This is a genomic window from Winogradskyella litorisediminis (assembly GCF_042675765.1).
GTDB classification, from domain to species: Bacteria; Bacteroidota; Bacteroidia; order Flavobacteriales; family Flavobacteriaceae; genus Winogradskyella; species Winogradskyella litorisediminis.
Map to the genome: position 1 here is coordinate 175,802 of NZ_JBHTJL010000003.1, position 57,671 is coordinate 233,472.

At 33.0% G+C, this 57,671-nt stretch carries 56 protein-coding genes (2 of these 56 running past the window's edge); 38 read left to right on the forward strand and 18 right to left on the reverse strand.

Annotated features, from left to right (window positions below):
• The 7 genes from hisD to hisIE all read left to right on the forward strand — a co-directional run.
• On the forward strand, positions 1 to 110 hold the 3' end of the coding sequence (hisD, locus tag ACFQ1Q_RS00900; RefSeq protein WP_386127016.1) for a histidinol dehydrogenase. 1,177 nt of this gene lie to the left of the window's left edge; only the last 110 of its 1,287 coding nucleotides appear in the window; the start codon falls outside the window, past its left edge; it ends in the stop codon at positions 108 to 110.
• Entirely contained in the window at positions 107 to 1,144 is a 1,038-nt protein-coding gene (gene hisC, locus ACFQ1Q_RS00905) for a histidinol-phosphate transaminase (protein WP_386127018.1), read from the forward strand. The genes hisD and hisC overlap by 4 nt, the downstream gene beginning before the upstream one ends.
• Complete coding sequence (hisB, locus tag ACFQ1Q_RS00910) at positions 1,141 to 2,274, forward strand: bifunctional histidinol-phosphatase/imidazoleglycerol-phosphate dehydratase HisB (protein ID WP_386127020.1); 1,134 nt, start codon at positions 1,141 to 1,143, stop codon at positions 2,272 to 2,274. The genes hisC and hisB overlap by 4 nt, the downstream gene beginning before the upstream one ends.
• On the forward strand, positions 2,274 to 2,855 hold the full coding sequence (hisH, locus tag ACFQ1Q_RS00915) for an imidazole glycerol phosphate synthase subunit HisH (RefSeq protein ID WP_386127022.1): 582 nt from the start codon (positions 2,274 to 2,276) through the stop codon (positions 2,853 to 2,855). Before hisB ends, hisH begins: the two co-directional genes overlap by 1 nt.
• A gap of 77 nt (positions 2,856 to 2,932) precedes the next feature.
• Positions 2,933 to 3,676 carry a 1-(5-phosphoribosyl)-5-[(5-phosphoribosylamino)methylideneamino]imidazole-4-carboxamide isomerase gene (gene hisA / locus ACFQ1Q_RS00920; protein WP_386127024.1) on the forward strand — a complete coding sequence of 248 codons (744 nt, stop codon included), beginning with the start codon at positions 2,933 to 2,935 and terminating at the stop codon, positions 3,674 to 3,676.
• Positions 3,677 to 3,712: 36 nt separating this feature from the next.
• The gene (hisF, locus tag ACFQ1Q_RS00925; RefSeq protein WP_386127026.1) at positions 3,713 to 4,468 is read left to right on the forward strand and encodes an imidazole glycerol phosphate synthase subunit HisF; all 756 of its coding nucleotides are present in this window, start codon (positions 3,713 to 3,715) and stop codon (positions 4,466 to 4,468) included.
• A 42-nt stretch (positions 4,469 to 4,510) separates the two neighbouring features.
• Positions 4,511 to 5,110, forward strand: a complete 600-nt coding sequence (gene hisIE, locus ACFQ1Q_RS00930; protein ID WP_386127028.1) for a bifunctional phosphoribosyl-AMP cyclohydrolase/phosphoribosyl-ATP diphosphatase HisIE — start codon at positions 4,511 to 4,513, stop codon at positions 5,108 to 5,110.
• Positions 5,111 to 5,186: 76 nt separating this feature from the next.
• On the opposite strand, the gene ACFQ1Q_RS00935 is transcribed toward hisIE, so the two are convergent.
• The 3 genes from ACFQ1Q_RS00935 to ACFQ1Q_RS00945 form a co-directional block, all read right to left on the reverse strand.
• Positions 5,187 to 6,395, reverse strand: a complete 1,209-nt coding sequence (locus tag ACFQ1Q_RS00935) for a S41 family peptidase (RefSeq protein ID WP_386127030.1) — start codon at positions 6,393 to 6,395, stop codon at positions 5,187 to 5,189.
• A gap of 97 nt (positions 6,396 to 6,492) precedes the next feature.
• Positions 6,493 to 7,290: a LytTR family DNA-binding domain-containing protein gene (locus tag ACFQ1Q_RS00940; protein ID WP_386127032.1), complete on the reverse strand. Its 798-nt coding sequence runs from the start codon at positions 7,288 to 7,290 to the stop codon at positions 6,493 to 6,495.
• 71 nt (positions 7,291 to 7,361) lie between these two features.
• Positions 7,362 to 7,781, reverse strand: a complete 420-nt coding sequence (locus ACFQ1Q_RS00945) for a hypothetical protein (RefSeq protein ID WP_386127034.1) — start codon at positions 7,779 to 7,781, stop codon at positions 7,362 to 7,364.
• An 88-nt stretch (positions 7,782 to 7,869) separates the two neighbouring features.
• Between ACFQ1Q_RS00945 and ACFQ1Q_RS00950 the strand changes: the two genes are divergently transcribed.
• Entirely contained in the window at positions 7,870 to 8,655 is a 786-nt protein-coding gene (locus ACFQ1Q_RS00950) for a tRNA pseudouridine synthase A (RefSeq protein ID WP_386127514.1), read from the forward strand.
• A gap of 56 nt (positions 8,656 to 8,711) precedes the next feature.
• Here ACFQ1Q_RS00950 and ACFQ1Q_RS00955 read toward each other — a convergent pair whose 3' ends face one another.
• On the reverse strand, positions 8,712 to 8,933 hold the full coding sequence (locus tag ACFQ1Q_RS00955) for a hypothetical protein (protein ID WP_386127036.1): 222 nt from the start codon (positions 8,931 to 8,933) through the stop codon (positions 8,712 to 8,714).
• A 319-nt stretch (positions 8,934 to 9,252) separates the two neighbouring features.
• Here ACFQ1Q_RS00955 and ACFQ1Q_RS00960 point away from each other — a divergent pair, with 319 nt between their 5' ends.
• The 4 genes from ACFQ1Q_RS00960 to ACFQ1Q_RS00975 all read left to right on the forward strand — a co-directional run bounded on the left by ACFQ1Q_RS00960 (position 9,253) and on the right by ACFQ1Q_RS00975 (position 10,934).
• Positions 9,253 to 9,411, forward strand: a complete 159-nt coding sequence (locus tag ACFQ1Q_RS00960) for a DUF1328 family protein (RefSeq protein ID WP_386127038.1) — start codon at positions 9,253 to 9,255, stop codon at positions 9,409 to 9,411.
• A gap of 51 nt (positions 9,412 to 9,462) precedes the next feature.
• Complete coding sequence (locus tag ACFQ1Q_RS00965; protein WP_386127040.1) at positions 9,463 to 9,603, forward strand: hypothetical protein; 141 nt, start codon at positions 9,463 to 9,465, stop codon at positions 9,601 to 9,603.
• Between the two features lie 44 nt (positions 9,604 to 9,647).
• Positions 9,648 to 10,181, forward strand: coding sequence for a hypothetical protein (locus ACFQ1Q_RS00970; protein WP_386127042.1), 534 nt, complete (start codon positions 9,648 to 9,650; stop codon positions 10,179 to 10,181).
• 78 nt (positions 10,182 to 10,259) lie between these two features.
• Positions 10,260 to 10,934 (forward strand): DUF2461 domain-containing protein, encoded by a 675-nt coding sequence (locus ACFQ1Q_RS00975; protein WP_386127044.1) that lies wholly within the window; start codon positions 10,260 to 10,262, stop codon positions 10,932 to 10,934.
• Positions 10,935 to 11,073: 139 nt separating this feature from the next.
• Here ACFQ1Q_RS00975 and ACFQ1Q_RS00980 read toward each other — a convergent pair whose 3' ends face one another.
• Entirely contained in the window at positions 11,074 to 11,490 is a 417-nt protein-coding gene (locus ACFQ1Q_RS00980) for a glyoxalase (RefSeq protein ID WP_386127046.1), read from the reverse strand.
• Positions 11,491 to 11,643: 153 nt separating this feature from the next.
• On the opposite strand from ACFQ1Q_RS00980, the gene ACFQ1Q_RS00985 reads away from it, so the two are divergent.
• Positions 11,644 to 12,036, forward strand: coding sequence for an acyl-CoA thioesterase (locus ACFQ1Q_RS00985; protein ID WP_386127048.1), 393 nt, complete (start codon positions 11,644 to 11,646; stop codon positions 12,034 to 12,036).
• Between the two features lie 2 nt (positions 12,037 to 12,038).
• Here the strand turns inward: ACFQ1Q_RS00985 and ACFQ1Q_RS00990 are convergent, their stop codons facing one another.
• Together ACFQ1Q_RS00990 and ACFQ1Q_RS00995 are read right to left on the reverse strand one after the other, a co-directional pair.
• Entirely contained in the window at positions 12,039 to 13,265 is a 1,227-nt protein-coding gene (locus tag ACFQ1Q_RS00990) for a mechanosensitive ion channel family protein (protein ID WP_386127050.1), read from the reverse strand.
• Between the two features lie 17 nt (positions 13,266 to 13,282).
• Positions 13,283 to 13,561: a DUF3817 domain-containing protein gene (locus tag ACFQ1Q_RS00995; RefSeq protein ID WP_386127052.1), complete on the reverse strand. Its 279-nt coding sequence runs from the start codon at positions 13,559 to 13,561 to the stop codon at positions 13,283 to 13,285.
• Positions 13,562 to 13,700: 139 nt separating this feature from the next.
• Here ACFQ1Q_RS00995 and ACFQ1Q_RS01000 point away from each other — a divergent pair, with 139 nt between their 5' ends.
• Complete coding sequence (locus tag ACFQ1Q_RS01000; RefSeq protein ID WP_386127054.1) at positions 13,701 to 16,187, forward strand: zinc-dependent metalloprotease; 2,487 nt, start codon at positions 13,701 to 13,703, stop codon at positions 16,185 to 16,187.
• An 11-nt stretch (positions 16,188 to 16,198) separates the two neighbouring features.
• Positions 16,199 to 17,479 (forward strand): FAD-dependent oxidoreductase, encoded by a 1,281-nt coding sequence (locus ACFQ1Q_RS01005; RefSeq protein ID WP_386127056.1) that lies wholly within the window; start codon positions 16,199 to 16,201, stop codon positions 17,477 to 17,479.
• Here the strand turns inward: ACFQ1Q_RS01005 and ACFQ1Q_RS01010 are convergent.
• Positions 17,476 to 17,835 (reverse strand): DUF2237 family protein, encoded by a 360-nt coding sequence (locus ACFQ1Q_RS01010; RefSeq protein WP_386127058.1) that lies wholly within the window; start codon positions 17,833 to 17,835, stop codon positions 17,476 to 17,478. The two genes, ACFQ1Q_RS01005 and ACFQ1Q_RS01010, sit on opposite strands and share 4 nt — an antisense overlap.
• 79 nt (positions 17,836 to 17,914) lie before the next feature.
• Between ACFQ1Q_RS01010 and ACFQ1Q_RS01015 the strand changes: the two genes are divergently transcribed.
• The 5 genes from ACFQ1Q_RS01015 (at position 17,915) to ACFQ1Q_RS01035 (ending at position 21,026) form a co-directional block, all read left to right on the forward strand.
• Positions 17,915 to 18,349 carry a DUF2452 domain-containing protein gene (locus ACFQ1Q_RS01015; RefSeq protein ID WP_386127060.1) on the forward strand — a complete coding sequence of 145 codons (435 nt, stop codon included), beginning with the start codon at positions 17,915 to 17,917 and terminating at the stop codon, positions 18,347 to 18,349.
• A gap of 79 nt (positions 18,350 to 18,428) precedes the next feature.
• Entirely contained in the window at positions 18,429 to 19,013 is a 585-nt protein-coding gene (locus ACFQ1Q_RS01020) for a fasciclin domain-containing protein (RefSeq protein WP_386127062.1), read from the forward strand.
• A 19-nt stretch (positions 19,014 to 19,032) separates the two neighbouring features.
• On the forward strand, positions 19,033 to 19,410 hold the full coding sequence (locus ACFQ1Q_RS01025; protein WP_386127064.1) for a hypothetical protein: 378 nt from the start codon (positions 19,033 to 19,035) through the stop codon (positions 19,408 to 19,410).
• A 3-nt stretch (positions 19,411 to 19,413) separates the two neighbouring features.
• Positions 19,414 to 20,481: an alkene reductase gene (locus ACFQ1Q_RS01030; protein ID WP_386127066.1), complete on the forward strand. Its 1,068-nt coding sequence runs from the start codon at positions 19,414 to 19,416 to the stop codon at positions 20,479 to 20,481.
• Between the two features lie 83 nt (positions 20,482 to 20,564).
• A complete protein-coding gene (locus ACFQ1Q_RS01035; protein ID WP_386127068.1) occupies positions 20,565 to 21,026 on the forward strand; it encodes a cold-shock protein in 462 nt (153 codons plus the stop codon).
• Between the two features lie 54 nt (positions 21,027 to 21,080).
• Here ACFQ1Q_RS01035 and ACFQ1Q_RS01040 read toward each other — a convergent pair whose 3' ends face one another.
• Positions 21,081 to 23,369, reverse strand: coding sequence for a type IA DNA topoisomerase (locus ACFQ1Q_RS01040; RefSeq protein WP_386127070.1), 2,289 nt, complete (start codon positions 23,367 to 23,369; stop codon positions 21,081 to 21,083).
• A 195-nt stretch (positions 23,370 to 23,564) separates the two neighbouring features.
• On the opposite strand from ACFQ1Q_RS01040, the gene ACFQ1Q_RS01045 reads away from it, so the two are divergent.
• The 3 genes from ACFQ1Q_RS01045 to ACFQ1Q_RS01055 all read left to right on the forward strand — a co-directional run bounded on the left by ACFQ1Q_RS01045 (position 23,565) and on the right by ACFQ1Q_RS01055 (position 26,825).
• Entirely contained in the window at positions 23,565 to 24,452 is an 888-nt protein-coding gene (locus ACFQ1Q_RS01045) for an EamA family transporter (RefSeq protein ID WP_386127072.1), read from the forward strand.
• 81 nt (positions 24,453 to 24,533) lie between these two features.
• A complete protein-coding gene (locus ACFQ1Q_RS01050) occupies positions 24,534 to 26,087 on the forward strand; it encodes a DEAD/DEAH box helicase (protein WP_386127074.1) in 1,554 nt (517 codons plus the stop codon).
• Between the two features lie 39 nt (positions 26,088 to 26,126).
• Positions 26,127 to 26,825: a DUF6090 family protein gene (locus ACFQ1Q_RS01055; protein ID WP_386127076.1), complete on the forward strand. Its 699-nt coding sequence runs from the start codon at positions 26,127 to 26,129 to the stop codon at positions 26,823 to 26,825.
• A 129-nt stretch (positions 26,826 to 26,954) separates the two neighbouring features.
• Here the strand turns inward: ACFQ1Q_RS01055 and ACFQ1Q_RS01060 are convergent, their stop codons facing one another.
• Both ACFQ1Q_RS01060 and ACFQ1Q_RS01065 read right to left on the reverse strand, forming a co-directional pair.
• Entirely contained in the window at positions 26,955 to 27,497 is a 543-nt protein-coding gene (locus ACFQ1Q_RS01060) for a pyridoxamine 5'-phosphate oxidase family protein (RefSeq protein WP_386127078.1), read from the reverse strand.
• Positions 27,498 to 27,520: 23 nt separating this feature from the next.
• On the reverse strand, positions 27,521 to 28,186 hold the full coding sequence (locus ACFQ1Q_RS01065) for a flavodoxin reductase (RefSeq protein WP_386127080.1): 666 nt from the start codon (positions 28,184 to 28,186) through the stop codon (positions 27,521 to 27,523).
• 95 nt (positions 28,187 to 28,281) lie between these two features.
• Here ACFQ1Q_RS01065 and ACFQ1Q_RS01070 point away from each other — a divergent pair, with 95 nt between their 5' ends.
• Positions 28,282 to 28,647 (forward strand): DoxX family protein, encoded by a 366-nt coding sequence (locus ACFQ1Q_RS01070; protein ID WP_386127082.1) that lies wholly within the window; start codon positions 28,282 to 28,284, stop codon positions 28,645 to 28,647.
• Here ACFQ1Q_RS01070 and ACFQ1Q_RS01075 read toward each other — a convergent pair.
• Entirely contained in the window at positions 28,621 to 28,998 is a 378-nt protein-coding gene (locus ACFQ1Q_RS01075; protein ID WP_386127084.1) for a DoxX family protein, read from the reverse strand. The genes ACFQ1Q_RS01070 and ACFQ1Q_RS01075 overlap by 27 nt on opposite strands.
• A 195-nt stretch (positions 28,999 to 29,193) precedes the next feature.
• Between ACFQ1Q_RS01075 and ACFQ1Q_RS01080 the strand changes: the two genes are divergently transcribed.
• From ACFQ1Q_RS01080 to ACFQ1Q_RS01105, 6 genes are all read left to right on the forward strand, one after another.
• The gene (locus tag ACFQ1Q_RS01080; protein ID WP_386127086.1) at positions 29,194 to 30,036 is read left to right on the forward strand and encodes a bacteriorhodopsin; all 843 of its coding nucleotides are present in this window, start codon (positions 29,194 to 29,196) and stop codon (positions 30,034 to 30,036) included.
• A 167-nt stretch (positions 30,037 to 30,203) separates the two neighbouring features.
• Entirely contained in the window at positions 30,204 to 30,494 is a 291-nt protein-coding gene (locus ACFQ1Q_RS01085; RefSeq protein WP_386127088.1) for a hypothetical protein, read from the forward strand.
• Between the two features lie 19 nt (positions 30,495 to 30,513).
• Entirely contained in the window at positions 30,514 to 30,819 is a 306-nt protein-coding gene (locus ACFQ1Q_RS01090; RefSeq protein WP_386127090.1) for an HPF/RaiA family ribosome-associated protein, read from the forward strand.
• Positions 30,820 to 30,822: 3 nt separating this feature from the next.
• Positions 30,823 to 31,263 carry an arsenate reductase family protein gene (locus tag ACFQ1Q_RS01095; RefSeq protein WP_386127092.1) on the forward strand — a complete coding sequence of 147 codons (441 nt, stop codon included), beginning with the start codon at positions 30,823 to 30,825 and terminating at the stop codon, positions 31,261 to 31,263.
• 21 nt (positions 31,264 to 31,284) lie between these two features.
• Entirely contained in the window at positions 31,285 to 32,025 is a 741-nt protein-coding gene (locus tag ACFQ1Q_RS01100; RefSeq protein ID WP_386127094.1) for an SDR family oxidoreductase, read from the forward strand.
• Between the two features lie 7 nt (positions 32,026 to 32,032).
• Positions 32,033 to 33,427 carry an NAD-dependent succinate-semialdehyde dehydrogenase gene (locus ACFQ1Q_RS01105; protein WP_386127096.1) on the forward strand — a complete coding sequence of 465 codons (1,395 nt, stop codon included), beginning with the start codon at positions 32,033 to 32,035 and terminating at the stop codon, positions 33,425 to 33,427.
• Between the two features lie 73 nt (positions 33,428 to 33,500).
• Here the strand turns inward: ACFQ1Q_RS01105 and ACFQ1Q_RS01110 are convergent, their stop codons facing one another.
• Positions 33,501 to 34,061 (reverse strand): hypothetical protein, encoded by a 561-nt coding sequence (locus tag ACFQ1Q_RS01110; protein WP_386127098.1) that lies wholly within the window; start codon positions 34,059 to 34,061, stop codon positions 33,501 to 33,503.
• A 44-nt stretch (positions 34,062 to 34,105) separates the two neighbouring features.
• Positions 34,106 to 34,657 carry a hypothetical protein gene (locus ACFQ1Q_RS01115; RefSeq protein WP_386127100.1) on the reverse strand — a complete coding sequence of 184 codons (552 nt, stop codon included), beginning with the start codon at positions 34,655 to 34,657 and terminating at the stop codon, positions 34,106 to 34,108.
• A 358-nt stretch (positions 34,658 to 35,015) separates the two neighbouring features.
• On the opposite strand from ACFQ1Q_RS01115, the gene ACFQ1Q_RS01120 reads away from it, so the two are divergent.
• The 6 genes from ACFQ1Q_RS01120 (at position 35,016) to ACFQ1Q_RS01145 (ending at position 50,442) form a co-directional block, all read left to right on the forward strand.
• The gene (locus tag ACFQ1Q_RS01120) at positions 35,016 to 35,468 is read left to right on the forward strand and encodes a hypothetical protein (RefSeq protein WP_386127102.1); all 453 of its coding nucleotides are present in this window, start codon (positions 35,016 to 35,018) and stop codon (positions 35,466 to 35,468) included.
• A gap of 250 nt (positions 35,469 to 35,718) precedes the next feature.
• A complete protein-coding gene (locus ACFQ1Q_RS01125) occupies positions 35,719 to 37,032 on the forward strand; it encodes a hypothetical protein (protein WP_386127104.1) in 1,314 nt (437 codons plus the stop codon).
• A 119-nt stretch (positions 37,033 to 37,151) separates the two neighbouring features.
• Positions 37,152 to 38,615 carry a T9SS type B sorting domain-containing protein gene (locus ACFQ1Q_RS01130; protein WP_386127106.1) on the forward strand — a complete coding sequence of 488 codons (1,464 nt, stop codon included), beginning with the start codon at positions 37,152 to 37,154 and terminating at the stop codon, positions 38,613 to 38,615.
• Between the two features lies 1 nt (position 38,616).
• Positions 38,617 to 41,040: a PorP/SprF family type IX secretion system membrane protein gene (locus tag ACFQ1Q_RS01135; RefSeq protein ID WP_386127108.1), complete on the forward strand. Its 2,424-nt coding sequence runs from the start codon at positions 38,617 to 38,619 to the stop codon at positions 41,038 to 41,040.
• An 84-nt stretch (positions 41,041 to 41,124) separates the two neighbouring features.
• A complete protein-coding gene (locus tag ACFQ1Q_RS01140) occupies positions 41,125 to 49,425 on the forward strand; it encodes a T9SS type B sorting domain-containing protein (protein ID WP_386127110.1) in 8,301 nt (2,766 codons plus the stop codon).
• Positions 49,426 to 49,455: 30 nt separating this feature from the next.
• The gene (locus tag ACFQ1Q_RS01145; RefSeq protein WP_386127112.1) at positions 49,456 to 50,442 is read left to right on the forward strand and encodes a PorP/SprF family type IX secretion system membrane protein; all 987 of its coding nucleotides are present in this window, start codon (positions 49,456 to 49,458) and stop codon (positions 50,440 to 50,442) included.
• Here the strand turns inward: ACFQ1Q_RS01145 and ACFQ1Q_RS01150 are convergent, their stop codons facing one another.
• Entirely contained in the window at positions 50,443 to 52,305 is a 1,863-nt protein-coding gene (locus tag ACFQ1Q_RS01150) for an adenylate/guanylate cyclase domain-containing protein (RefSeq protein WP_386127114.1), read from the reverse strand.
• 9 nt (positions 52,306 to 52,314) lie between these two features.
• Positions 52,315 to 52,959, reverse strand: coding sequence for a hypothetical protein (locus tag ACFQ1Q_RS01155; RefSeq protein WP_386127116.1), 645 nt, complete (start codon positions 52,957 to 52,959; stop codon positions 52,315 to 52,317).
• Positions 52,960 to 53,197: 238 nt separating this feature from the next.
• Here ACFQ1Q_RS01155 and ACFQ1Q_RS01160 point away from each other — a divergent pair, with 238 nt between their 5' ends.
• Positions 53,198 to 54,121 (forward strand): peptidoglycan DD-metalloendopeptidase family protein, encoded by a 924-nt coding sequence (locus ACFQ1Q_RS01160; RefSeq protein WP_386127118.1) that lies wholly within the window; start codon positions 53,198 to 53,200, stop codon positions 54,119 to 54,121.
• A gap of 72 nt (positions 54,122 to 54,193) precedes the next feature.
• Entirely contained in the window at positions 54,194 to 56,377 is a 2,184-nt protein-coding gene (locus tag ACFQ1Q_RS01165) for an acylase (RefSeq protein WP_386127120.1), read from the forward strand.
• Here the strand turns inward: ACFQ1Q_RS01165 and ACFQ1Q_RS01170 are convergent, their stop codons facing one another.
• Positions 56,378 to 56,950 carry a DUF4251 domain-containing protein gene (locus ACFQ1Q_RS01170; RefSeq protein ID WP_386127122.1) on the reverse strand — a complete coding sequence of 191 codons (573 nt, stop codon included), beginning with the start codon at positions 56,948 to 56,950 and terminating at the stop codon, positions 56,378 to 56,380.
• Between the two features lie 83 nt (positions 56,951 to 57,033).
• On the reverse strand, positions 57,034 to 57,671 hold the 3' portion of the coding sequence (locus ACFQ1Q_RS01175) for a DUF6090 family protein (RefSeq protein ID WP_386127123.1). 76 nt of this gene lie beyond the right edge of the window; the window shows 638 of its 714 coding nt (coding positions 77-714); the start codon falls outside the window, past its right edge — the gene reads right to left on this strand; the stop codon is at positions 57,034 to 57,036.

Consider the following 57,671-nt stretch of genomic DNA (forward strand, 5'->3'; position numbering starts at 1 on the left):
AACAAGGTATTCAAAACATCGGAAACGCTATTGAATTAATGGCAGAAGCAGAAGGATTGCAAGCCCATAAAAATGCGGTAACATTAAGATTAAAAGATTTAGAATCATGAATATAGAAAATCTTTTACGCAATAATATTAAAAGCATAAAAGCCTATTCTTCTGCACGTGACGAGTATAAGGATGCGAGTACAGATATGGTATTTATTGACGCAAATGAAAATCCATTTCAAACTAATGTCAATCGTTATCCAGACCCAAAACAGTCGAAGGTAAAAGCGCGGTTATCAGAAATTAAAAAGATTCCATCATCTCAAATTTTACTCGGAAACGGTAGTGATGAAGTGTTAGACTTATTATTTAGAGCCTTTTGCGAGCCAAATCACGATAGCATCATTACCTTGCCGCCAACGTACGGAATGTATTCGGTTTTAGCAGATTTAAATGCGATTTCAATAAACGAAGTGCTTTTAGATAGTGATTTTCAACCGAAAGTTGAAAAGATTTTAGCGATTCAAAATGAAAAAACTAAGATTCTGTTTTTGTGTTCACCAAATAATCCAACGGCCAATAGTTTTGAGGCGTCAAAAATTGAAAATCTTGTTTCAGAATTTAAAGGCATTGTAGTTATAGATGAAGCGTATATTGATTTTTCAAACACCGAAAGTTGGTTAAGTCGATTAAATGAATTTCCCAATTTAGTCGTTACTCAAACATTATCAAAAGCTTACGGTTTAGCCGGAATTAGATTAGGAATTTGTTATGCCTCAGAATTTATTATTACAATCTTGAATAAAATAAAACCACCGTACAACGTTAATCAGCTTACACAAGAAAAGGCTTTGGAGCGTTTGAATGATTTAGAAAAAGTAGAAAAAGAAGTTTCTATTATTCTATTAGAAAGAGAAAAATTGGTAGAAGCCTTACAAACAATAACATTTATAGAGACAGTTTACAATTCTGATGCAAACTTCATTTTAGCAAAGGCTGATGATGCTAATAAACGCTATAAACAGCTTATTAAAAAAGGAATAGTTGTAAGAAATAGAACAACACAACCTTTATGTAAAAACACGTTACGCTTTTCAATTGGAACCCAGATTGAAAATCAAAAACTAATACAGACTTTAAAACAACTTAAATGAAACCAGTTTTATTTATAGACCGCGACGGAACTCTAATTAAAGAACCAGCAGATGAGCAAATCGACTCATTTGAAAAATTAGAATTTTACCCAAAAGTATTTCAATATTTAAGTAAAATAGCAAAGGAACTAAACTTCGAAATTGTAATGATTACAAATCAAGATGGTTTGGGTACAGAGGTTTATCCAGAGGATACATTTTGGCCAGTTCATAATTTTGTTTTAAAAACGTTTCAAGCCGAAGGTGTTATCTTTAAAGAGCAATTTATCGATAGAACATTCGCCAAAGACAATGCGCCAACTAGGAAGCCAAATACAGGTTTGTTGACCAAGTATTTTTCTGATGATTATGATTTAGTAAATTCTTATGTTATTGGTGATAGATTAACTGATGTAGAATTAGCTAAGAACCTTGGAGCAAAAGGTATTTTTATAAACGATAACACCAATCTCGGAACAGATGAAGTTACAATCAGCAATAACGAATTGCAACAATACATAGCTTTAGAAACAAACGATTGGGAACAAATTTATAGATTTCTAAAAACTACAGAACGTGTTGGTTCAATTGAAAGAAATACCAACGAAACCAAGATTAAAATAGACCTTAACCTTGACGGAACTGGGAAAAGTAATATCTCAACAGGCATTGCATTTTTCGACCATATGCTCGACCAAATTGCGCGTCATGGACAAATGGACCTAAATATAAAGGTTGATGGCGATTTAGAAGTCGATGAACATCATACTATAGAAGATACAGCAATAGCCCTGGGTGAAGTATTTGCAACGACATTAGGTAATAAATTGGGCATAGAACGCTACGGTTTTAGTTTGCCAATGGATGACTGTTTAGCGCAAGTAGCTATTGATTTTGGAGGCCGAAACTGGCTCGTTTGGGATGCTGAATTTAAACGTGAAATGATTGGTAAAATGCCAACTGAGATGTTCTATCATTTCTTTAAATCGTTTACAGATGGAGCTAAATGCAACTTAAATATTAAAGTTGAAGGCGATAACGAACATCATAAAATTGAAGCTATTTTCAAAGCTTTTGCAAAAGCAATTAAAATGGCTGTAAAACAAGATGTTGAGAAGATGATTTTGCCATCAACAAAAGGAATGCTTTAATGGATTTAAAAATAGTTAATTACGGCGCAGGAAATATTAAAAGCATTCAGTTTGCATTTCAACGTTTAGGGGTAAACGCAGTATTATCGGATAATCCTAATGAAATAATGCAGGCCGATAAAGTGATTTTTCCAGGAGTTGGTGAGGCAAGTTCAGCAATGAAAATGTTGAGGGAAAGTCGATTAAATCAACTTATTCCAAGACTAAAACAACCAGTTTTGGGAATATGTTTAGGTATGCAACTCATGTGCAATCATACCGAAGAAGGCAATGCAGATGGACTTGGAATTTTTGATGTAAATATAAAACGGTTTTCAAATGCTGTTAAAGTGCCTCAAATGGGATGGAATACTGTAAAAAACTTAAAATCAGATTTATTCAATAATATTTCAGAAGGTGATTATATGTATTTAGTACATAGTTATTATGCTGAAAATTGTAAAGAAGCCATTGCAACATCAAATTACGAAGTAGAATATGCATCTGCTTTGCAAAAAGATAATTTTTATGGCGTTCAATTTCATCCAGAAAAATCATCAAAAGCAGGAGAGCAGTTGTTGAGAAATTTTTTGGCACTATAAAATATCCTGCAAGGATTCAAAAACCTTGTAAGTATTAAATTAATTAAAAAAGATTCCCGTTTTCACGGGAAATGAATATGAGAATAATACCAGCAATAGACATCATCGACGGTAAGTGTGTAAGACTCACTAAAGGCGATTACGATACTAAAAAGATATATAATGAAAATCCGCTCGAAGTCGCAAAACAGTTTGAAGCTTCAGGTATAGAATACCTGCATTTGGTTGATTTAGACGGTGCAAAAGCAAAGCATATAGTTAATTATAAGGTGTTGGAGCAAATTGCCTCAAAAACCAATTTAAAAATAGATTTTGGTGGTGGTTTAAAGTCTAATGACGACCTCAATGTTGCTTTCAATTCTGGCGCTAAGCAAATCACAGGTGGTAGTATTGCGGTGAGTGATAGAGAAACATTTGAAGGCTGGATTTCTAAATATGGGACACAAAAAATCATTCTTGGAGCTGATTGCAATGATGGTAAAATCGCAATTAATGGTTGGCAAGATGAGAGCAAAGAAGAAGTTTTGTCTTTTATAAAAGGGTATCAACGTAAACACATTCAGTATGTTATTTGTACAGATATTTCAAAAGATGGCATGTTAGAAGGTCCTTCGATTGATTTATACAAAATAATTATTAATGAATGTACCAATAAAAGTGGTGCACAATCTATCAAATTAATAGCATCTGGCGGAGTTTCAGAAATCAAAGATTTACACAGTTTGAAAGAAATTGGGTGTGAAGGAGCAATTGTAGGTAAGGCGATATACGAAAATAAAATTAGCTTAAAACAACTAGAAAAATTTATAATTCAAAATTAAAAAAATCCTTTCTTTTGCGAAGGTCAGAATGGGCTTATGCTTACAAAACGAATAGTTCCTTGTCTAGATATTAAAAATGGTCGAACCGTAAAAGGTGTCAATTTTGTCGATTTACGAGACGCTGGTGATCCAGTTGTTTTGGCAAAACAATACGCAGATTTAGGCGCTGACGAATTGGTGTTTTTGGATATTTCTGCAACTTTAGAGAATAGAAAAACCATGCATGATATGGTTTTGAAGGTTGCAGAGCAAGTGAACATTCCATTTACTGTTGGTGGCGGAATTTCGTCTGTTGAAGATGTAGATGCGCTTTTGCATTGTGGTGCAGATAAAGTGTCTATTAATTCTTCTGCAGTAAAACGACCAGAATTAATTAATGAACTTTCTAATAAATTTGGAAGCCAATGCGTCGTTGTAGCCATTGATGCGAAGCAAATTAATGGTGAATGGTTTGTGCATTTGGCTGGTGGTACAATCCCAACAGATATAAAATTGTTTGATTGGGCAATAGAAGTAGAGCAACGTGGTGCTGGTGAAATATTATTTACATCCATGAATCATGATGGAACCAAAGCTGGTTTTGCAAATGAAGCATTAGCCAAGCTTTCGGAATTAGTAAACATTCCAATTATTGCTTCTGGTGGCGCTGGGACAATTCAGCATTTTGCAGATACATTTATAGATGGAAAAGCTGATGCTGCATTGGCAGCTAGTGTTTTTCATTTTGGTGAAATACCAATTTTAGAATTAAAAGAAGAATTAAAAAAGAAGAGAATTCCTGTAAGGCTTTAGACATTAGGCTGAACTTGTTTCTGTATTTCAAAACATAACAATATGAACTTAGACTTCAATAAAAACAAAGACGGATTAATTCCTGCTATCATTCAAGATGCACAAACAAAAAATGTGCTTATGTTGGGTTACATGAACGAAGAAGCGTTTAAAAAAACTCAGAAAAAGGGCTTGGTGACTTTTTATAGCCGAACAAAACAACGTCTTTGGACAAAAGGTGAAGAAAGCGGTAATGTTCTAAATTTAGTAGATATAAAATTGGATTGCGATAATGATACGCTTTTAATTTACGTAAATCCAAAAGGACCAACTTGTCATAAAGGTTCTGATACTTGCTGGAATGAAAAGAACACAAAATCTTTTGGATTTATATCAAAATTAGAAAACACTATTACTTCAAGAATTGAAAATGCAGATGCTGAAAAATCTTATGTAGCTTCATTATTTGCAAAGGGTATCAATAAAGTGGCTCAAAAGGTTGGAGAAGAAGCAGTAGAAGTAGTCATTGAGGCCAAGGACAATAATGACGATTTATTCCTTGAAGAAAGTGCTGATTTATTGTTTCATTATTTAATGTTGCTTCAAGCCAAAGGTTTTAAACTTAATGATGTTGTAGATGTCTTAAAGTCTCGTGAAAAATAAAAACTGCCAGAAGTTTTAGCAACTGGCAGTTGTTTCTAATGAAATTTAGAAAGTTTAATCGTGCATTAGAACCACGTTAAGCTTTGTTTTTATCTGCTTCAATAACTTCAAGGGTTTGCTCAATCCAATCTCTATCGAAGTCTAGTTTTATCTCTGGTTCAACACCCTTTCCTTCATAGTCAATGAATTCATGAAAATTCATATCCGTAGGTGTAAACTTGAAATGACCAGATGGCGTATCGTAATCGTACCCATAATTTTTTCCGTAAGCGATAACGCCTCTTGTAGCTTGACCTAAATGTTTGGCTTTTTTATTTTTTAAAAGTTCTAATGTAAATTGTTCGCCGTTACTTCCTGCAAAACAGTTAGTTATGACATACACATTTTTGTTTTTTAATACCTTTACAAATGGGTCTGAAAATTTACTGTTTCCACCAGAATTGTTTCTTAAGTCCACAATAACATTATCAGCAGTTATTTTATTCTTTGTATCTGCAATGAAAGCTTTTAATTCTTTTTTCTTATGGTTTCCAAAGGTTTTAAAATACAGATATTGCACATTATCGTTTATTTGTTTGAAGGTTGCAACATCCACCTTTTCAGAAGATAATTCAAAATTATTGGTATTACCCTCTTTTTTATATGACCAAATACGTCCATTTTCTAGTGTAAGACTTGTAACAAATCCTGGGGTTTTTGTATCAGTATTATAGTAATACATGTTGTATTTCTTACCAGAGGTAGGATATAAATAAAAACGAACGTCACCTTTCTTCCAATTTAGCAAATCGCTTTCGAGAACATATCCAACCAAAGTTTTTGAGTCATTGTTTAAATATGTGATACCGATTATTTCGTTTTTAAAAGTATAAATACCTTCTGGTGATGTTTCTGGTTTATTTTTTAAAGAACTCTGTAAATCAGAAATTTTGGTTTCATCTGTCAAACTATTATTAAATAAATTAACGTTTTTTTCTGCGTTATAGAATTTAGTATTCACACTCAAACCAACATGACCATCATTAATTAACGTCATTTGCTTTAATAATAATTGATAACATGCCTCGATTCCAATTGGTGATTTCATTTTAGATGAAATTTCTTGATAGGTGTTTTCAAATTCTGTTTTCTTTTCGCCAACAATTTGTTTTTTGTAAGAAGGCATTTTTTTCATTTTTTCGACCATGAAATCTAGGTCGGTTTTGCAGTCGCATGAAATCTGTTGTGCGTTGCTAAAAAGTGATACAAAAATGAAAACGATTGTAATTTTGAATAAATTTTTCATGATTTAAATGATTTATGTGATTAAACTTTCTGAGACAAATATATTTCAGATAAAAACATTTAATTCAATAATGATAGGTGTTTGGGGCGAAATGCAGTTAGTTTGTGGTGAGTTGAAGAGACGATTTTATCGCAGCCAAATATGTTTTAGAAACTGGTACGTTGATATCATAGTTTAATTGCATAATATGCTTGCCATTTTCAATTTTCCATTGCTGAAAATGAAAAAGATTAACTATATAAGAACGATGCGTACGATGAAGGTTTTCAAATTCTGCATCAACAACAGACAATTTATTTCGGATTAAGGTTTTCTTCAAATTATTTGCATCTGTATAAAATACTTCAATATAATTGTCTGACGATTTGATGGCAATAATATCATTAATATTTAAACGCAAACCCTCGTAATTGCCTTCACCTTTAATTTCAATTTTTTGGTCTTCTAGTTTTTTCTCATGATAACGACCAAATGCATACCGACAAATTATAATAATTGGAAGAATGGTAATTATGGCTGGAAGCAAAATTGACTTAAGCATATAGCCCAAATCATAAGGATTGGGTTCATTTGCTACAACCACATATAAATAATAAAGTCTTGCAATTGTAATGGCAACAAGTGAAAATGAAAAAAGGAATAAAACTTCGGACAAAATGGTCCATTGTTTATTAGACTTTTGAAACAATAAATTTTGAATAGGCAAATACAGAATATAACCTAAACCAGCAATAAGTCCATAACCAGGAAGAAATATAAGTTTTTCATTGACAGGAAGTTCGCTAACATCTAAAGGTTCTGTAAAAAACAAAAAAACAAAAACCCAAATAGAAGTTATAAAACCAATTACGATGTGGTGTTTTATTAATGGGTCAAAAGGGTAGTTCTTCTTCAATTGAAAAATTTATTTATAAAAATAAAAAAAGCACCAGACTACTGGTGCTTTAGTAAGGCAAATTATTTTACTTATTTAAGCAATTGTTTAGAAATTGCATTCTTGGCAAAATATATAAGGAATAGACAGACTATAATTACCATTATTGGCATTACCATTTGTGCTCCGGTCATCTCAACATTTATAAATAAGTAAATGTGTTGAATTATAGCGCCTAAAGCGGAAAGAATGAATAAAAAATAAGCCCATTTTTTTCGTAAAAGTAAACTTAATGAACCTAATACTCCTGCAAATACGGCTGTAGCAAATGCAGCTGTATACCAAGCAGGATGTTCCATTAGATATTGTACTTGTTGGTCTTCGGGTAATTGTGCAATCATGTCTTTAGTCATAAATGCCTGACCGATGTAGGCTAGAACGCCTAATGCATTCCAAGCAAATGCCAAAACGCTTACAATCCAGAACCAAATCGGTGGTTTTGTTGTTGTCATAATTTGTTGATTTTAGTTAGTTAAACACTTCAAGTTAAAAAAAAATTTGATAGACTGTGAAGCAAAGACTAATTTCGGCATTGATATGATGTTTCAAAAACGCTTTTATTACCTAATTAAAATTCAGTATTTAGGTTATAGGTTCCATGGATGGCAAAAACAGCCAGATGTTAAAACCATTCATCTTATGATAGACCGTACGCTTAAGTATATTTTAGGTGACCAAAAATTTAAAACGCTAGGAGCAGGAAGAACGGACGCTATGGTTTCTGCGAATGAAGCAGCTATGGAGTTGTTTTTGTACGATAAAGCCATTGAAGATTTTGATGAATTTTTAGCGTTATTTAATCATAATTTACCGCAAGATATAAGGGCATTATCCATTATTGAGGTTGCTAACGACTTTAATATTATACAGGATTCAAAAATTAAGGAATATCATTATTTATTTTCTGAAGGACAAAAGAATCATCCGTTTTGTGCTCCAATTTTAACCACAATTTTAGAGCCTCTCGACGTGGAGCTCATGAAAAAGGGTGCAGAACTATTTAATGGCACACATTTTTTAAAGGCATATTGCTACAAAGCCTCAGAAACTGGAGAATTTATAAGAACGATTGACCATTGTGAGCTCATAGAAAACACTGTTTATCTTGCTAATTTCTTTCCAAAAAAAACATATTTACTCAAAATTAGAGGAAAAGGATTTATGCGAAATCAAATTCGTTTAATGATGGGTACTTTAATAAAATTGGGTAGAAATGAAGTGGACTTAGCATACATTGAAGCATCTTTGAAGCCAGATAATACGATGAAGATGGATTACATTGCACCAGCATCAGGATTGATTTTACATTCTATAAATTTTGATTAAAAAAAAATCGTCTTAAAAAGACGATTTTTTTTATTTCTTAAAACGTAAGTAAATTATTACTTTGCTACGTGTAATTTAGGTTCTTTATTTTTAAATTTCCCATTAACACATTCTCCCAAAATAAGAACTTCCTTAGATTGTTCGTACATTTTAATAGAGCGTTCCATGTGCATTTCTGTTGCATTATAAAGTTTTACTCCAGATCTAGAACCCTTGTTTCTAATTTCTATATAAAAGCCATCCTTTAATTTTGTTGGCCTAGTAGCAGGTCTACCCATAAATAAGTGTGATTATAAATTTTTTTGCATAATAGGAAAAATTTTATCGCTGTGCAAGGCTTTTTTGAATTATTCTGAATGAAACATTTTTTTTGTTTAAGCATTTTCAAAATAATTTAGAATAATCTAAAAAAATGTAAAAAAATTCAATTTTTAAAATCAGAAATGTTTCTTTTTTTACTAAAACTTTAAAAACTCAATTTTAACATATGCGTTAATCAAAACTTGAAATAAGCAAATCAAACTCCTAAATATTATTGAATTTTGTAATGAACAGTTGATAATCAGCTTGTTTATTAACCATTAAAACTAAATCAATATGTTACGTTGGACAATCATTTTTATCATTATTGCAATAATTGCAGGTGTTTTAGGATTTGGAGGAATTGCAGGTGGAGCTGCGGGAATTGCTAAAATCTTATTCTTCATCTTTATTATCTTATTTATAATTTCTCTTATAAGAGGAAGAAAAGTATAAGTTAAACAAAATTTAAAAAACTTAAATCACTAATCTATAAATCTTTAAAAAATGAAAAAATTAGCCTTTGTATTTATCGCACTATTTTCTTTGAGTATTATGACTACAAGTTGTAGAGAAAAAACTACTGGAGAAAAAGTAGAAGACGCTGCAGAAAGTGTAGCAGATGATGTTGAGGATGCTGTAGATTAATCTTGCATGCCAACATAATTGTTTAATTAAAAAATTATATTACTATGAAATTTAAATTATTAGCCATAGCGCTAGCAACTTTAGTTGGCGTACAGGCACAGACAAACCCTAGAGACAAAAAAGTGGAAACTACAGTTAGAACTATTAAAGTTACGGACAACGGTAAAACAGTTGAACGTAAAATTATGGTTAGAACGTCAGAAAGTCAAGAAGTAATGACTAATCCTGCAAAGAAAGGAACTATTGACGCTGATAGAGTATTTCCACCTACTAAAGTTGAAACAGTTATCTATATTGATAATGACGATGACCCATTTTATGATGGAAATTCTGAAATAGCATATTACGAGAAAGATGGTATGCGTTTTGATTTCAAAATGACAAATTCTGGATTTAATTTTATGAATTCAAATTCAGATATGAAAGGTCGTGCTAGGATTACAAATAACTCAGATGTTTATCTTATAAATACTGATTCATATTCAGGAATCGGATATTTTGAAGGCGATTCATTTGTAGTCGAATATTATGACGAAGATGGTGTTTTAACCATTGAGCGTTTTAATAGAACTAAATAATAAATAAATACATTATTTACATTAAAGTCATCTCATTACGAGATGACTTTTTTATTTTTATCATATAAAAATTTTTAAATGGCTACTATTTCAAAAGACGTATTTTCTTTTTTAAATAAACTTAAAAGAAACAATAACAGAGATTGGTTTAACACACATAAAAGTGAATTTAAGACAGTAGAATCTCATGTTAAATCGGTATATAATTATTTAGGTGAAATGATGAATACTCACGATGTTATTGATAAAACTAAGGTATTTAGAATTTACAGAGATGTAAGGTTTTCAAAAAATAAATTACCATACAAAACACATTTTGGAGGTTCATTTCACAGAAAAAAGCCTGAGTTACGAGGTGGTTACTATTTACACATTGAGCCTAATGAAAAATCATTTATTGCAATTGGATTTTGGGAACCAAATAAAGACGATTTAAAACGAATACGAAAAGAGTTTGAATTGGATGCCGGAGAAATAAAAGCAATATTGAATAATAAAACTTTCAGTAAAACTTGGGGAAATTTTGTAGGAGAAGAACTAAAAACTGCGCCACGAGGTTTTGATAAAGACCATGTAAACATTGAGCTCATTAGAAAAAAGCAATTTATTTTCACAAAAAACTTTACGGATAAAGAAGTATTAAAAACTAATTTTATTAAAAACGTAAATCAAGCTTTTAAAGACGCAAGACCTTATTTGTATTATATGAGTGATGTGTTAACTACAAATCTTAATGGAGAGTCTATCTTATAAAAAAACCGCAATTTTAAAACGTGGTTTTCATATGTAAAATGATTTATATTTGAAAAATTCCGTCATTACCTCGTGTTTTTAAATCAATAAAAAGCTTTTATCTTAAAAATACGGTTATTTACTTTTTTATTTTTTAAAATCAAATTGCTTTTAAATATTCAGGTTTTGAGAAAATTTGAACACTATCCAATAATCGTTCTTTTACAATATTCATCATTCTCTTATTTAAAGCAGAGGAATTTTTAATGTATAAATCATACTCTTCAACTGTAAATTGACCAATGACCATGCCTTTTAAAGAATTCCTAAACTTCATGTCTTTATGTATTGCATTTTCGATATAAGCTAACTGTTTAGGTAAACTTAAATCGTAAAAAACATTTTTTCGCTTAGATATGTAATTTTTAAACACAGCAATAAGTAAATCGTGCTGAAGCTTAATTATTGGCCTTAATGTCTTGTTTTGAAACGATTCATCTTCAGACATTGATTCGTATATTCTTGCAGAGGGAATTTGCGGTCTTATATTTAGTAAATTCTGAGTTCGGGCTGCCATAAAAGAATAGATTTATAAAAGTTTTTTAAAATTAAGAATTAGCCTATCGTAGAAGTCTCTTATCAATTTATCTTGTTAACGGTGTTATTAACATTGGTGTTTTTTTTAGTTTAAATTGACGTCAAACTGTATCTTTATCTTAAAATTATAATGATGAGATTTCATACAAGAAAATGGGTTAAACCCGAAGATTTAAATCCAAACGGAACATTATTTGGAGGTCAACTTTTAGCCTGGATTGATGAAGAAGCTGCTCTTTATACCATTATTCAACTCGAAAATTCTAAAATCGTTACTAAATACATGTCCGAAATTAATTTTATGGCTTCTGCAAAAAAGGGAGATATTGTCGAAATTGGTATTGAAGTTGTAAAATTTGGTAGAAGTTCTATTACCCTAAAATGTGAAGCCAGAAATAAAATGACCAGAGAAACCATACTTACCGTCGATAATATGATAATGGTTAATCTTGATGAAAACGGAAAACCGAAACCACATGGTAAATCTAAAATTGAATTTGTAAAAGATAGGCTAGAGGATAGCTAATTTTAGGGTTGCGCCAATCCTAATTCATAAACCTCTAAATCAAAATATTTAACCGAAGCTAAAACATGGTCAAAAATATCTCCGATGATATACTCGTAATTAACCCAGCGTTGGTCGCTACTAAAAGCATAAATTTCCATAGGAATACCTTGCGGTGTAGGCTCTAATTGCCTTACCATAAATGTCATATCTTTATTAATGGCAGAGTGATTTTCAATGTATAACTGCAAGTATTTTCTAAAAATCCCGAAGTTAGTCAAGTTTCTTCCGTTGATTAATACTGATTTATCAATATTCTTTTCGGTGTTGTGTTTTTTAATATCGTTGCTCTGTCTTTCAACATATCCCGAAACCAATTGAATTTTTTTGTAACGTTCTAAATCGCTTTCCATCAAAAACTTAATTGTTGATGCTTTAATAATGACCGAACGTTTAATACGGCGTCCGCCAGAATTTGTCATACCACGCCAGTTCTTAAAAGACTCAGAGATTAATGCATATGTTGGTATTGTTGTAATTGTCATGTCCCAGTTTTGAACTTTTACGGTCGCTAAATTAATTTCTATTACATTACCGTCTGCTCCAAATTTTTCAAAAGTAATCCAGTCGCCAATGCGTACCATGTCATTTAATGATACTTGTATGGATGCTACAAAACCCAAAATTGTATCTTTAAAAACAAGTATAATTACTGCTGAAATAGCACCTAGCGAGCCTAAAAATTTAAAGAAACTTAAGCCCGTTAAAATGGCAAATATTACAAAAGCGCCCAATATCCAAGCAAAAATAACAAAGACTTGAATATAGCTATCAATAGGTTTATCGCTATATCTCGGTAGCGTCTTTAAATAGTCTTTAATAGAATTTAATAGACTTTTTACAATGCGAAGCACCAAAAACACACCAATAATGAATAGTGCTTTTTCAATATATTTTTCGGACTCAGGGAAATCGGTAAATACTTTGGGAACAAATTCAATTAAAATAAACAACGGAATAATATGTGCGACATTACGAGGAAGTCTGTTGGATAGTAAAATATCATCAAAGTTTGTTTTGGTGCGTTTGGCGATAGCTTCAGAAATACGCCATAATACTCGTTTAATAATATAATCGATAAGATATGTTACGAGAAGAAGTCCAAATAAAAGCGCAAACATATTTATAAAAATGGCAGTTCGTTCTGACAAGCCATATTCTACTAATAAGTCGTAAATAAAATGTTTCATAAAGTTTTAATCTTTAATTATTTGCCTTTTAAAAATTTCTTTTCAACATAAAATGTCCCAAAAGGTATTATAGAAGCAATTAGTACTATAATCGTCGTACGTTGATTCCATTTGTATTCTGGTTTTAACCAAAGCGCCAAAACAACGTAAGCCATAAATAAAATACCATGAGGCATTCCTAATAATTTTACATATTGCGGGTCTTGTGCAAAATATTTTATTGGTGTTGCTAAAAAAAGTAGTAAAATATAAGAGACGCCTTCTAATAAAGCAATGATTCTAAAAAGTGGTTTCATATCTATTATTTTTCGTTGGCAAAAATAGTTTAGAATTAAAGATTTTTTGGTCTTTTTAACAGCTTTTAAGAAAAGCATAAAAACTTAAAATCTATTCTATATCTTTACATTTTACAAACCGATTTACACTTAATTTCTTATGATTTTATTTAAAAAACCGCTAACCGTTATTGCTTGTTTGTGTGCGTTATTAATCTTCAATCTTTCTGATGCCCAATCTAGAAGAAAGAAAAACAAAAAAGAAGATAAAACAGAAAAAACAGCTACACCACCTTCAAAAAAGAAGGGTAAAATTAAGGATTATGACAAAGTTATTACTAAAGATGCTGTTACCGATAATGGTCTTTTTAAAGTGCATTTGGTTGGTGAAAAGTATTTTTTCGAAATACCAAACGAGTATCTCGATACAAATATGTTATTAGTTAGCCGTTTTGCAAAACTACCAAGTAATTTAGGCGGTGGTTACGTTAATGCGGGCTCTAAAACCAATACGCGTTTGGTACGTTGGGAACGTTTTAAAAATAAAATTTTAATAAAAGAGAAGTCTTACAGCGCAGTTGCAGAAGATAGTTTACCTATAAATATCTCAGTGCAGAACAATAATTATGAGCCAACATTGTTTGCTTTTGATATTCAAGCATTTTCAAAAGATTCTTCTGCAGTAGTTGTTGATGTTACTGAATTTTACGGAACTGATGTAAAAGCGTTAAGCGGACTTTCTTCAAGATTACGCACACAATATAAAGTTAGAAATCTTGATAAGTCTAGAAGCTTTATAAATAGCATGAAAAGCTTTCCAGAAAACATAGAAGTTGTTCAAGATTTTACCTATAATGCTACAAATCCTCCAGTAAACACAGGTGACCAAACTATTAGTGTGCAAATGAATCAATCGATGATTTTACTACCTAAAGATAAAATGCAACCGAGATATTTTGATGAGCGTGTTGGTTGGTTTACATTAAGTAATTACGATTACAGCAGCGAGAAACTTAAAGCAGACCGTAAAACTTATATACGTCGTTGGCGATTAGTACCAAAAGATATTGAAGCCTATAAACGTGGCGAATTGGTAGAACCTGTAAAGCCAATTGTATATTATCTTGATCCAGCAACTCCAGAAAAATTCCGTTCTTATATGAAAGAAGGTGTAGAGCTTTGGCAAAAAGCATTTGAAGCCGCAGGTTTTAAAAATGCTATCATAGCAAAAGACCCACCAACTAAGGAAGAAGACCCAGATTTTAGTCCAGAGGATATTCGTTATTCTGTAATTAGATATGTAGCAAGTACTACTCGTAATGCTACTGGACCAAGTGTTTCTGACCCAAGAACTGGCGAAATTATAGAGAGTGATATTATTTGGTATCATAACCATTTACGTTCTTATAGAAATAGGTATTTGTTAGAAACTGGTGCGGCAAATCCATCTGCAAGAACCTTAGATACACCAGCAGAAGATATTGGAGAAATGATGAAGATGGTTATTGCCCACGAAGTAGGGCATACCTTAGGTTTACCACACAACATGGCAGCAAGTTATGCTTATGATGTGGAAAATTATAGAGATGGTGCTTTTACTCAAAAAAACGGAATAGCAGCTACCATAATGGACTATGCACGCTATAATTACATTGCACAGCCTGGTGACCAAAACATTAGATTTATAAGACAATTAGGTCCTTACGATGACTATGCTATTAATTTTGGCTACCGTTATTATCCAGAAGCAAATTCGGCTGATGATGAAGTTGAAATGTTAGACAAAATGGTTACTGCAAAAGCTGGTGACCCAAAATATATGTTTGGGAGTCAAGGTAGCCGTTTTGACCCAAGGTCTCAAACCGAAGATATTGGCAATAATAGTATGAAAGCAAGTACTTACGGATTAAAAAATCTAAAAATAGTTGCAGAAAATTTACCAAACTGGACAAGCAATCAAACTAATCATTATGACGATTTGGCTGAATTATATGGAGAAATGCTAGGTGTATGGAATCGTTACATTGGTCATGTAACAACTCATATTGGCGGTGTTTATGAGAACACAAAAAATCCATCACAAGACGGTGATGTTTATTCAATGGTGTCAAAATCACAACAAAAAGCGGCAATGCAATGGCTCCACAAAAATGCATTTGCTACTCCAACTTGGTTGGTAGATAAAGATATTTTAAATAAAATAGATTATGCGGGTTACACAGAACGATTAAGAGGTTTACAAACAAGACATCTTAACCGAATTTTAAGTTTTGAAACCATTGGCAGATTAATAGACTACAATGCCTTAGATGCAAATAATTATTCAGCTATAGAAATGATGAGAGACCTTAGAAAAGGCATTTGGTCTGAAGCAAATTTAGGCCAAAATGTTAGTGTTTACAGACGAAACCTACAGCGAGCTCATATTGAGCAATTAGAAAATTTGATGACCGAAAATATGAATCGTGCACGTTCTCGTAAGTATTATAATGTTAATCAATCCGATGTAAGAGCATTGGTTAGAGGCGAGCTTAATGTCTTAAAAAACCAATTAAAATCTGCTTCGAATTCAGCGGTTAATATTGAAACTAAATATCATTATAAAGATGCTCTTGCTAGAATTGAAAATATTTTAGACCCTAAATAGGTTGCTTTTAAATGAAACGAGAAGACTATAAAATACATATTGTTGGAGCAGGAATTAGTGGATTAATTGCAGCAAAAGTTTTAGAAAAAAAAGGCTATAAACCAACTGTTATAGAATCGACTTCAGAGGTTGGAGGTCGTATTAAGACAGATATATTTGAGGGTTATCAGTTAGACCATGGTTTTCAGGTGCTATTAAATGCCTATCCCAAGGCTATAGAATACTTGGATTTTCAAGCTTTAGATTTGCAAGAGTTTTTGCCTGGTGCAACAATATTTTTTAATGGAAAGTCGCAAACCATTGGTGACCCACTTCGTAATCTAAGTTTGTTGTTTCCAACTTTATTGGCATCTGTTGGTAGTATTTCAGATAAGCTGAAAATCTTAAAATTGAATACAGCCTTAAAAAACAAAACACTTGAGGCTATTTTTGAAAGTAAGTCCGTTACAACCTTAGAGTATTTAAGAGATAAAGGATTTTCAGAAGCTATTATTTCAAAGTTTTTTAAACCTTTTTTTTCTGGTATTTTCTTAGAACCAAACCTTGAAACATCATCGCGAATGTTTGAGTTTGTTTACAAAATGTTTGGTGAAGGTTTGGCAACATTACCAAAAGGCGGAATTGGTGCAATTCCGCAACAACTAAAAAGCAGTTTGACTTCAACAAAATTTATATTTGACACAGAAGTTAAAGCCGTTAAAGATGAATATATAGAATTGGCTAATTGTAAAAAGATAGATACCCATTTCACAATAATTACTTCTGGTGCAAGTAAGTTGATTTCAAATTTAAAAAATCAGGAACAAGAATGGAAATCGTGCTACAATCTTTATTTTGAGACTAATAAACGTACTGTTTCAAAACCCATCATTGGTTTGGTAGCAGACAAAGATGCACTTATAAATAATTTCTTTTTTCATAATTCTTTAAAAACAAAAAGTAAAGGGAATAATGAGTTGCTTTCTGTTACAGTTGTTAAACACACCAATTTATCTGAAGATGAAATCGTAAGGCAAGTAGAGCAGGAGTTACAAAACTATTGTAAGATTAATGTGCAAAGACATTTAAAAACGTACCATATTAATCAAGCATTGCCGAAACTTCAAAATTTACAATACGATATGTCTCCGACAGAAACACAAATAAAACCAACAATCTTTTTGGCTGGTGATTATTTGCTAAATGGTTCTTTAAATGCAGCTATGATTTCTGGAGAATCTGCGGCAAATGGTTTAATAATGGCTTTAGAAGATGGATTGGTTGTCGAAAATATTGCCTCAGAATATATTTAGATAGCATATTGTTCTAAAATATCGAAGCTTGTAAATTCTAAAGCTTTTTTATTAGTAGCGTTTAAATCTATTTTGGGAGCTACTCCTGCTTTTTTAGCTTCCAGCCAGCGCGAAATACACAAACACCATTTATCACCAGATTTTAAACCTGGAAATTGCCACTGAGGAATTGGTGTTATTAAATCATTTCCTTTTGAAAGAGAAAATTTTAAAAATGCATCATCAACAATTGCACAAACGACATGTGTACCAGTATCTTGCATTAGTGTTTTGCAAAATCCGTCTCGCATATATCCAGTCATAGGATTTGTACAACATGATATCAATGGTTTTCCGTAAACGTTTTTTGCTTCCATAATTGGGAATTTATTAAGTTTTATGAATGCTAAATTATGTATTTTTGTAGAGATTTTTTAATTAAAAGCTAAACAAAACATGGCAGATAAAAAACCAGATATGGTTGTATTTGATGAAGAAAAGCAACAATATAATGCTGCATTTTTACCGTATGCCACAAGTTTTAGTGCACCACAGATAAAAGCGCCTAATAACGGTAGTTGGAAAAACTCTCAAATATACAAAGCAAACAAGCATCTTAAAACAAAATATGAGGCGCTTAAAAAGGAATATGAAGAGTTAATGCAAGTGCTTGAATATAATGAGTTAATAACGGCTTCGAAATTTTCTTTTGAACCTATTATTGGTGAAATATATCATTTATATAACAATGATAAAAACGAACCTTTTCTCTCAATCATAAATCCTGATACTTGCAATTTCGAATATTTAGGAAGTTTCAAATTAACGTCCGATTATTTATGGCAAAAAATTGAAAAATCTAATGATTCTAGCAAATTATTAAACGATTAAGCATTTAAGTTAAGATTATAATTTTTGGCGTTAAGCTATTACTGGTAAAAGTTATTACTTGTAGAAAAATTAAAATCTTATGAAAAAGCTAATACTATCATTTATCATTTTATGTGCATTTGCATGTAATAATTCTCCAAAAACAAAAGACCAACAACCGTATGTTGAAGAAGAAACACAACAGATAAGTCCAGATGTGGATTTAGAAGACGTTCGCACAGTATTTTCAACGTTAGAACGTGACCCTAATTACAACAGTTTATTAAAGCTTGTAAATCAAGCACAACTTATTGATGATGTAAAATCATTAGATGACGTAACGTTTTTTGCACCAACTAATGCTGCGGTTGAGCGTTTGCCAGAAGATACCTATACAAGTTTACGTAATCCTTCAAATTTAGAACAATTGCAAGGGATTTTAACTTACCATATCGTTAAAGGAACATTCGACGCTGAATTTTTAAAGACAACAATAGAAGCTCAAGGCACACCTTACAGGGTAGAGACTTTAAATGGTGGATTTTTGTCAATATCTAACAATAACGGTGATTTATTAATTACTGACGAAAATGCAAATCAAGTAAAAATTGTTGAAGCTGATATGAAATCATCAAACGGAATTGTTCATGGTATTGAAAATATTTTAATGCCAGTTCAAAAATAAAAATACAACCATAAAAATTATGAAAACATTTTTAACTACACTCATTACGGTCTTTTTGGTAGCCACAGGATACGCGCAAGACCCTTTACTTCAAAAGGACAACGATAAGCTAGAAAAAATTGCCATGGAGCTTACTAGAGCTTACGATGACGAATTAAATTTAGACGGAAAGCAATTTACCTTATTTCAAAAAAAAGCTGAAGAGTTTTTAATTCGTGAAGAAAAAATTCATAGAAATTTTTCAGGTAAAGAAAAACTAGATTTAATTAATGAGTTGCGTAAGGCCGAAACTTTAGAAATGCGAAATGTACTTACTCAAATTCAGTACGACCGTTACAGAAAAATTAAGCCTAGATTACAACCGCTAGGTATTGTAGAACCAAAACAAAAAAAATAAAATATGAGCATATTTGATTCTTATCAATTAGGAAACATTCAATTAAACAATAAAATAGTCATGGCACCAATGACACGTTGCCGTGCTATAGATAATATACCAAACGATTTAATGGCCAAATATTATGGTCAACGTGCGTCAGCAGGTTTAATTATTTCAGAAGGTACATCACCATCAATAAATGGATTAGGTTATGCTAGAATTCCTGGTGCTTTTAGCCCAGCACAAATAGAAGGCTGGAAATTAATAGCAGATGAAGTTCACAAAAAAGATGGTAAAATATTTGTACAATTGATGCATAGTGGACGAATTAGCGCATCAGAAAATGTCCCAGAAGGTGGAACTGTAGTGGCACCAAGTGCTATTAAAGCCGCTGGAGAAATGTATACAGATTCGAAAGGTAATGTTGAACACGCAACACCAAAAAAAATATTGCCTGAACAAATAGAACAAACACAGCAAGAATTTGTTGATAGTGCTCAAAAATTAATTAATGCAGGAATTGATGGCGTAGAGTTACATGCCGCAAATGGTTATTTGTTAGACCAATTTTTAAATCCTGGTTCTAATTTACGTACTGACGAATATGGTGGAGATTTTAAAAATCGTGCCCGTTTTGTAATCGAAACAGCCAAAAAAACGGCTGCAGCTATAGGTGCAGATAAAGTAGGAATTAGACTTTCGCCATATGGAGCTATGAATGATGTAAAACACGATTACGATGATTTAGTTGATATGTATTCGTATTTAGCTCAAGAGCTTAGAAAAATAGGTTTAGTTTACATTCATATTGCTGATCATTCAGGAACTATGGGCGCACCAGACTTTAAAACTGATATAAAAAATACGATTAAACTTAATTTTAATGGTACAATAATTACTGGCGGCGATGTAAAATCAAAAGATGATGCAGAACAAGTAATTAAAAATGGTTATGATTTAGCTTATGTAGGTAGGCCTTTTATCTCAAATCCAGATTTAATCCAAAAATTTAAGAATAACATCGAATTGAAAGAACCTAATCAAGATTTGTTTTACACGCCTGGAGCTGAAGGTTACACAGATTACTAAAATGAAGTAAATCCGATTTTACAAGGGTTTCTCGAGTATTAAACGTATATTTACAAAAATTTAAAAACCCACTAAAATAGTACATGGCAAGATCGCAACAGACATTCAGTAAGAGTGAAAAAGAAAAAAAACGTTTAAAAAAGCGAGAAGATAAACGTAAAAAAATGGAAGCTCGCAAAGCTGAAAAAGAAGCCAACGGCGGATCTGATGGAATACCAATTGCCTATGTTGATTTTAATGGAAATTTAACAGATACTCCGCCAGACCCAAATAATAAGATTGAGGTTGAAGCTGAAAATATAGAAGTAAGCATCCCAAAAACATTACCTGGCGAAAAAGAAGAGTTTGACCCAATTCGTCAAGGAAAAGTCAACTTTTATGACTCTTCAAAAGGTTTTGGTTTTATTATCGATAATGAAAATAATGAGAAATATTTTTGTCACGTCAGTGGCTTAATCGATGAAATCGCTGAAAATGATAAAGTACAATTTGAGCTTGAAAAAGGTCAACGTGGTATGAATGCAGTTAAAGTAAAACGAATTTAAATCACACATATTAAAACAAAAAAAAGCTAGCATAATGCTAGCTTTTTTTATACATTATTGTCCCATAATTTTATAAGCTAATTCTTTAGTCAATTTCTGACCTTTCGCCTTCTCAAAAAGCAAATCAAAAGGGTATCTAAAATCACAACCCAGTTTATAATCCGAACAACCATAAGCAGTTTTTCCTTTTATAATAGTTCCTTTTTTACATTTTGGACAAGGATTGTTTTCGTTTGTTTTATTTATCATAACACTTTTTTTTGGCTCTAATTTCAGTTTGAAATTTTCATCAAATCGCAATAAACCTTCGATAGTTTGTTTGTTGATTTTAAAGCCCTTAAGGTTTACAGTTGAACCTTTACTTAAAAGCCTGAGTAATTGATTTTCAGATATTTTTTTGTTCTCAAATTTAAAAGGTAATGTAAAATCACAAGACGTTCCGTAAAGATGACATCCATAAGCACTTTTTCCTTTTACCAATTGCCCATTTTTACATTTAGGACAAGCAGTGCCAACAATCGTTTTACTAGATTTTAGTTTTGTTTGCGTTTTAGATTTTCCTGCTGGTTTGTTATTTACTGCTGAAATACGAGAAGTTACTTTCTCAGTTCTAACTTCGTAAACTAAAGCATCAACCATGCGTTTCATGCTGGCTATAAATGCAGCAGCAGAATATTCACCCTTTTCAATATCTTTCAATTGCTTTTCCCATGTTCCCGTGAGTTCAGCAGATTTCAATAATTCATTCTGAATGGTATCTATAAGCTGAATACCCGTAACGGTAGGTAGAATCTGCTTTTTATTCCGCTTAATATATTTTCTTCTAAAAAGCGTTTCAATTATATTGGCACGAGTTGAAGGTCTACCAATACCATTTTCTTTCATGATATCTCTAAGCTCCTCATCATCTACCTGTTTGCCGGCAGTTTCCATAGCGCGAAGGAGCGAAGCTTCTGTAAACTGATTTGGCGGTTTGGTCTGTTTTTCTAAAAATGAGGGTTTATGCGGACCTTTTTCGCCTTTAGTAAACGTTGGGAGTAAATTTTCAGTTTTTGATGTACCTGAACCAAAAACCACACGCCAACCTGGTGATAATATTTCTTTTCCAGTAGTTTTAAAATTTACATCAGCAGCTTTGCCAATAACCACTGTGTTAGAGACTTTACAATCGTCATAAAAAACTGAAATAAAGCGTTTAACAACGGCATTATAAACTTTTTGATCACCGTGTTGCATGCTTATTTGCATGCCTGTAGGAATGATGGCATGGTGATCTGTAACCTTTCTGTCATTAAAAACCTTAGCTGATTTTTTAATTTTTTTATCGAGTAGAGGAGATGTCAACTCAGAATAGTCAGTTAGCTTGCTTAAAATGCTTTTAACTTTTGGGTAAACATCATCTGGTAAAAAAGTGGTATCAACTCTAGGATAAGAAATTGCTTTTTGCTCATACAAACGCTGTGCAGCTTTTAAAGTATCATCAGCAGACATCCCAAATTTGGTATTACAATACACCTGCAAACCGGTTAAATCAAAAAGTTTGGGCGCGTATTCCGTTCCTTTTTTCTTTGTTATGGAAACGATTTCAAATTCGCATTCTTTTACTTTTTTGGCTAAAATTTCGCCATCTTCCATTTTTAGAAAACGCCCTTCTTCGTAGTTAAAAACCGTATCTCTGTATGTGGTTTGTAATTCCCAATAGGGTTGAGGCTTAAAATTTTCAATTTCTTTGAAACGGTTAACTAGCATTGCCAAAGTCGGTGTTTGTACACGACCAACAGATAAAACTTGTTTGTAACCACCATGTTTTACAGTGTATAATCTGGTTGCGTTAATGCCTAGTAACCAATCGCCAATAGAGCGCGAAAACCCAGCATAATACAAGTTATCATAATCTTCAGACGGTTTTAAATTCTGAAAACCTTCTTTAATAGCTTCTGTCGTTAAAGACGAAATCCATAAACGCTGTACTTTCCCTTTATAATTGGCTTCATTTAGAACCCAGCGTTGAATCAATTCTCCTTCTTGACCAGCATCACCGCAATTAATAACGACTTCGGCCTTATCAAACAAGCTTTTTACAATTTTGAATTGCTTTTTGATGCCATCGTTATTAGAAACTTTAATTTCAAATTTTTCGGGAAGCATCGGGAGATTGTTTAAATCCCAACTTTTCCAATAGGGTTTGTAATCTGCAGGTTCTTTGAGTGTGCACAAGTGCCCAAACGTGTAAGTTACGGCATAACCGTTACCTTCAAAATACCCATCGCGCTTGGTAGAAGCACCAAGAACAGCAGCAATTTCTCGAGCAACACTCGGCTTTTCAGCTATACAGACTTTCACTATTTGTTCAATTTTTTTGAGCTTCCAAAGTAAATAAATTAATAGATTTTAAAAGTGAATGCACGAAGGATTTATTAAGAGTTATTCAACATTTTTAACTCCTGTTTTTACAGAATCTCTATAAAATGTTAATCATTTCATTAAACCGCAAACATCTGTTTGCTAAAGTTTATTTTTGCGCGATTAATATTTAGGATGCGTAAAAGTACCATACTTATCGTTTTAGCATTTTTTTCGACCTACGTGTTTTGGGGTTCGACGTATTTATGGAATAAAATTGCTGTCACCGAATTACCAGCATTTATGCTAGCTTCTATTCGGTTTTTAACAGCAGGAAGTATCGTTTTAATTATTGCTAAATTTTTAAAGAAGCCATTACTGATTTCAAAATTACAGCTAAAAAACACCATCATCGCAAGTATTTTATTTTTGGTTGTTGGAAACGGAGCATTTGTATACGCCTTAAAATTTGTTGATAGTGGTTTTGCTGCACTCGAAGCCTCTATTAATCCGCTGATGATTCTTATTATCATGCGTTTATATCATAAAAAACCGATTAAACTTCGTTCTATAATTGGCATCGCATTAGGCATTATTGGTATGTATGTTTTAGTAAGTCAGAACGATATTAAATTTCAAGAAGGCAGTACGCTTGGTATTATCATAATTTTTATGTGTGTGCTAAGTTGGAGCATAGGTAGCGTGTTTGTGTCTAACGCCGAATTGCCAAAAAACTTTTTTGTTAGTACGGGTTACCAAATGCTTAGTGCTGGAATTTTATTAGGCGTAATTAGTTTAGCTTTTGGCGATAGCTGGGCTTTACCACATACGTGGCAGACAGATACGCAAATTTCTATGTTATGCTTGGTGTTGTTTGGAAGTATTGCCGCATTTACTGCTTTTAACTTTCTGCTAAAAAATGTATCGCCAGAAAAAGTAGCAACCTCAGGATATGTTAATCCTATAATTGCGCTTATTTTAGGTTGGTATTTTTTAAACGAAACAATTACCACACAAACAATTATTGCAGGTAGTTTGTTGCTTTTGGGCGTATATTTTATCAATACGCGAAAAGAGCGTTAATTCGTTCCAAATTTCTTTCAATTCCATTTAGTTCATCACGGTTTTAAGTGTAATTTTGCATTTTAAAAACAGAGAGATTTTATGGCTACGAACAATTCAGCATTACAAGAAAAGAAAACCGATAAAGAGTTATACGATTATCAGCAAGGCGCTATTCAGCAAATTTTTGATAAGTTTGATACAGCTCCAGACGATTACCATTTACTTTATCAACTGCCAACCGGTGGTGGAAAAACGGTTATTTTTTCTGAAATCGTACGCCAATACCTAAAAAATCATGACAAAAAAGTCTTGGTGATGACACACCGTATTGAATTGTGTTCGCAAACCTCGAAAATGCTGACCAGTTTTGGTGTCACTAATAAAGTGGTAGATAGCAAAGCAAATCTTGACGACCAAGCCGATTATAGCTGTTTTGTGGCCATGGTTGAAACTTTGAACAACCGCTTAAATGACGATAAACTTGATATTTCGGATGTTGGTTTGGTGATTATTGATGAAGCGCACTATAACTCGTTTACAAAACTGTTTAAATTCTTCGAAAAGTCTTTTATTCTTGGTGTAACGGCAACGCCGTTAAGTTCTAATAAGGACTTGCCAATGAAGGATAATTATAACGAATTAATTACAGGCGAAACTATTGAAAACCTTATAGAAAATGAATTTTTAGCACGTCCAGAAGTGTATCAGTATGATATGGCACTGACGTCTTTAGAAGTTGGTTCTAATGGTGATTATACAGTAAAATCTTCGGAAGATTTATATTCGAGTCCAGCGATGTTGCAAAAGCTGATTGATGCTTACAAAAAACATTCGCTAGGGAAGAAGACGCTGATTTTTAATAATGGTATTAACACAAGTATCAACGTGTATTATGCCTTTAGAGAAGCGGGAATTCCGATTATGCACTTGGATAATACAGCAACAAAAAAACAACGAAAGCAAATATTAAAATGGTTTCACGAAACACCAAATGCCATTTTAACATCGGTAAGTATCTTAACAACCGGTTTTGATGAACCAACGATTGATACCATTATTTTAAACAGAGCAACAAAATCCTTGACACTATATTATCAAATGATTGGTCGTGGCTCACGAATTTTAAATAATAAATCGACATTTACTGTTGTCGATTTAGGAAACAACGCGTATCGTTTTGGACCTTGGGGCGCAGATTTAGATTGGCAATTGATATTTAAATCACCAAATTGGTATGCAGACCGCATTATGGATGATGAAAAAATCGAAGCCAATTTTAAGCACGATTTGCACGAAGACATTAAAGATGAATTCGACAAGTCTGAAGACACCTATTTTGATATTAGACAAACATACAAAGATGCTGTGGCTAATGGCGAATCTTCTAAAGTAGTGTTAGAACGTTCTATTGAGCATCACGCGAAAATCTGTATAGAAAATAGCGAGGATGTCTATGATGCCTTGGCTTTAGCCAAATTGCTGAAAGATGATATTAACCAACGTATCGAAGTTTATGCTAAATGCATTAGTAAAAGCACGCATAATTTCTTGAAATGGTTAAAAGACGATTACAAAACCAAATTGAATAGTTATCTACGTGCTAACTTCGACGAGGTGTTTGAGCAAATTCACGGGCATCCGCCAGAGGAATAATTAGAGATTATGAAATTTTTCAATAAAAAAAGGTTTAGAATGGTAGAAGCAAAGCGGTTAAAAAATTATTTACTGTACGCTATTGGCGAAATAATTTTAGTGGTTTTAGGTATTTTAATTGCTGTAGCTATTAACAATAATAACGAAACCAAGAAGGTAGAAGCCGATACCTTAACCGTAGCAAAACAAATTGAAAGCAAATTAGTGTCAGATATACAATTAATTTCTGAAGTAAGAACAGCTATTGAAGTAGAATCCGATAAATATAACCGCTATTTAAAGAAAGATAAATCTGATAAAGAACGTTTAGAAGTATTACTGGAAGCGCCGTTTTTAGTGACATTAAGCATACAATTGCTGCCTATAAATCCAATTTCGGACTCCAAACTAAACGAAGCTATAAGTTCTAAAACAGAGCTTTCGGACAAGCTGATTGAAATTGAAGAAGATTATAACGCAATAATTATTGGTTTAAGACTTATGGACAATACTATAACTAAGGAGCTTATTAGTAATTTAAATCATATAAAAGAAAATTATGACTGGTACGAAAAATTGATTATACCAAATTCAAACTTTACAGTTGATGAATACAAATATTTTGGTTCAACGGATTATAAGAACAGAGTTGTTCATATGAAATTTTTATATGCAGATGGTTATGACGGAATGCTTCTAGATGTACAATCCAGCTTAAAACAAAAATTAGAAGAGCTTAGAGGATTATTGAGAGAGTGATGGTTCTTGTTGTTTTTATATTTTACATAATATAAATTATAGGACAAATTATTTTGTATTAATATCCATCGGATAGCTAAATATTAAAACAATACTTCACAATATATTAAGCGTATTAAATTCAATAAATCAAGGCACCAAAAACTCACCATCAAAATCGCCATCATTTTTTTTAAATAGCACACGTAAATGATTTGGTCGTTTGAGTTGTAAATATTCAATAGTTTCTGGCACAATTTCTATGATACAGAAATTAGGATTATCGAAATTGTATTCTACATTATCAGGATTTTTTATTGCTGTTCCTGGTGGTTTTATTGCTGTATAATCTTTTCTAGATTTTTCGGGAATATTGGTCCAATACGCTTTTAGTTTTTCAGAATCTGTAATGATTTTGGCGTGACCCTCAATTGTCACTTGAGTTAGCTTTTTTGGATTGTAGAATAATGCATTTACAGCGCTATTTTTATTAATATGTTTTATTTTTTCTGAGCGTAAATCAGTATAAACAATTAATGTAAAATCTGAGCGCATTTTTCTAAGTACAACCGTTCGTAATCGGGATGTTTTGCCATTATTAGTTGCTAAAGTAAAATACCTAAAAGGATGGCCACGCTTCGCATGGCCATTAGTTAATTCGCGCTTAATTTGTTCTAAGATGTCTTGCGTCAAAATAGTTGGTTAATTTTAATTAATTATTCTTCTGACACAATTAAATCCTTAGAAACGCCAAGTTTATATAAATCGGATTTTATAGCGTCTTCCATAGCTGGCGGTCCACAAACATAAACAGGTTTGTTTGTTCTTAGTTTTTTGTCTTGTAAATATTGAGCATCAATTTTACCGTTGTGATACTTTGTGTTGTCTTCTTCTGTTAACACAAAATGAACATCGTCTCCGAGCCAAGCTTCGAGGTTTTGTTTCAGAATAATATCTTTTTCAGTTTTATTACTAAATATTAAGGTATTGCCTTTAAGTTGGTCTTTGTATTTTAAATCCTTTAATATGGCTAAAAATGGTGTAATACCTGCGCCACCAGCAATAAAAGTTCCTTCACCTTTGTAATTTATCGCACCCCAAGCGTCTCCGATTATGGCCTTGTCTCCTACTCTTAAATCTTCTAATTTATCGGTAACACCATCATGAGACGGATACACTTTTATGGTGAATTCTAAATCATCATCTTCGGGTAAGCTTGTAAAGGTAAATGGGCGCTTTTCGTCTCTCCAATTATCTTTATCAATAGCAAGCTCAGTGGCTTGTCCTGGCGTAAATGTATAATCTTTTGGCTTGTCTGCAACAATACGTAAAACGTTGTGATTTACGTGTTCTATGTTTTTTATTGTGATGTTGTGTTCCATATTATTTTTGTTTTAATTAATTATTGAATCAAACCAATACTATTTAACGATTGCATTTATAATAGTTATCTTTATACTTCATTTAATGCTTTGTAATGAATTTACTTTCGGTTTTAGTTTGGTTTTCCAGTATTTCGTTTTTGTATTTTGGTTTTAGTTGTTTTTTTTCAAAATTTATAATTTCAGAATTTCAGCGTTACGGCTTGCCTAAGTACCGAAAACTAACTGGTACACTTCAACTTATTGGCGCAGTTGGTCTTTTATTAGGACTTTATAAAAGCAATGTATTATTACTTATTGCTTCAGCTGGTCTATTTCTATTAATGCTCGCTGGTTTTATTGTACGCATTAAAATAAAAGACAATTTCTTTAAATCTTCGCCTGCATTTATATTTGCAGTAATTAATGCATTAATTGCCGTAAAGACTTACTTTTTAATAAGCGGTGTAAGCTATAATTAGATTTAAAACTAAAAACAATGCAGCCGGAAACGACTTGTACAAAGGGTCTTTAATTTTTAAATGCATTGCAATTGAGCCCAATAATAATGCTGCAAGTCCTAAACTAGCGAACAAAGTAAATTCTGGAAATTTAACAGATAACAAAAGTAGAATGGCTAAACTTACTTTAAGAAATCCAATCACATAACACATGTTTTTGGTTAGGCCATAAGTTTTAAATTCTTCTATAATAGTATCTGCGTTTCCACCTCGCCATTTTGTACTCTTTTTAGGCTGAATAAGCCAAACATTTAAGATGCTTGCGCCTACTATAATTTTCAATGCAAGTATGATGTAATCAAATGTTGTCATAGTTTATAAATATTTATTAGTTGGTTTAATTTTAATCTCTTTCTCAAAGATAGTTTTTATATGAAGTAGATGTTTAACTCATTTGTAATATAGTTAACTCATCTGCAATTCGTTAACGCTTCATTAACAAATACAACGTTTTGTTTGTTTAATTTTATGAATAAATAATTAAACAAATATAATATAATACGAATCATGGAAAACTTAGGAAACGCAAATTTCGAAAATTTTATAGGTGCTTCAGAAGGCTATTCTGAAATTGCATATCAATTTGTCTCTCACATTTTAACGTTGGGATACGCAGTAATGCTCGCGGGCTTACTTTACTTTATTTTAACCATTAGAAATGTAGACAAAAAATATCAAATGTCTAACATTTTATCTGCTGTAGTAATGGTAAGTGCATTTTTACTATTGTACGCACAGGCTAATAATTGGACAACGAGTTTTGTATTTGACGCCGAAGCTGGAAGATATTTTTTAAATCCTGATGGGGATTTATTTAATAATGGTTACCGATACCTTAATTGGTTAATTGATGTACCAATGTTATTATTTCAAATTTTATTTGTTGTATGCTTAACCACTTCAAAATTTGCATCGATACGAAATCAATTTTGGTTCTCTGGCGCTTTAATGATTATTACTGGCTATATTGGGCAATATTACGAAGTTAGTAACTTACCGGCTTTCTTTATTTGGGGTGGTGTTTCTTCTTTATTTTTCTTCCATATTTTATGGGTAATGAAAAAAGTAATTAACGAAGGTAAAGTAGGAATACCAACCAAAGGACAAAAAATCTTAAATAACATTTGGGTCTTATTTTTAGTATCATGGTTTTTATATCCAGGTGCGTATTTAATGCCTTATTTAGCCGGTGTCGATGGCTATTTTTATAGTGAAGATGGTGTAATGGCAAGACAATTGGTTTATACCATTGCAGACGTTTGCTCTAAAGTAATTTACGGTGTGTTATTAGGAAATTTAGCATTAATTTTAAGTAACAAAAGTGAAATTGTAGAATCTGCAAACGCATAGTCTGTAATAACTTAAAAACTCAGTAAATAAATACACTCACAATCTCAGAATATACTTTTGAGTTGTGAGTGTTTTTTTATCGCAAAACTTCATTTCAGCACACATCAAATTGTATTGCGTTAACCTAAAATAGTGTTTGTATGTAATTTTATAAAAAACAAAAACTTATGAAACCAAATAATAAAGAGTTATACAACTCAGACGTAACTAAAGAAGATTTAAACGCATTAGGAAGTAAAACCGAAAATCAACGCTCTGCACAGCAAGGCGACGATGCACAATTAAGTAATAGAGAAAAGCCTGTAGATTTTACAGGAAAAAACTTAGATGTACCAGGCAGAGTTTCAGCTAATGAAAATACAAAACGTTTAAATGACGAGGAAAATAATTTACACTCACAAGGAAGTGGACACAATGACCACTTAGAAGACAACGCAAACCATAGCCCAAAGGCATAAACAATTAAAACCAAATAATATGAGCGAGATAATTTTTGAATACAATGGCGTAACGCAAAGCGACGCTTTAGAAACTTACACAAAAAATAAATTAGAAAGAATTTTTAACAGATTTGAATTTGTACACCGTGCAGATGTTTTCTTTAAAACAGAAAATACAAGTAGTGATGAAACAGGTATGATAGCAGGTATTCGTTTAAGTGCACCTGGACCAAGATTATTTGCCGAATCTTCTAAAGACGAGTTTCAACCAGCAGTTGCCGAGTGTGTCGATGAGCTGTTAAAACAACTTGAAAAGCGTAAAGCATCAATGCAAACTTATTAATAAATGATTAATACCGTGAAAAATCAAATTAACTGTTATTATGTTGGTGGCACCTCATTTAGCAACCAACTCGAAGCCTTTTTAAAATCATCTGAAAAAGATGTTATGCTCTACGATGTTAGCAAAACAATGCCATCAGATACCCAATGGCACGAAATCGCAGAGCGTCTAGATGTTAGCTTAAAATCCATTATGGATACTGAAAAAATTGATGATTTTAATTCTGACACTTCTTATAGCGAGGAAGATTTAGTAAAAATCTTAGCTCAAAATCCTGAAGTATTAAAAGGTGCTATTCTTATTGAAGGAGATAAAACAATGCATACAACCGATTATACAAAGGCATTACACTTTTTTGGAGTAGATTCTGCTGGTTTAGAAAAAACGTTTCATACAGAGAAACCGACGACCAAGAGTCAAACTGAAGACGACTCCTTTATTTAAAAAAATTGAAAAAGAAAAATTATGAATTTAGAAAATAAAACAATAATTATCACTGGTGCTTCTAGTGGTATCGGAGAAGCCACAGCCGAAAAATTGGCTGGTAACGGAGCAAATGTTGTTCTCATGGCGCGAAGTGAAGATAAACTTGAAACATTAAAAAATAAAATTGAAGCAAATGGCGGAAAAGCTATTGTAGCTTTGGGAGACGTTACCAAAAAAGAAGATTTTGATAATGTTGTAAATAAAGCAGTTGCCGCTTACGGCAAGATAGATGGTCTTATTAATAATGCTGGCTTGATGCCTTTGTCATATGTAGAAAAATTAAAAACGTCAGAATGGGATAAAATGGTAGACGTTAATATTAAAGGCGTCCTTAACGGCGTCGCATCTGTTTTACCAAAGTTAAAAGAAAACAAAGGTGGCGATATTATTAATGTGTCATCGATGGCTGCACATCGCTATTTTCCAGGTGGCGCAGTGTATTGTGCAACAAAATCTGCTGTAAAAATGTTTTCTGAAGGATTACGACAAGAATTAGCACCAAAATATGGGATTAATGTGACTTCAATTGAGCCAGGCGCAGTAGCCACTAACCTTACTTCTACTATTACAGATGAAGATATTAAAGAAAACATGTCTGATATGAAGGAAATGACAACTCTCGAATCTGAAGACATTGCTAATGCCATACATTATGCATTAACGCAACCAGCAAGAGTAAACATCAACGACGTATACATCGTTCCTAGCGAACAGAAATAAAAAAATTATGAAAGTAGCAACACAACAAGAAGCATTTAAAACCATTAATCCTTCAAACGGAAATACCATTTCGTCCTATAATTATATGACAAATCACGAAGTAAAAGATATCATTTCAGATTCAAATAAAGCGTTTTCTAGTTGGAAACATAAAAGCTTTGAAGAGCGAGGAAAAATTATAAAATCAATTGGCGAAGAGCTTCAGAATTATAAGAAGGAATTAAGTCAATTAATGACCGACGAAATGGGGAAATTAGTTTCTCAAAGTCATGACGAAGTTGATTTATGTACTGCTATTTGTAATTATTGTGCTGAAAATGCTGCTGAAGTATTAAAAAATGAAGAACGTGATTTGGTTAATGGCGGTAAGGGAATAATCACTTTTTCCCCATTAGGAATAATTTACGGTATACAGCCATGGAATTATCCATCGTATCAAGTGATTCGTTATGCCATTACAAACTTAATGGTTGGTAACAGTGTGCTTTTAAAACATGCCGAAAACGTCACTGGTACAGCATTACTATTAGAATCTATTTTTAAAACTGCTGGCTTACCAGAAAATTTATTTAGAGTATTAATAATCAACCACGACCAATCTGATATAGTGGTAAATCATAACTTGGTTAGAGGAGTTACGCTAACCGGAAGTTCGGGAGCAGGAAGAACAGTTGGAGAAAAAGCAGGTAGTGCTTTAAAGAAAACAGTTTTAGAACTAGGAAGTAATGATGCATACATTATACTTGAAGACGCAGATTTAGAAGATGCTGTAAAAAAATGCATACGCGGTCGTATTTATAATAATGGAGAAACTTGTATTGCAGCAAAACGATTTATTGCAGTTGAAAGTATTTATGAGGAATTTAAAGAAGCTTTCGTTAAAGGTATGAAAGATTTAAAATTAGGAAATCCTTATAATGATGATTCTGATTTAGGGCCAATGGCCAGAAAAGACTTACGTGAAAAACTTCACGAACAAGTAGAAGAAAGTGTGAAAAATGGTGCTAAAATTTTATGCGGTGGAGAAATTCCAGAAGGTGAAGGATATTACTATCCGGCTACGGTTTTAGAAAATGTAACGAGCGGACAACCAGCTTACGATGATGAACTTTTTGGGCCAGTAGCCTCGCTAATAAAAGCAAAAAACCAAGATGACGCAATGCGTATAGCCAACGACAGCCGTTTTGGTTTAGGTGGAGGAATTTTTAGTAAAGACAAACAGAAAGCCATAAAACTTGCAGAAAATCATTTTGATACAGGTATGGTTTTTATTAATTCGTTTGGATTAGCTGACCCAGCAATGCCTTTTGGTGGTGTAAAAAATTCTGGATTTGGAAAAGAACACGGAGGTTTTGGAATGAAAGAATTTGTTAACGCAAAAGCAATTCTTATATCCGAATAAACTCAATAAATAATAAATAAAAAAGAGTGCAATTTTAATTTGCACTCTTTTTTATTTTGTGGATACTATATAATTAGTTTAATGACTTAACCCTAATTTTTGGGTCAATAAAATACGGTCCGTAAGTAATGTTATCTCTTTCAATAAAAACTGACATTTCGTATTTGTAATCTATATCAACCGTTGCATTTGCATCAATTGCTTGTATTTCGAAAACCGTGATTTCATCTAAGTCAAAATAATTAGATGGCTGACCCGCAGGAATGATGTATTGTAAAAAACCATCGCTACTAATAAAGGTATTTTCATCAAAATTAATTTCTATAATCTCACCATTATCTTCAAAAGAGACAATCACTTCGTCATAAGTAAATATATCGTTTGTACCCAATCCTTCTGGTCTCCCAACGCGTAAAGTAGAACCTACAGATAATTCAGTAGTATACAAAGCAGCATTTTGCCCGTTAAAGGTCACTAAATTTGTTATATCCGAATTTGGAGCTAACGCAATAACAGAAGTAACATCAAAAGACACAGCAGGCACATCTGTGTTAGTATTATTGTCATCGTCACTGTCGCAATTAAAAAGTGTGACACTAAAAAGCATTAAGAATGCAATTTTAAAATTTTTCATTTTTAGAGTTTTGGATTAAATATTTCAATAAACGAATATAAACATTAATTAATACGCTCAAGGTCTAGCGTAAGTATAAAATCCTTTTTAACGATGTTTTCGTCGTTTGTGTTTGTAAGTTTTAAAATTCTTGAAGCATCACTTCGTTTTGCTATTTGTTTTCTGCAACGCTTTGTAAGCATTGGGTCGATGTCAAAAAGTAAAGTAGGCATGGCGTATGCACCACCGTTAGGAGTTTCTACTTTCATGAAAATTTCTTGAAGTCTATTGTAACGTCTATCATTTCCAGGTACATAAGTGTAAAATGTATAGTTGCCATTTTGGTCTGTCTTTAGCGATGCAGCAGAAATTAAATTATCGTTTTCATCAACTAAAAAATCCCCATTTTCATTCGCTTGATTTATGGTTACTGTATAATTTTTTGCTGGGGTAATTCCATCACTCATGTATATGGTTCCGTAAATTTTAAATGGTGTTTCTTTTTCATCATAATTAGGAACTATACCGACAGAAGAAATTTCTTTCGATTGTGCCTGAATGAAATTTGAAATACTAAAAAATAAAATAATTACATATAGCTTAATGACAGATTTCATAAGTTAAGTTATTGATTATGAAACCAAATTGTAAAAAATTAATGATAAAACCTTAAAAATCTTACCAACTCAAAATATATACGATTAAAGGATGGTTGAAGTATAAATATTCGATAAAATGCAATTTAAATATTTAGATATTTTCATCAAAATTATCCTAAATCGATAAAAATCTTTTAAAATAGGGCACTTTGTATTTAGTCTGAATAATTTGCATTTTAACTAGTGTTTATGCACTTTAACGACGAAATATGCTTTTTATTGATGTTTTTATTTGCTAAAAAAAGTAAAATTTTACTTGTAATTGCTATTTAATTATATAGATTTGTTTTTCCCAAGTCTATTAAAAAACTATAATATGAAAACAAAACTACTACTTGTTGTGGTCGCATTTTTATGCATATCTAATCTATCGCAAGCCCAAAAAAAATCAAAACCGTTAAGTTTTATTACAGGAAAAGTAAATATTTCAAAATATCATGAGCGTGGTGAATTGGACCGTATGCGTAAAGGAGATTTGCTTAAACTTTACGTTGAGCGTATTGAAGTTATTGTAAATATTTTACCAAACATTGCGTTTGCTACAAATCCTAATGTTACCATGAGTGACATTGGAATACCTGATACTAAAGAAAATGTAAAGGCTTTAGAAAACAATAAAGAAGCTTCTAAAGTTTACTTTGATAATACTATTGAGTTTCAGAAAAAAATACTACCCTATTCTGATACTAACGACTTAATAACAGCCATTCTGTTCTATGAGTCAACACTAAAATCACTATATACTTATAACGATTTTAAATCTAATTAAGCGTAAGTTTTATTAAATGGAAGCCTCAATTTTTATTGAGGCTTTTTTGTTTCTAATAGTCATCCTAAAAATCATAATATACATAATTGATTGTTCTTCCGCTATTTAAAACCTAGACAAACAGCTTAAATTTGTAAGTGTTTTCTTTTTTTTCTAAATTATTTACGTATTATATCGATAATATTTGTATTTAATAGGCTTTAATTCTATGTTTGAAATGCCCGCAATAAAAATAAAATCTTAACCTACTATGAAAAAAATTACTTTAGGCACTCTTTTACTCCTATTTTCAATTTGTTGTTCATGGTCACAGCAAGAAAAAGGAATAATTGGTTATAATAATTGGTTGCAATCATGGACAGACTTTTCTCCTGGAAAACAAAAGTATGATGAACCAACTCAAATATTAACAGGTGCAATTACAGAAGACCTTACACTCAATAAGAGTGATATCTACCTACTTCTCGGTGACGTATTTGTTACAGACAGTACGACGCTAACTATAGAACCAGGAACTTTAATTCTAGGAGATTTTAAATCAAAAGGTTCTTTAACCATAAGTAAAAATTCAAAAATTGTAGCAATAGGTGAGCCAACTGACCCGATTGTATTTACCTCTAATAGGCCATTAAGAAAACCTGGCGATTGGGGCGGAATTTTTATTCTAGGTGATGCACCTACAAATAAAATAGCAAACGAAGGTACTTTAGATTACGGATTGTCACCAGATGATTTGTCAAATTTGAAATATGGAGGTGACGACAGCCTTAGCGATTCAGGTATTTTAAGACACGTGAGAATTGAATATGCAGGTAAACGCACAAAAAAACATGGCTATTTAAGTGGTTTAACACTTGCAGCCGTTGGTGAGCAAACGGTTTTAGATAACGTAATGGTTAGTTATTGTAGCGGAAATTCTTTCAACGTCATTGGTGGAAACGTTATAGCCGAAAAATTGGTATCATATAAAAGCAACAGAAATGATTATGCTTTTAATGAAGGTACACAAACAAGTTTGAGCAACTCATTGGCAATAAGGTCACCATATGTTTCAAGCTCTGAGGGTTTTCGAGCCATGTATATTTCATCATATTCAGATAAAGAAGACACAGATTTTGAAAAACCATCGACACATGTATTTGCAACTAATGTAACGCTAATCAATGTGAGTAAAAATTTAGAATCCGATATTAATGTAGGCTTAGTTAAAGAAGCAATATATATTACAAATACGGCTTCATTAGAATTAAACAAAAGTGTTATTTCAGGTTTTAATCCTGCGGTATATTTGGACGAAAAAATTCAAATTAATAACGACAATCTTCAACGTATAAAATTTGAGCGTACTTACTTTAATAATTGTAAGGGTAATATTTTTACAAAATACAATCCCAATAACGAAGATTTAGAAAGTTGGTATGGAAGTCGTGCTTTTGACAATGTATACTCCAAAGGTTCTGATACAGAAACTTTTATTGATTTAAACTTGACAAAAAATCCAGATTTTAGATTACGGATTAATAAAATCGTAGCAACGACAGATACAGATACTGACGACGATTAAGCACTAATTTCAAAATTATTTATAGACACTTTTATCACTGAGGTAAGCACCTTGGCTAGGAACATACATTTCATTAACTAACAAATATTAAATATTAAACACAACTACAATCCTTAAAAATGGAATTACACTTAGGCACTAAAGTTAGCTTTTATTGGCTCAACTGCATATTACTTTTTTTCTGTTTATCTGGCAAAGCTCAGATAGTTATAGGTGCACCAAGTTTAGGATTTAGTCAGGCTTGTGCAAGTGATTCATTTAATTCTTATACCACAAGTTTTGTATTTTCTCCAGAATCTGGCTTACAAAGTAATAATCAATTTATTATAGAGTTATCTGATGCAGATGGTGATTTTACAAGTGCAGAAGTTATTTACACTTCAAACACTGGAGAATTCACAACCTCACCAGCATCGATAAATTTTTCGTTCCCAACAACAACGAGTGGTGAAAATTACAGAATACGCATAAAAGCTACTGCGCCTTCCGCTACAAGCTCTGGTTCCCAATCATTTGCCGCGTATTATAAATTACAAGATTCACCATTTACAATAAATAATTTAGTATCAACAGGCGCTTATTGTACAGGAAGTAGTTATTTACTGAGTATAGACAATCCAGGCTCAGCTACTAACGATTCTCCATTAAATTATCCGTCATTAACCTTTAATTGGTATCGCGAAACAAGCCCAACAACATCAATTTTTGTTGCGGAAGGCGAAACCTTAGAAGTTAATACTGAAGGCACTTATTTTGTTGAAACCAACTACGGAAGTTGTACTTCGGATTCTGCTTCAAACCGTGTCACTATTTCCGAGGCTTCAAATGGTCAAGCAAACGCTACGATTGTTTCCAGTTTAGGAAACCCGTATTGTCCAGCACAAGGCTTAACAACATTAACTACTATTGGTGGCAACAGCTATCAATGGTTTTTAGATGGCGAAGTTATTGATGGCGCCACAAACCAAATGTATTTAACAAACACATCTGGAAATTTTTCTGTCCAAGTAGACTTGGGAGATTGTATGGCTTCTGGTTCAATCGATTTGGTAAGCGAATTATTTAATAGCGATATCAATGTAGATGAAGTTAATTTTATTGAAGACGGACAAACACTTACTATAACAGTAACGAATGACGCTAATAATCCATCATATGAGTGGTTTTTAAACGGAAATTTAATCGCCAACGAAACCTCAGAATCTCTTGTAACCGATGAGTTTGGCGATTATAGCGTTATCATCACCGAAAGCACAGGATGTACTGGCGCTGTAGAATATCAATTCACAATTCAAGAAGCAATAGAACAATTTCCAAATGTTGAGGATATACCAAATATTGTTAGCCCAAATAATGATGGTATAAATGATAAGTGGATAATTCCACAAGCTTTTGTAAGTGGGACAAATACATCAATAAGAATATTTTCGAGTCAAGGGAAACTTGTCTTTCAAACTAATGATTATCAAAACGACTGGCCTCAAAATGATTTGGGGCTTAGTGCTATAAATCAAGTTTATTATTACATCATCGAAACACCAGAAGGAAACTCTAAAAAAGGGTCAATAACACTTATTAAATAGAATGAAAGCTATAATTCTAACCATAACATTTTGCATTACAACGCAACTTCTACTTTCTCAAGACGAAGATGGTGTTGTAGCGTTTGATTTACCGGTCAGAAACTCATTAATGTTTAATAAATACGCTATCAACCCAACCTTTAGTTTTGTTAGAGAGCAATACAATTACGCAAGTATTTATAATAAACGCGAGTGGACACAATTTGAAGATGCACCAATCACCTATTTGGCAAGTTATTCTGGTCGATTTGGCGAAAACATAGGTGCTGGCATTGGTGTTTTTCAGCAAAATTATGGTGTTCTAACAACATTTGGTGGCTTGCTTAACTTTGCTTACAATGCACGATTGGACCGAGACAGTAATCTAACCTTTGGGTTAAATCTTGGAGCTTATAGTAGCGGAATCAACACAAGTAATGTGACTTCAAATTTTCCTGACCCATCTTTACAAAACGTACCATCAAATTTATTAGTTACTGTTTCGCCAGGTATTAATTATGGCACAGCTTTTTTAGATTTTGGAGTTTCAATAAACAATTTGGTCTCTTACAATTTTGAGTCCTCCGAAATTCTTGAAAATAATCCTAAACAAGGCATTCAAGGCCACGTAATGTACACTGGTTATATGTCTAGTCGTGGTTTTTTTGATGATGCTCGCTTTTCAGGATTAGTAAGAAGCGAATTTAGAAGAGAAGAAACTATCATTTCAGCAAATGCTATGATTTACGTACCAAGAGGAATTTGGTTTCAAGGTGGATATAATACCTTATATGGAGCTTCGGCTGGCGTGGGAATCAATGTTACAAAAGAAATTGCAATCGAATATAATTTTGAAAAAGCATTGGGTGATATCATAGATTTTGGGCCATCGCACGAGGTCACGCTTGCCTATAGATTTAATAACAGACGTTATTTTGATTACAGTCGTCAAGACGAAGTTTCTGGTTTAATAAATACAGATAAAAAACCTAAACGCAGAATTGTAAAATCAACAGCTCCAAAACGAAAAGTCATTACACCAGCTGAACCTAAAAAAGATAATGCTAAGGCCTTGGCAAAAGCTGAAGAAGAACGTATCGCAAAAGAAAAAGCAGAAATACTAAAACAAGAAGAAAATAATCGACTTGCTGAGGAAAAAAGAAAATCTGAGGAATTAGCAATTACAGAACAAAAACGTCTTGAAGAAGCTAAACGTATAGCTAGAGCCAAGATTGAAGCTGATAAAAGAGCTAAAGCGGAAGAAGAAAAAAAGAAAAAAGAAGCAGACCGTTTAGAAAAAGAAAGATTAGCAGAGCAACAGAAAGTAAACGAAGCACTTAAAAGACAGCAAGAAGAAGCAGAAGCTTTACGCTTAGAACAAGAGCGTATTACAAAAGAGAAAGAAGCTGCAGATAGATTAGCTAAAGCTGAAGCTGAACGACTTGAGGCCAAAAAGTTAGTAGAAGAGCAAAAAGCCAAAGAAGAACTTGAAAGACAACAAGCAGAAGCTACTCGTTTGGAACAAGAACGCCTGGTAAGAGAAAATACTGAAAGTAATATTATCAATAATCCAAAAAGTAAAATTGGTAAGGAGTTAAAGTCTGTTGCAGATGCCATTGAAAATGATAATACGAAACAAACAGACTTATTAGATAGATATAATAAAGCGGTTGAAAACAAAAATGAAAATTTAAAAAACTTAAAAGAAGAAAATGATTTAAGTGACCAAGGTATTACAGTGCAACCAAAAGAGTTTAGAAGTGTTACTAAAGAAAATAATGAGCTTCGAGCCGTAAAATCTCAATTAGATAATATTATAGAAAAACAAAATGAAAGTATTTCTGAACTCGAGGAGCTTTATAAAAGTGCTACAGAGGCAGATACTATTGTAAACGAAACTGTACTCCTATTCTACAAAAAGAAATTATCATCATCAAAAGCTGAACAAGCAAAAACGCAGAAAATAAGAGCCGAACTTGAAAACCGACTAGAAAACATTCAAGAACGTATTGAGTTTGAGAAAAGACGTCGTATTAAGCGTGCCGAATACGATAATGAAGAAGAGCGCTATCAACAAGACCGAGCAAGATTAGCCAACCTTAAAAGTACTACAGAAGTTGCTTCTGCAAATTACACTGAAGATGATTTTGATTTCGGGATTACCCAATCCAATAATATAACCATTCTAAAAAATGTAAATAATATTAATAGTGGCTATTATTTGGTTTTAGCTGTTCATACAGATACAGATAAACGAGACGATTTTATTACTAAAGTTATTGCTTCAGGTGTGGCAGATATTGAGTTTTTCTTTGATGTAAATACAAGTCAGTATTATATCTATCAAAAGAAGTTTCAAAACATACAGCAAGCAAATTCTTTATTAAAACAAAGAGGAACAAAACCATACAATTCAAAAATGACGATAATTAAAATAGAAAACTAACCCCCAAAATATAACCCTCACGAATTTACTTTTTCTGCATTGCCCCAAACAATTAGCAAAGGAAAATTCAAAAAGCAAATTATTATGAAAAAACCTACTTTTTCAAAAATAGCAGCAGTACTTTTTTTAGTATTTGCAAATATCTCTGCGTATGCTCAGCTAGCAGTACCTTTTAATCCAAGACTAGAAAACGGAAGCATTCGTGTTAAAGGCGACATTGTTTTTATAGGAAACAGTATTGTAACAGGTGCAGGATTACCACAACCGTATAATGGAAACGGCATCAATAACAACAACGAAGGTGTTTATATCAATGTTGAAAACGATGGCGACCCTTCAATTTTCAGTTCGAGTAGCGCTAATTTAGTAACCGATAACTCTTGTAAAGAAATATTATTTGCAGGTTTATATTGGGCTTCCGTTTATCCACTAGAAGAAGCAAATAATCCAAGTGTGCAATTTGAAGGAACACCTCGTTTTGAAGATTGGAACGAAATTAAATTTAGAGTTCCTGGAGGAAATTATATTGATTTAGTTGCAGATAATGACCCAGATGCTGCTGGCGAAGAGGATGATATTATATTTGATGGTTATGAATATTATGGCGCTGGTGTTGAAAATTCATTTAAAGATTCCCCAATAATTTGTTATAAAAATGTTACAAACTTACTAAGAGATTTGCCAGAAGCTGATGGAGAATATGCCGTTGCAAATCTAAGAGCTACTCGTGGCCGACGTCGTGGTGGATGTTCTGCTGGTTGGACATTAGTTGTAATTTATGAAAGTCCTACTCTACCAAGTAAATACATAGCACTTTTTGATGGTTACGCTGGAGTTCAAGGAAATACAGAATTAGATATTCCTGTTTCAGGATTTCAAACGTTACCTGCACCACTACCGGTTAATGCAAATATTGGAGTTGGTGCTTTAGAAGGTGATATTGGTATTGGTGGAGATTCATTTCGTTTTAAAGCAGATTCTAACCCTGATTTTACAGTTATTTCTGATAATATCAATCAGGCAAATAATTTTTTTAATTCTTCAATTACAAGAAATGGTGTTCATAATTTAGACCGAAATCCGACGAGTACAAATACTTTGGGTATGGATATAAACAATGTAAATATCCCAAATCCAAATAATATTGTTATACCTAATGGTGAAACTGCAGGCGATTTAAAATTAACGACAAATGGCGATGGTTATGGTGCATTTGTCACATCCTTTGCTGTTGAAATTATTGAGCCAAATATTGTTTTAACCAAAGTGGTCGAAGATGAAAATGGGAACAATATTGGTGGTCAAGTTGTAAATCTTGGTCAAGAATTGGAGTATGTTATCGGGTTTCAGAATACTGGAAATGATGATGCTGTAAACTTTACTATTCGAGATGTTTTACCTGTAAATACAATTTTAGATTTTCCTGATGGTTTAACGCTTCCTGCTGGTGTAACGGTACAAAGTTATGACGTGGGTTCAAGAGAATTGGTCTTTGCTATCGACGAGAGCTTAGTTGAAGAATTTGACCCAGCTTATGAAATTCGTATTCAAGTTACCGTTGTAGAAAGCTGTCAGCAACTTATTGATGCATGTACAGATTTAATTCAAAATCAAGCATTTGCAACCTATTCAGGTGAGACCAATCCAACCTTCGAAATTACAGATGACCCGAGTTATAGCAGTAATACAGGATGTTTACTTTCGCCACAAACCACAAATTTCTTAGCAGATTTAGACGATTGTTTGTTTGAACAAGATGCCGTATTATGTACTTCAACATTACAATTGACCGCTGCAAATGGCTATTCGTCATATGCCTGGTCGCCAAATCCGTCTGGAACTCCAATTATAGGGACAACACAAACTATTACAGTTGATGCCACTGGCACGTATTATTCGTTTAATACTGCAGACGCACCTTGTCAATCAATTGTCCAGCAATACAATGTGGAATTGTTTGGTGGAACCACAACAAATCCTGTAATTCCGTATGCAGATGAAGTGGTTATTTGCCCGAATGACGGAAAAGAGTTACCAAATATTTATTTATGTGGTGCTGACGATTTTGTAAATATAGATACTGATGTTTCTGGAGCATCCTCGATTATTTGGGAACAACTAGATGAGAGTAGTTGTCCAGCCGTATCAAATACGGATTGTGCTAATGAAGATGATGCTTGTAACTGGAATCAAGTTTCAACAGGACAAGATTTTTTAGCAGATTCGGCCGGTCAATTCCGATTAACTATTAATTACGAAGGTGGCTGTTTTGTGCAGTTCTATTTTAATGTTTATCAAAATTTACTAGCACCAACAGTCACCACAGAAGATATTGTGTGTACAACACCAGGAAGCATAACGGTAAGTGATGTGCCTTCTGGATATGAATATAGCCTAGACGGAGTTAATTATCAAAGCAGCAATATTTTTACCGTAAACACAGCTGGTTTTTACACAGTTTATATTCGTCAGATAGGTGTGGATAGTAATCCTTGTGTGTTTACTGTACCTGATATACAAATAAGAGAACGTGATTTTTCAGTAGATACAACAGTAACGCAAGCCGCTTGTAACGGCGGTTTAGGAAATATTCAAATTTCAGTAAATGATGTTGAACCACAGTACACTTTTGAAATATTCAATGGCGGAACTTTGGTTAATTCTGTAGGTCCGACAATTGATAACACTTATACTTTTGAAAATCTAAATCCTGGAAATTATACGATTAATACTTCCACAGAAGATGGCTGTGTTTACTCAGAAAATATAACTATAACAGAACCGCCTTTATTAACAGTTACAGCTGCATTAACAATACCTTTAACTTGTAGTGATGGAGAAATCACCATTTATCCGCAAGGTGGAACAGCACCTTATTTTTATTTTATAAATAGCTCTACGGATTTTCAAACAGTTCCAGAGTATACAGTAACATCTGCTGGAGTTTACAATATTACGGTTGTAGATGCAAATAATTGTAGTGCAGAAACAACAATAAATGTTGAAGCTGCTGGTACTCCAAACTTTAATATAGCGACAACTAATATTATTTGTAGCGGTGATGATAATGGTTCAATTGCCATCAATGTTAATGATGCCGGAGGAAACACTGTTTTATATAGTAATGATGGAGGCACGACTTTCACCAATTCAAATGTTTTTTCTGGATTAACTCCTGGTGACTATGATGTTGTTGTGCAGTATTCATTTGGTGGAGCTGTTTGTGCATCAGATGTGCAAACGGTAACGATTACTGAAAATGACCCGATAAATGGTACAGCAGAACTTTTAGCTACATTTACTTGTACATCAACAGCTACTTTAGAAGTGACTAACGTTTTTGGTGGAACTGCACCATACATGTTCAGTATTGATGGATTTAATTTTCAAAATGGTACTAGCTTTAATAATTTATCACCAGGAAACTATACCGTAACAATTCGTGATGCAAATAACTGTACATTTATTACTAATGCAGTCGATATTGCACCTTTAAATCCACCGACAGATTTAGAGTTTAGCCACTCACCTATTAACTGTTCTTTTAATACTACGACTATTAATGTAACAAATACAGTTGGTGGAACAGGAAATTTAGAATATCAAATTATTGCGCCTGCAAGCGCAACAACACCATACCAAACCGCTACTGACTTCTCTGGTTTAGAACCAAGAACTTATGTTTTTCAGGTAAGAGATGAAAACGATTGTACGTATTCAGAATCATATACCGTTGACCCATTACCAACTACAACTATAAACGTGGTTTTAACAGAAAGCTTGGATTGTACAGCTTCTCCAGATGCTGTAATTAGCGGAACAATAAATGGAACTGCACCCTTTACTTATGGCGTGTCGTTTAACGGCGGTACGTTTACAGATTTAGGAAATACACCAAATACATTTACCTATTCAACAAGTAATTCTGGCAATTATCAATTTGAAATTACAGATGGAAATGGGTGTTCCATACAGTCATCAATAATTACAATTAACCCAATAACTCCACCGTCCATTTCATCTTTAGTGCAATCTCAAGATATCAATTGTCATGGAGAAAATACGGGAGCATTAGATATTACTATTGATAATACTGTTGGTACGCCGCCATTTGTTATGAATATTAGTTCAACATCCGGAATAGACTACGGAACACAAACTACTGGTTTACCGGCTGATGATTATGTAGTAACAATTACAGATGCTAACTCCTGTACTGACGCTCAAAATATTTCAATTTCACAGCCAGATGCAATAATCGTCAATCATTCAGCTGTTGATATTACATGTACATCGACTGGAGTTTCACAGGGTTCTGTAATTATTAATTCGGTTTCTGGTGGAACTGCACCATATAATTATTTTGTAACAGGGACAAATGGCTATTCTAATTCAGAATTAAATAACACTGGTTCAACATCTGTTAGCTTTAACGTAGTGGACTTTGGATTGTATGAAATTAATGTTATTGATGCTAATGGTTGTTCAGTGCTTGTGCAAGATGTACTAGTTGCTTCTCCGCCTTCAGATTTAGATATTAACATTACTTCTACAGTTGATTGTTCAACCGGCGGAACATCTCAAATTGCTGTAAGTTCTGCATTAAGTAGTTCTGGCCCATTCTTTTTCGCAATTTATGATAACCCAAATATTTCATATCCATCCGTCGGAACTTGGATTCCTGAAAGTCCTGCGAATTCTGGTGCAACTGAATTTACAGGATTAACACCTGGTGTTACTTACACTTTTATAGTACACGATACAGCAACAAATTGTAGTTATTATGAAGTGTCTACGTTACCTATTCCTACAAATTCAACCTTGATAGTTTCCGCTCCAGATGTTAATAATATTTCTTGTACAGGTAGCGCTGATGGTAATGTTTCATTTACGATTACAAGTACATATTCAACTGACATTGATGTTTCATATCAGGTTTTAGATTCACAATCTTTAAGTCCTCTAGGAACGGCTATTAATGCAACAGTTGGCGCAAATAGCACATTAGTTGTTTCAGATTTTGGACCTTTACCTTTCGGTAATTATTTTGTGAATATTTCTGAAACATCAGGACCAAATGCAGGATGTGGCGTTGTAACCACAGCTTTTAATATCACAGAATCTGAATTTCCTTTGGCTCTAGATGTTTCTGTTAACCAAAATGCTAATTGCAACCCGAATTCAGGAGTAATTTCTGCCGTTGCCTCAAACGGAACAGCACCATACTTATATCAAATTACGACAACGGCAACGTCGCCTTTAGCTTCGGATACTAATTGGGGTTCTGCAAATACATTCAACTTAGATGCAGATACATACTATGTTCATGTTTTAGACGCTTATGGTTGTGTGCTAACAAGTCCTGCAACTATTTTACCAATGGACGATGCTCCTGAAATTTCATCCACCATTAATGACGATTGTTTATCGGTTGATGGTACATTTCAAATAGATGTAGATTTAATAGTGACTGGAACTGCACCTTACAGTATTAGTATTGATGGTGGTGCTTTCCAAGTACAAAGTTTCCCTTTTAGTATTTCAAATTTAGCCACTGGTAATCATACGGTCGAAATTAATGACGTAAATGGTTGTGGCAACTTAGTCTCAGTTGATATTCTTCCAATATTAGATGTAACTGCAGTTGTTACGGCACAACCAACTTGTAATAATAATGATGGAGAAATTTCTTTAAATCCATCTGGTGGTTCAGGCGTGTTTACGTATTCAATTACTCCAATTAGTCCATCAATAACTATTACAGGAAATACTATATCTGGTGTGCCTTTTGGTAATTATGAAGTAGAAATTACTGATACAAATACCGGTTGTATAGATAATGTTTCCGTTTCATTAGTTGAACCAATTGCACCAAGCTTTATATTAACACCAAATACATTAACTTGCTTTGGTGACAATTCTGGAAGTTTTTATTTAGAAATCTTAAATTATTCTGGTACATATACTTACGAAGTCACCGACGAAACTAATACATCTATATTTGGTGCTGTATCTTCAAACACAACAACCAATCCGCTCACTATAAACGGATTAACATCTGGAACCTTTACTGTTACTGTAACCGAAACTGAAGTGCCATTTTGTGCATCAAACTTGGATGTTATTATCAATTCGCCATCAGAAGCGTTACAATTAGATGTTACCGAAACGTCTAATGTGACATGTAATAATAATCAAGGTACAATTACGGCAATTGCATCAGGTGGTTGGGGAAATTACGAATATGAATTAACTGGCGATGCAACAGTAGGATATTCTCCTAATGGAACATTTGCAGATTTATCTGCTGGTAATTATACTGTCAATGTTAGAGATGCCGAAGGCTGTATTGTTTCAGAAAATATTATACTTGAAGAGCCGAATCCTATCGTAGCTCTTTTTACACCAAGCGCCACAACTCTATCCTGTTTTGGTGATGCTGATGCAAGTATTACTATTACAAATGTTGTTGGTGGTCAAGGTTCAAATTATTCATTTACATTGAATACAATTGCGCCTGTTGTGACTTCATCCGGACCACAAACTTCTAACGTTTTTAATAATTTATCAGCCGGCACATATTCGGTAACAATTACTGATGGATTTGATTGTGAAATGACATCAGCACCAATTGAAATTGATAATCCTACACAAATAAATGCAAGTCTCGTTAAAACAGATAACCAAACTTGTTTAACTGAGGCGTCACTAACTTTATCTGCTACTGGCGGAACAGCGCCATACACTTATAGTTCTGATGCAAACTTTACTTCAGTTTTAGGTACTTTCAATAATTCAACAACGTTTGATGTCTCTGCAGGAACATATTCTTTTTATGTAAGAGATGATAACGGTTGTATTGCTTCGGTTTCAAATACCATAACTGTCGAGCCAATTCCAGAATTATCGATTACGCTACAATCCACAAACCCTACAATAAATTGTGCTGGAGATAATACAGGAAGTATTACAGCTGTTGCTTCTGGTGGATTACAAAACTATGTGTACACTCTACAAGATACCGCCGGAAATACTGTCGCAGCTACACAAAATACTCCTGGATATTTTACAGAATTAATTGCAGGAAATTATGTCGTAGTTGTGGAAAGTGGTGATTGTGAAGCCATATCAAACACAATCCCTATAACGGAACCAAGTACTATGCTAGAGGCTACTGTAAACGTCACGAATGTACAGTGTACAGGCACAGACAATGGTTCAATTACAATTGATGCCTCTGGCGGAACAGGAGTTATTAAGTATGCTATCTCGCCGCAACTCAATCAATTTTTTGATACCAATGTTTTTGAAAACTTAGCACCAGGCGATTATGATATAATTGTACAAGACGAATTAGGGTGTTATTTAACATTTACTGAAACTGTCACAGAACCTGTTCAGGTATTATTGGGGTTAGTGCCTAACTCAATTTTACCTGAGGTTTGTGATGGTGAAGCTAATGGCGAGTTTAGTATAGAAATTTCTGGCGGAACTACACCATATAGCGTTAGTCTTGGTAGTTACGAAGGGCCTTATATCACTGGCCAAGTTGGACAAACCGTATTCGATTTTACTGATTTATCTGGTGGCGACCAAAGCATTTTTGTCAGAGATTCCGAAGGATGCGAGTCTGAGTGGAATATTCCTTTTCCAACTTCAATTAGAATAAATCCTACCGTTGAAGTTAGCTACGATTGTGACCAGAATGCTCAAGTTAATACTGTTACGGTTATTGTTGATGAGTCCATTACCGATATGTCTACACTCGATTTCTCATTAAATGGTGGACCATATCAAGAAAGTAACATATTTACGAATATTGACCCAAGCGTAGAAAATTATATAGATGTAAGACACTCTGATGGTTGTATTCAGCGCACCGAATTATTTGACATGTCAGACTATGAACCTGTTACTTTAGATGTAACAGATGGCGAAGAAATTAATCAAATCATTGCTAATGCTTCAGGCGGAACAGGTGAATACACATATACGTTTAATGACGAAGACTATGGAGAGGAGAATACTTATACTATTTCAAGCTCCGGTATATTCACTATCACTGCGACTGACTCAAACGGTTGTTCTGCTGTTGTGCAAATTGTACGCGAATTTATTGAAATATGTATCCCGAATTACTTTACACCAAATGGTGATGGCGTAACAGATACTTGGACTCCAGGATGTGCAGAAAATTATCCAAATTTAGAATTCGACATATTTGATAGATACGGACGAAAAGTGGCCACATATAGGGCTGGCGAATATTGGGATGGACGATACAATGGTACCGAATTGCCTACAGGTGACTATTGGTATGTTGTAAGACCAAATGACGATACCGTTTCGCGCTCCTTTGTAGGACACTTTACTCTTTATAGATAATCCCCAAATCTACCTTAACAAAGCCTAATCATGAAAAAAAACCTACTCTACATAATCTTAAGCCTATCGTATTTTGCAAATGCACAAGAGTTAAATTTACCTGTATTTACACAGTATTTGGCAGATAATGAATTTGTCATTTCTCCTACTTTTGCAGGAATTGGAGATAATTTAAGAATTCGTGCCAACGGCTTAACGCAATGGGTTGGTATTAAAGGTGCGCCAGATAACCAAGCATTGTATGCCGACTTTAGAATTTCGGACCGTTCTGGGATTGGTATAAGTGCCTACAATGATAAAAACGGAAATACACGCCAAAAGGGAATTAAATTCTCGTTTGCACATCATTTAACTTTAGATTATAAAACTAAACAATACTTGTCATTAGGTCTTTCTTATAATATAAATAGTTTTAGAATTGATATCGAAAATTTTCAACCTACACCAGATATTCCGATAGTTGACCCAAGTATTATTGATGATAGAGCACAAAGTAATAATAACTTTGATGTTGGGTTTTTGTACCGTTATAACAATTTCTTCTTCAGTTTTAATGCCAATAATTTATTGGAAAAGGATGTGAATCCGTTTATTGGTCAAGAACCAAATAGTCTTTTAAACTTTCAGGCTTACACAGGATATATTATTGGTGGAAAGAAAAATAAATTAATTGAATATGAACCATCTGTATTTTATCAACGATTTAATAGTGATGGACGTTCAAGTACAGATATTAATTTTAAATACCGAAAGTTTAGCAGAAATGATGATTATTACTGGATTGGCGTATCGTACAGATTTTTAAATGACCAAATTTTGAAGCCTCTAAATATTGGTCCAATGGCCGGAATCATGGTAAACAAGTTTTACTTTGCCTATTCTTATCAGCTTACAATTAACGATTTGGCGGCTTATAATTCAGGAACGCATATGGTTACCATTGGTATTGATTTCTTACAGAATGCTAGTAATTGCGAGTGTACAACTGGAGCACGAAAATATTGGAAATACAGATAATTAATCTACAAAATACATATCTATTTTTCCCTTGCCTTTGGCTTCTAAAGCACCACGAGCTGTAAAATTAAATGCATCATATTGTACCAATTGCTTGTATGTTGCTTCACTGATATTTACACGACCAATTTCTCCAGAGCTCTCCATACGACTGGCTGTATTTACAGTGTCACCCCAAATATCATACTGAAACTTTTTGCTACCTACGACTCCAGCGACAACTGGTCCAGTATGCACACCAATTCTTATATCGAATTTTGCTAAATTATGATCAATATTTCTGCGAGTTTGTTTTACAAAATCGGCGATTTCTAATGCGGCTTGGCAAACTTTAACCACATGATTATCTTTTGGAAACGGTAAACCTCCTGCGCACATGTAAGCATCTCCGATGGTTTTAATTTTCTCTAATCCATATTTCTCGGTGATTTCATCAAACTTAGTGAAATAGTAATCGATACTTTTTACCAAATCTTCAGGAGATAATAATTCTGCTTGAGATGTAAATCCCTTAAAATCAGTAAAAAGTACGGTAACATTTTCAAATTGCTTTGCTTTAACAAAACCATTTTCTTTTAATTCTTGTGCAGTTTCTTCTGGTAAAATATTATTAAGTAATTCTTCAGAACGGTGTTTTTCAAATTCAATTACCCCTTTTTGTTTTTCTAAAACTTTACTTTGTTTAAGGAATTTAAATGCTAAAAAACCAATGATTATCAAAGCCAAACCAACCAAACCAATAATAATTTTTTGTTGGTTATTTACTTGTTGCGTAGCTTTTGCTATCTCTTTTTGCTTTTCAGCAATTTGCTCCGACTCGTATACTGCGTCTTTAGTACGCAATCTATTTAACCTTTGAAATTCTGCCACATTGGTGACGCTATCTCTATAGTCTATATGATTTTTGTAAAATTCTAATGCGCGTTTAGAATCTTTACGTTTATCATATAACTCGTACAATCTGTAATAACCATCGCCAATTTCATCTTTTAACCCGTGCTTTTTAGCTAAATCTAAACTTTGTCTGGCATAGTCTAAGGCTTTTTCTTTTTCACCAATATCTTCGTAAACGCCTGACATTGCAGTAAGATACTCGCAAACTGCAGAATATGCTCCGTAAGTTGTAAGCACTTCAATTGCATCATAAATATTCTTTTCTGCTTCTTCATTATTTCCTTTACCAGCGTAAATCAATCCAAAATTTCCTTTACAAAATACAATACCAATTTCTGATTCTAATTGCTCAAAAATTTTGTTTGCTTTATCAGTATAATAAAATGCGGAATCATAATTTTTAACTTTAAGAAATTCATCTCCAAAATTAAATTGAGCATCAGCTAAGCTCGATAAATCTTCTTCTGTATCCTGATACCTTTTTAAAATTTTTAATCCCTCGCGATAGTATTCAAATGAAGAATCTGTATCTTCTAAAGTAGAATATGCACCTGCAATTGCTATATCAATGCGTGCTTCTTCCTTTTCTAAGTCATCATTATCTTTTGCAATTTTAGAAGCTTCAAAATAGCTTTCTAATCCTTTAGTTATATCACCCTTTTCAATTAGGGCATTTCCTTTTTGTAGATATCCTCGATATTCAGCTTTGGTCGAATCTAAATCTTTAGCAACAATTATAAGTTGTAAACTGTAATTATAAAGCTTATCTAAATCGGTTTCTGTTCGGGTTAATTTTTCGAGCAAATCTAATTCGCCAACCTTATCATAGTCACCAGTTTTAAGCAATTTTTCAAGACTATCACTCTTTCTAATATTTTGTGAATACGAACCTATTGAACATACAAAAAAGCCCAATAAAAAAAGGGCTTTAATAGTTTTGGTTGATATGATTGATTTTAATCTTTTCAAAAACTAAAATTAATTTCCACTAAAGTTAAGTGATTTTATTCTGATTTTAGGATCAATAATATACGGTCCGTTAAGCACATCGTTTCTTAAAATCCAACATTCGATGTCATATTTAAAATTTAAATCCGAATTTTGATCTGCAAATGAAGGTGTTAATCCAATAAAATTAATTAGAGGCGCACCGTCTGAAGGTCTAAAATCAACTACAATATTTTGCTGCCCAACAACATCATCAATATTTTCAGTTGTAATAACAACACTATCATAAATATCTATTTGCTGTTGTGGCGTAAGTCTATCACCATTGTCTAAAATAATATCAAAATCAAAACTGTAAAGCAATACATCATCTTGAGCTATTCCTGTAGGCTGACCAAGTATTACGACATCTTGCAATCTTACTACAGATTCAAATTCTGCTGCAGATTGTCCTGCAGGTTGTCCTAAATTAATGAGGTTTGATATGTCAGAACCTGCCGGAAGATTTAACACTGCGTCTACGTCTAATGTTACATCTGGTTCAAAATTTACAGTGGAACTAGTAGGAAACAATGCACTGTCAATTTCGTCTTGACTTGGGCCATCATCACTATCGCAAGTATTAAAAAGCAGTAAACCAAACGCTAAAAAGCATAAAAAATTAGTTTTTTTCATCGAAAAAAAATTATGGATTAAAATTTAGGGGGAATTCAAAAATAAGAATTAATATATAGATTAAAAACAAATTAGCAGGTAGCTTATTAGATATAAAAAAATAACATTTTTTAAACTCTATTTATTTCAATATAATAAGAATGCTCTTTTGTAAATTTCTTTGTTTATAAACAAATGTTTAAAACAATATGAATATTATTTTTTCGTTTAAGTTTGTAAAAAATTTTATTTATCCCGAATGAAATTCGTACTAGCTTCTCTTTTCTCATTTTCGTTATGTATAGCATTAGCGCAAGAAACGAAAACAGATTCTATAAAAATTCAACTTAATTCAGTAGCTCAAAAAGGATTAGTAAATCAAGAAATTGCTATTCCTATAATTAGTACAGAAAACGAAACTTCCGAGATTGTAAGTATCAATTCAGAGTTTTGGGATAATGTAAATGTAAATCCCTATCGAAATGAGATTATACAATATCCGCTTTATCTAAATTTTACAGATAGTACGTTTGCTGCACCTGTTCTTAATAAAAATGTGGTAACATCTCGTTATGGTTGGCGTCGTGGTCGTCCTCATAACGGTATCGATTTAGATTTAGTTACTGGCGATAGTGTTGCTGTTATTTTAGACGGCATTGTAAGACTTTCTAGATATAGTCGCACATTAGGGAATGTTGTTATTGTAAGGCATTACAATGGCTTAGAAACCACTTATGCCCATTTATCGGAGAGACATGTAAAAGTAAATGACGCTGTATTAAAAGGGCAAGTTATTGGTAAGGGTGGAAATACTGGTCGCTCAACTGGTAGTCACTTGCACTTTGTGGCTAGTTACAAAGGGCAATACATTCACCCAGAATATATTTTCGATTTTTCCGAAGAACACAAAATCAGAGCTCAGGATATTTGGATTACTAAAGAGTGGACACGTGCCTCATTTCATAATTCGCGTAAACGAAGCAAACTTAAACTTTTTACCACTGAAGAAGCAGCACTAGCGAGTTTAGTTAAAACCCGAAAGGTGTATATAGTAAAATCTGGCGATACACTATCACGGATTTCAAACCAAAATAATGTGTCTATTCGTTCTATATGTAAAGTAAATTCTATTCGAAAAACTTCTACATTAAAAATTGGTCAAAAGCTTATTTTAGAGATGTAGTGTTTCTTTAACTCTCTTGGATTTTGATTTGTTGTTAGTTACAATTAACTTCACGCAGCAAATAAAATCTTTATGAAAAATTACGCTTTACTCCTATTTGCTTTCTTTATTTTTTCTTGTAATTCTGAAGTAAAAACAGATTCAGACCAAGACCGCTGGAAAGCTCAAGCCAATAATATTGAAATCATCCGCGATAATTTTGGCGTTCCGCATATTTATGGAAAAACCGATGCCGACGCTGTTTTTGGATTACTATATGCGCAATGCGAAGACGATTTTAATCGTGTAGAACAAAATTACATTTGGGCGACTGGACGTTTAGCTGAAGTTGAAGGCGAATCTGCCATTTATAGCGATTTACGAGCAAAATTATTTATGACAGAAGATGAAGCAAAGGCTAATTATGAGAAAAGTCCAGATTGGTTAAAAAAGCTTTGCAATGCTTTTGCTGATGGTATAAATTACTACTTATACACACATCCAGAAGTAAAACCGAGACTTATCACAAAGTTTGAACCTTGGATGCCAATGTACTTTTCTGAAGGTTCTATAGGAGGTGATATTGAGCGTGTTTCAACTCGAAAAATAAAAGCATTTTACGAAGGTTTGGCTATCAACTCAACTGAAGTTGAAAAAGAACAAGAAGAAAAAGCTGAAGCCGAACCAGCTGGTTCTAACGGAATTGCTATTCATGGTAAATTAACAAAGTCTGGAAATCCCATTTTACTCATAAATCCGCATACCTCATTCTTTTTTCGTGGCGAAGTTCATGTGGTTAGTGAAGAAGGTTTAAATGCCTACGGCGCTGTAACTTGGGGACAATTCTTCGTCTATCAAGGATTTAATGAAAAAACAGGTTGGATGCATACATCTACATACACAGATGTTATTGACGAATTTGAAGAAGATTTAATCACAATTGATGAAAAATTGATGTATCGATATGGCGAAGAGTTACGAGAAGTAAATTCTTTTAAAACCACGCTTAAATATAAAGATGGAGATGAAATAAAATCAAAAATATTTCCTTTTTACAGAACGCATCACGGACCAATAACTTCTACCAATGGCGACAAATGGATTGCTACAGCTATGATGTGGGAACCAGTAAAAGCTTTAGAGCAATCATACATTCGCACAAAACAGCATGGTTATAAAGGATTTAGAAAAATGATGGATATTAAAACCAATTCATCTAATAATACGGTTTACGCTGATGCAGAAGGCAATATCGCCTATTTTCATGGTAATTTTATACCTAAAAGAGATACAAAATTTAACTACAAACAACCCGTAGATGGCAGCAACCCTAAAACGGATTGGCAAGGTTTACATGAGGTCGATGAGCATATCACGTTACTAAATCCCGAAAATGGATGGATTCAAAATTGTAATTCTACGCCTTTTACTGCGGCTGCAGAATTTAGTCCAAAAGTTGAAGATTACCCAAGTTACATGTCGTTAAATCGTGAAAATTTTAGAGGGATTCATGCAATTGAATTGTTATCAAACAATAAAAACTATACGCTAGATTCTGTAATTGAATTAGCTCACGACTCATATTTACCTGCTTTTGAAGCCATTGTACCTGGTCTTATCAAGGCTTATGAGAGTTACGATGACAAAAATCCAAAACTTCGTGAAGCTATTGAAGTTTTAAAAAAATGGGATTATAAAACTTCTAAAGAATCTGTTGCCATGACTCTAGCACATTATTATGGAACTAATGTTCTACGTAACGGAAAACGACCAGAGCCAATGAATTCTATGGAATTTTTGTATTATTTCGGTAGTAAATCTCCAAAAGCAGAACGTTTAGAGCTTTTTGAAAATACCATAGACTATTTAACTGAAACTTTTGGAACATGGAATCTACCTTGGGGAGAAATCAACCGTTATCAGCGTTTAAATAGCGACATCAAACAAAAATTTGACGATGATAAACCAAGTATTCCTGTTGGGTTTGCCTCTGGTCGATGGGGCGCTTTAGCTGCTTATGGTGTTAGTTATACAAATCCTGATGCTAAAAAGATTTATGGAACTCGCGGTAATAGCTTTGTGGCTGTTGTTGAATTTGGAGATAAAGTAAAAGCAAAATCAATGCTGGCTGGCGGACAAAGTAGCGATATAAATTCACCTCATTTTAATGACCAAGCGCAGCGCTATGCTGATATGGAATTTAAAGACGTGTCATATTACAAAGAAGATGTTCTAAAAGTGGCCGAGGAAACCTACAAGCCTGGACAACGCGACTAATTATTTTTGGTCATGCAATGGTGCTAAAAAACCATCGTAGGTTATTGATTGTCTTTTTGTACTATTGACGCTGACAGTCGTTTTTCCGCTAGCTGAAATATTTAATATAAATTTTAAAAAATCGCCATAATTTTTGGCATTAAATTTTACGATAGCGCGTTTCTTTTTTTTGTTATAATCTACAGTATAATCTTGGATTTCGCCTTTAAATTGTATACCTCTTGAAGACGAAGTAATATCGGGTACAAATACACGTCCAAAAAAAGGCAAAAACAAATCTGCAGAAGCGCCATTCAATTTTAAAAAATTACTGTTGTTTGAAATATCCACGCGTCCACCTTGAAAAACAGCGCCACCACCGGGAATATTAAGACCAATATTGGACACGTCATTACCTAATGGAATTGCCCAATTTGCTTCAAACATAAATTGTTTGGAATCAATTAAGCCTTTTAATTCTTGATATTTAGTTTCAAGCTGTGCTTTTTTTTCGGCTTTGCGCTCTTTTCGAGATTGTGCATTTAAACTAAAACCTAAAGCTGAAATTACTATTAATACAATTATCTTTTTCATAGTCATTATTTTTAAAAAATACTCAAATATTATTCCAAAACTTTAAAAAACAGATATTTATATTATATTTTTTTTATATTAAATCACAATTTATCTATGGATTCAATATATTTTTCTGCATCAATTTTATAACTTTCAAAATATGGGATTAGGGCGTCAGAAATAACTGCATTAGCCAATGTTATTCGGTTAAGATATTCTTGGGATTTAAAATAATTTGCACAGTCTTCATTACATCTACCATCATTAAAATATGCTTTAAACCAAGTCTTGTTGTCTCGAAGATATTTGTTAAACTCAATGATTTCGTCTTTCATAAATTGATTATTCATGTCAATATGGTCAATATAATTATCGTAAAATAAATTAATACTATCAACTAAAGGTCTCTTATCAATAGGAACTCTATTGTAAGTTTTTAATAAATTTCTACCTTTAGTATTAATTGACATTGTACTATATTCTGATAAAATATATCTGCATGCATAACATTTATATAAATATTCACTGTTATTGATTGAATCGTCAAGCATTTTTGACATTAACTTCTCATTATACTTAAAGTCATATAGCACCTCTTTTAAAAGTTTAATATCATTTAGCATGTCTTTTTTTACAAGACTTAATATTCTGTTAAGCTCTTCTCTGTCGGACTTTTCTTTTTGGTAATCATTTATGCTTACCGCAATCAAAATTCCAATTACAACCAAAATAATTTCGC

What these genes read in the sequence shown, in the direction of transcription:
- ACFQ1Q_RS01035 (WP_386127068.1), top strand. Translation starts at nt 20,565, where the DNA reads ATGGCAAGATCGCAACAGACATTCAGTAAGAGTGAAAAAGAAAAAAAA.
- ACFQ1Q_RS01110 (WP_386127098.1), bottom strand. Translation starts at nt 34,061, where the DNA reads ATGAAAAATTTTAAAATTGCATTCTTAATGCTTTTTAGTGTCACACTT.
- ACFQ1Q_RS00985 (WP_386127048.1), top strand. Translation starts at nt 11,644, where the DNA reads ATGAGATTTCATACAAGAAAATGGGTTAAACCCGAAGATTTAAATCCA.
- ACFQ1Q_RS01075 (WP_386127084.1), bottom strand. Translation starts at nt 28,998, where the DNA reads ATGACAACATTTGATTACATCATACTTGCATTGAAAATTATAGTAGGC.
- ACFQ1Q_RS01115 (WP_386127100.1), bottom strand. Translation starts at nt 34,657, where the DNA reads ATGAAATCTGTCATTAAGCTATATGTAATTATTTTATTTTTTAGTATT.
- ACFQ1Q_RS01105 (WP_386127096.1), top strand. Translation starts at nt 32,033, where the DNA reads ATGAAAGTAGCAACACAACAAGAAGCATTTAAAACCATTAATCCTTCA.
- ACFQ1Q_RS01135 (WP_386127108.1), top strand. Translation starts at nt 38,617, where the DNA reads ATGAAAGCTATAATTCTAACCATAACATTTTGCATTACAACGCAACTT.
- ACFQ1Q_RS01165 (WP_386127120.1), top strand. Translation starts at nt 54,194, where the DNA reads ATGAAAAATTACGCTTTACTCCTATTTGCTTTCTTTATTTTTTCTTGT.
- ACFQ1Q_RS01020 (WP_386127062.1), top strand. Translation starts at nt 18,429, where the DNA reads ATGAAAAAGCTAATACTATCATTTATCATTTTATGTGCATTTGCATGT.
- ACFQ1Q_RS01050 (WP_386127074.1), top strand. Translation starts at nt 24,534, where the DNA reads ATGGCTACGAACAATTCAGCATTACAAGAAAAGAAAACCGATAAAGAG.
- ACFQ1Q_RS01140 (WP_386127110.1), top strand. Translation starts at nt 41,125, where the DNA reads ATGAAAAAACCTACTTTTTCAAAAATAGCAGCAGTACTTTTTTTAGTA.
- ACFQ1Q_RS01005 (WP_386127056.1), top strand. Translation starts at nt 16,199, where the DNA reads ATGAAACGAGAAGACTATAAAATACATATTGTTGGAGCAGGAATTAGT.
- ACFQ1Q_RS01100 (WP_386127094.1), top strand. Translation starts at nt 31,285, where the DNA reads ATGAATTTAGAAAATAAAACAATAATTATCACTGGTGCTTCTAGTGGT.
- ACFQ1Q_RS01000 (WP_386127054.1), top strand. Translation starts at nt 13,701, where the DNA reads ATGATTTTATTTAAAAAACCGCTAACCGTTATTGCTTGTTTGTGTGCG.
- ACFQ1Q_RS01065 (WP_386127080.1), bottom strand. Translation starts at nt 28,186, where the DNA reads ATGGAACACAACATCACAATAAAAAACATAGAACACGTAAATCACAAC.
- ACFQ1Q_RS00955 (WP_386127036.1), bottom strand. Translation starts at nt 8,933, where the DNA reads ATGGGTAGACCTGCTACTAGGCCAACAAAATTAAAGGATGGCTTTTAT.
- ACFQ1Q_RS01025 (WP_386127064.1), top strand. Translation starts at nt 19,033, where the DNA reads ATGAAAACATTTTTAACTACACTCATTACGGTCTTTTTGGTAGCCACA.
- ACFQ1Q_RS01030 (WP_386127066.1), top strand. Translation starts at nt 19,414, where the DNA reads ATGAGCATATTTGATTCTTATCAATTAGGAAACATTCAATTAAACAAT.
- ACFQ1Q_RS00990 (WP_386127050.1), bottom strand. Translation starts at nt 13,265, where the DNA reads ATGAAACATTTTATTTACGACTTATTAGTAGAATATGGCTTGTCAGAA.
- ACFQ1Q_RS01155 (WP_386127116.1), bottom strand. Translation starts at nt 52,959, where the DNA reads ATGAAAAAAACTAATTTTTTATGCTTTTTAGCGTTTGGTTTACTGCTT.
- hisF (WP_386127026.1), top strand. Translation starts at nt 3,713, where the DNA reads ATGCTTACAAAACGAATAGTTCCTTGTCTAGATATTAAAAATGGTCGA.
- ACFQ1Q_RS01120 (WP_386127102.1), top strand. Translation starts at nt 35,016, where the DNA reads ATGAAAACAAAACTACTACTTGTTGTGGTCGCATTTTTATGCATATCT.
- ACFQ1Q_RS01090 (WP_386127090.1), top strand. Translation starts at nt 30,514, where the DNA reads ATGAGCGAGATAATTTTTGAATACAATGGCGTAACGCAAAGCGACGCT.
- hisB (WP_386127020.1), top strand. Translation starts at nt 1,141, where the DNA reads ATGAAACCAGTTTTATTTATAGACCGCGACGGAACTCTAATTAAAGAA.
- ACFQ1Q_RS00975 (WP_386127044.1), top strand. Translation starts at nt 10,260, where the DNA reads ATGGCTACTATTTCAAAAGACGTATTTTCTTTTTTAAATAAACTTAAA.
- ACFQ1Q_RS01145 (WP_386127112.1), top strand. Translation starts at nt 49,456, where the DNA reads ATGAAAAAAAACCTACTCTACATAATCTTAAGCCTATCGTATTTTGCA.
- ACFQ1Q_RS01045 (WP_386127072.1), top strand. Translation starts at nt 23,565, where the DNA reads ATGCGTAAAAGTACCATACTTATCGTTTTAGCATTTTTTTCGACCTAC.
- ACFQ1Q_RS01070 (WP_386127082.1), top strand. Translation starts at nt 28,282, where the DNA reads ATGAATTTACTTTCGGTTTTAGTTTGGTTTTCCAGTATTTCGTTTTTG.
- ACFQ1Q_RS01130 (WP_386127106.1), top strand. Translation starts at nt 37,152, where the DNA reads ATGGAATTACACTTAGGCACTAAAGTTAGCTTTTATTGGCTCAACTGC.
- ACFQ1Q_RS00980 (WP_386127046.1), bottom strand. Translation starts at nt 11,490, where the DNA reads ATGGCAGCCCGAACTCAGAATTTACTAAATATAAGACCGCAAATTCCC.
- ACFQ1Q_RS01055 (WP_386127076.1), top strand. Translation starts at nt 26,127, where the DNA reads ATGGTAGAAGCAAAGCGGTTAAAAAATTATTTACTGTACGCTATTGGC.
- ACFQ1Q_RS00965 (WP_386127040.1), top strand. Translation starts at nt 9,463, where the DNA reads ATGAAAAAATTAGCCTTTGTATTTATCGCACTATTTTCTTTGAGTATT.
- ACFQ1Q_RS00950 (WP_386127514.1), top strand. Translation starts at nt 7,870, where the DNA reads ATGTTTCAAAAACGCTTTTATTACCTAATTAAAATTCAGTATTTAGGT.
- ACFQ1Q_RS01080 (WP_386127086.1), top strand. Translation starts at nt 29,194, where the DNA reads ATGGAAAACTTAGGAAACGCAAATTTCGAAAATTTTATAGGTGCTTCA.
- ACFQ1Q_RS01085 (WP_386127088.1), top strand. Translation starts at nt 30,204, where the DNA reads ATGAAACCAAATAATAAAGAGTTATACAACTCAGACGTAACTAAAGAA.
- ACFQ1Q_RS01125 (WP_386127104.1), top strand. Translation starts at nt 35,719, where the DNA reads ATGAAAAAAATTACTTTAGGCACTCTTTTACTCCTATTTTCAATTTGT.
- ACFQ1Q_RS00970 (WP_386127042.1), top strand. Translation starts at nt 9,648, where the DNA reads ATGAAATTTAAATTATTAGCCATAGCGCTAGCAACTTTAGTTGGCGTA.
- ACFQ1Q_RS00945 (WP_386127034.1), bottom strand. Translation starts at nt 7,781, where the DNA reads ATGACAACAACAAAACCACCGATTTGGTTCTGGATTGTAAGCGTTTTG.
- ACFQ1Q_RS01095 (WP_386127092.1), top strand. Translation starts at nt 30,823, where the DNA reads ATGATTAATACCGTGAAAAATCAAATTAACTGTTATTATGTTGGTGGC.
- ACFQ1Q_RS00935 (WP_386127030.1), bottom strand. Translation starts at nt 6,395, where the DNA reads ATGAAAAATTTATTCAAAATTACAATCGTTTTCATTTTTGTATCACTT.
- hisH (WP_386127022.1), top strand. Translation starts at nt 2,274, where the DNA reads ATGGATTTAAAAATAGTTAATTACGGCGCAGGAAATATTAAAAGCATT.
- ACFQ1Q_RS01010 (WP_386127058.1), bottom strand. Translation starts at nt 17,835, where the DNA reads ATGGAAGCAAAAAACGTTTACGGAAAACCATTGATATCATGTTGTACA.
- ACFQ1Q_RS01015 (WP_386127060.1), top strand. Translation starts at nt 17,915, where the DNA reads ATGGCAGATAAAAAACCAGATATGGTTGTATTTGATGAAGAAAAGCAA.
- hisIE (WP_386127028.1), top strand. Translation starts at nt 4,511, where the DNA reads ATGAACTTAGACTTCAATAAAAACAAAGACGGATTAATTCCTGCTATC.
- ACFQ1Q_RS01160 (WP_386127118.1), top strand. Translation starts at nt 53,198, where the DNA reads ATGAAATTCGTACTAGCTTCTCTTTTCTCATTTTCGTTATGTATAGCA.
- ACFQ1Q_RS00960 (WP_386127038.1), top strand. Translation starts at nt 9,253, where the DNA reads ATGTTACGTTGGACAATCATTTTTATCATTATTGCAATAATTGCAGGT.
- hisC (WP_386127018.1), top strand. Translation starts at nt 107, where the DNA reads ATGAATATAGAAAATCTTTTACGCAATAATATTAAAAGCATAAAAGCC.
- hisA (WP_386127024.1), top strand. Translation starts at nt 2,933, where the DNA reads ATGAGAATAATACCAGCAATAGACATCATCGACGGTAAGTGTGTAAGA.
- ACFQ1Q_RS00995 (WP_386127052.1), bottom strand. Translation starts at nt 13,561, where the DNA reads ATGAAACCACTTTTTAGAATCATTGCTTTATTAGAAGGCGTCTCTTAT.
- ACFQ1Q_RS01170 (WP_386127122.1), bottom strand. Translation starts at nt 56,950, where the DNA reads ATGAAAAAGATAATTGTATTAATAGTAATTTCAGCTTTAGGTTTTAGT.